Genomic DNA, 57,509 nt, shown 5'->3' with positions numbered 1-57,509 from the left:
GTCGATGCGCTGACCGCCGGTGATCTTCGTGTAGAGGCCGAACTCCCGCGCCACCTCGCCGATCACGATGAGCTTGTCCGGGGTGATCTCGCCGCCCGGGATGCGCGGCACCACCGAATAGGAGCCGTTCTTCTGGAGGTTGGCGAGGAAGTGGTCGTTGGTGTCCTGCAGGGCCGCCTGCTCGCCGTCCAGGACATAGCCGTCGGCGCCGATCGCGGGTGCCAGCGAGGCGATGACGGAGGCGACGGCGGGCTTGCACGTCTCGCAGCCCTCGCCGCCGCGTGCCGACTCGCGGCCGTGCCGGTCGAGCAGGTCCCGGAAGGAGGTGACGCGCAGGGTGCGGACGATCTCGTACAGCTCCTGGCGGGTCTGCGCGAAGCACCCGCACAGGCCCGCGTCGCCCGACTGCGGAAGGAGCTGGCCGATGAGCTTCACGCAACTCCCGCAGCCCGTACCGGCCTTGGTGCACTTCTTGACCTCGGGCAGCGTCGCGCACGCCCGCACGGCGGCCTTCGTGACGTTGTGGCAGTTGCACACCACGGCGTCGTCCGGCAGCGCCTCCGGGCCGAGGGCCGGGGCGGCGCCCGCGCCCGCGGGCAGCACCAACTGCTCGGCGGGCACCGGCGGCACCGACCCGGTCAGCGCCCGCAGCGTCCCGTACGCCTCGGTGTCGCCGACCAGGACGCCGCCGAGGAGCGTGCCGTCCGCGCCGACCACGAGCTTCTTGTACGTGCCCGCCCGCGAGTCGGCGTACGCGACGTCGAGACAGCCCTCCGCCGTGCCGTGCGCGTCGCCGAACGACGCCACGTCCACGCCGAGCAGCTTCAGCTTCGTGGACATGTCGGCGCCGGTGAAGGCGGCGTCCGCGTCCTCGGACGCGAGGGCGGCGGCGGCCGTCTGCGCCATCTCGTAGCCCGGCGCGACCAGGCCGTACACCCGGCCGTCCACGGCCTGCGCGCACTCGCCGATGGCGTACACGTGCGGGTCGCTCGTACGGCACCGCTCGTCGACGGTGACACCGCCGCGCTCGCCGACCGCGAGGCCGCAGTCGCGGGCCAGCTGGTCGCGGGGGCGCACCCCCGCCGAGAACACCACCAGGCCGACGTCCAGTTCGGAGCCGTCCGACAGGCGCATCGCGCGCACCGCGCCCGCCTCGTCGGTCACGATCTCCTGGGTGCCCGTACCCGTGTGCACGGCGAGCCCCCGGCCGGTCAGCGTGCGCAGCAGGGCCGCGCCGCCGCCGTCGTCGACCTGTGCGGGCATCAGGCGCGGGGCGAACTCCACGATGTGCGTGGCCAGCCCGAGCCCCTGCAGGGCGCCCGCCGCCTCCAGGCCGAGCAGCCCGCCGCCGACCACCGCGCCCGTCGTGGCGTTCGCCTTCGCGTACGCCTCGATGGCGAGGACGTCCTCGATGGTGCGGTAGACGAAGCAGCCGTCCGCGTCCTTGCCCGGCACCGGCGGCACGAACGGCACCGAGCCCGTGGCCAGGACGAGGGTGTCGTAGCCGAGGACGCGCCCCGAGCGCGCGGTGACCGTCCGCGCCTCCCGGTCGATGTGCTCGGCCGGGTCGCCGAGAAGCAGCTCGATGCCGTGCCGCTCCATGAACCCGCCCTCGGTGACGGAGAGTTCGTCCGGGGTGGTGCCCGAGAAGTACGAGGTGAGCTGGACGCGGTCGTAGGCCGGGCGCGGCTCCTCGCACAGGACGACGACATGGTGCGTCTCGGTCAGGCCGTGCTCGGCGAGGGCTTCGAGGAAGCGCTGGCCGACCATGCCGTGCCCGACCAGGACAAGGTTCTTCCGCGTGGCCGGATGCGGTGCCGGGTGCGGTGCCGGGTGCGAGGTCGCATGCGGTGCCGGATGCGGGGTCGAGGTCGCGTCCATGGGTCAGTGGCCTCCGTCGTGAGTGAGCAGGTGCAGCAGCGGGCTGCCGTCGTCGGGCAGGGCCTCGTCGGCCGCCCAGGCCCGGGCGAGCGCGCCCACGGCCGTCAGCTCGCCGAGGAGCACACCGCCGACGAGGCGGTCGCCGCGCACGACGACCTTGCGGTACGTGCCCCGGGTGGCGTCCGTCAGCCGTACTACGTCGTCGTCCGGACGGGTCTCCGGGTCGCCGAACGCGGCGATGTCCAGGGGGTGTTCGTGGTGCGGCAGGGTCAGCCGGGTCAGGGAGCGGGTGCCCGCGTACGGGCGGGCCGACTCCGGGGCGGTCAGGGCGGCGGCGAGGGCGTCGGCCTGGTCGAGGGCGGGTGCCGCGAGGCACGGGGCCGCGCCCGCGTACTCGGCGCAGTCGCCGATGGCGTACACGTGCGGGTCGCTGGTGCGAAGGCCTTCGTCCACGACGATGCCGTGCCCCACGTCCAGGCCCGCCGCGCGGGCCAGGCCGGTGCGGGGGCGGACGCCGCAGGCGAGGACCGTCAGGTCGGTGCCGAGGACGTAGCCGTCGGCCAGTTCCACCGACCGTACGGCGCCGTCCGTCTGCCGTACGCCGCGCACCCGGCACTCGGTGTGCACCTCCACGCCGAGCGCCGTGAGGTGGCGGCGCACCAGCTCCGAGGCGTCCGGGTCGAGCTGCCGCTCCATCAGGCGGTCGCCCTGCTGGGCGAGCACCACCCGCACCCCCCGGTCCGCGAGGGCCCGTGCCGCGCACACGCCGAGCAGGCCGCCGCCGACGACGACCGCCCGCGCGTCCGGCCGGGCCGCGTCCGACAGGGCCAGGCAGTCCGCCATCGTCCGGAACGCGTGTACCCCGCCGGGCAGCTCGGTGGCCCCCGGCGCGAAGAGTCCGCGCAGCGGGGGCAGCACCGGGTTCGCGCCGGTGGCGAGCACCAGGCGCTCGTACGGCACCCGGGACCCGTCCTCGCACAGCACCACCCGGTCCGCCCGGTCGATCCGCACGGCCCGCGCCCGCAGGTACCGCTCCGGCGCGGGCTCCGGCAGCGCGATCACCTCCGGCCCGTACCGGCCCGCGAGCACCTCGGTGAGCAGCACCCGGTTGTACGGCGCGTACGGCTCCTCGCCGATCAGCAGGGCACCCCCGCCGAGCCTGGCGGCGAGCCGGGCGCCGGCGAGTCCGGCACCCAGGACGACGGTGCGCTGCCGCGGGTCTCTGGTGGTCATGTCCCGCAGCCTGCTGGGCCGGGGTTTCCCGGCGGGGGCCGTGGTGTTTCGGCGGGGGAACGGTGGCCTCAGCAGGGCGGCCGGCCGCCTGTGAGGACGAGTCCGGCCTCGGGCCCGTGGGGGGGTGCCCACCGCTACCGCGGCGGGTCCGTCCCACCCGCCCACCCGTTTGCTGTGGGACGCGGGGTGGGCCCCCGGGCCTGGGTGGTCTTTTGTCCTCGGGTCGGTGGGTGGTGTCCGCCGCTGTCGCGGCGGGTTTCTCCCGCCCGCCCACCCGTTTGCTGTGGGACGCGGGGTGGGCCCCCGGGCCTGGGTGGTCTTTTGTCCTCGGGTCGGTGGGTGGTGTCCGCCGCTATCGCGGCGGGTTTCTCCCACCCGCCCACCCGTTTGCTGTGGGACGCGGGGTCGGGCCCCTGAGCTTGGGTGGTCTTCTGTTCTCGGGTCGGTGGGTGGTGCCCCGCCCGCCCACCCGTTCGCCGTGGGACGTGGGGTGGGCCCAGAGCGGGAGCGTCGGATCCACCCGGCGCGGGTTTCGGCGCAGGCCCGGTGTGGTCCAAGTCGGGCGTTCCGGTGGTGTCGGACCGGGCTGTCGTTGCGGTCACGCTGGGACCAGGGTGCGGGTGGGCGGGTGGGACGGGCTTCGCCGCGTAGCGGCGGAGGACGGTTGCAGCGACGGTCACGCCGCCCGAGGCGACAACCTCTGAAGTCCCTCAAGTCGCCCAGATTTTCGTGGACGCACCACCTACCCCGTCCATAGGGTCGCGATCATGCCCGACATACCAACGACCGCTGTCGTCGTCCTGTGCGTCGCCGCGTTCGCGGCCGGTTGGATCGACGCCGTGGTGGGCGGTGGAGGGCTCCTGCTGCTGCCCGCGCTGCTGCTCGGGCTGCCGGGGTCGACCCCGGCGGCAACCGCGCTCGGCACGAACAAGGCGGTGGCGATCGTGGGAACGACGGGCGCCGCCGTGACGTACGTGCGCAAGGCACCCATCGACGTCGGCACCGCCGTGAAGATCGGCCTTGCGGCGCTCGCCGGGTCCATGGGCGGAGCCTTCTTCGCGGCCGGGATGAGCACCGAGGTGCTCAAGCCCGTGATCATGGCCGTCCTCGTCGGCGTCGGCGCCTTCGTCATCTTCCGCCCGGACTTCGGCACGGCCCCCGCGACGGGCCCGCTCCCGCCGCGCCGCATCCTCGCCGCCATCGGCCTCGCGGGCGTCGGCATCGGCTTCTACGACGGCCTCATCGGCCCCGGCACCGGCACCTTCCTCGTGCTCGCGCTGACCGCCGTGCTCCGGTTCGACCTGGTCACCGCCTCCGCCAACGCGAAGATCGTCAACTGCTGCACCAACGCGGGCGCCCTCGCCATGTTCGCCTGGCAGGGCGCCGTGCTCTGGCAGCTCGCCGCCGTCCTCGCCGTCTTCAACCTCGCCGGCGGCACCCTCGGCGCCCGCACCGCCCTGAAGAAGGGCAGCGGGTTCGTGCGGATCGTGCTGCTCACGACCGTGGTCGGGCTCGTGGCGAAGATGGCGTACGAGCAGTGGGTGGCGTAGACCGCCGGAGGCGGTCGCCACGCGCCAGGGAACTCAGCGTGTGCCCGTCAAGTGCGCGAAGACCACCACATTGCCCTGGTACCCCGTCTTCTTCGAGTACGCCCCGCCACACGTGATCACCCGCAGCTCCGGCCGCGCCGCCGCCCCGTACACCTTCTCGTCGGGGAAGCCCTTCGCGTCGTACACCTCCACGGCGTACACCGTGAACAGCGCCACCCCGCCGTCGCGCCGCTCCACCTCGATGACCCGGCCCTTCGCGAGGCCGCCCAGGCCGTAGAAGACGGCAGGGCCCTCCGCGTTGTCGACGTGCCCGGCCACGACCGTCGTGCCGCGCTCGCCCGGCGTGGTGCCCGCCTCGTACCAGCCCGCGAGGTTCTTGTGCCGCGGCGGCGGTACGTCGAGGCTGCCCTGGCGGGTCAGGCCGAGGCCCATGAGGGGGGCGTCCACGTCGATCGCCGGGATCCGGATCCGGTCGGGCGGTGACGGGGGGAGCGGGGCGAGCACCGGTCCCGCCCGGGTGGTGCCCGGCGCCGCGGCCTGCGCGGCGGACGGCTGCGGGGGCGGGTGCCCCGCGGTGCCCTCGCGCACGAGCCAGGCGCCGCCGCACAGGGCGAGCGCGGTGGCCACCGCCATGACCCAGGTGCCGAACCTGCCTCGCCGCTGTGTCCGCCGCATGGCTCGCCCCCTCGGGGAAGGGTGGGGAAGGGTGGGGAAGGGTTGGAAAGGGTTGGAAAGGGTTGGAAAGGGTTGGGAAACGTATCGGTGCAGCCCGGTGCAGATCGCGTTCCCGCCTCCCCCGCCGGTCGCGAGGGACGTGCGGCCGGCAGGGGGAGGGGGAGCGGCGGTACCCGCGGACCGCGGAGGGGGTCCGTCAGATCCTGTCGCCTCTCGCCCGGCGATGCAGGAGCCAGGTACCGCCCGCGGCGGCGAGGGCGAGTACCGCCACGCCCGCCGCGGTCTTCACGGGGTCGGGGCCGAGCGCGCCACCGACCCCCGTCTTCACGTGCCCCTTCGGATGCACCGGCACCGGCACCGGCTGCTCCGCGCGGGCGGACGCCGTGGACGTGAGCGTCACCGACAGGTCGCCCGCCACCTCGCGGCCGCCGGAGCCGGCGCAGCGCGCCACGATCTCGTACGTGCCGGGCTGCGCCGACGGCGGCACCTTGAACCGCCCGGACGCCACCTCGGCCCGTTCCCCCGAAGCCAGCGCGAAGGTGCCCGCGCCGACCGCGCTGGCGTCGCCCGTCGCGGTGCCGTCCGCGCCGCACGCCGTGGTGTTCACCGTGACGGTGGTGCCGGGCGTGACGGTGGCCGGTGACACCTGGAGGCCGCCCGCGGGCGCCGCGGCCGCGGGGGCGGCGCACAGGCCCGCCGAGGTGACGGCGAGTGCGGCGGCGGTCGTCAGCTGGCGGGCTGTGCGCATGGGGCTTGCTCCTGTCGAGGCCTTCGTGCGGGACGCACCTCCGAGGTAAGTGGCACTCGGCCGCGTACGCCTGCTGAAGCCCTGTCAGAAACCCTGCGCGGACCCGGCCCCTGACGCCCCGACGGGAACGTTCCAGCAGGTCACCACGCGTGTCGCGGAAAGGATCCGAAGCCGCGCCGCGGCGCCTGTGAATGGGTGACCCGGGGCGGGGCCGACAGCTGAGCCCGGCTCAGATCACGTCCCAGGGCGCGGCCTCGTACACCTCGGAGACGGCCGCCATCAGCTTCTCGTCCACGGGCAGGTCCAGGTCGTCGACGCGGCGCACCGGGCTGATGCCCCAGGAGTTCGTGACGAGGGCCGCACGGTAAGAGGGCAGGTCCGAAAGGCGTACCGGACCCGGGCGCGTGGGCAGGCCCGCGTCCGCCAGCCGCGCCCGGAGGACCTGCATGGTGATCCCGGCCAGGTGCGGGGCGTCGGGCCACACCAGCTCGCGCCCGTCGTAGAAGGCCGCATTGGTGACGGCGCCCTCGCTGATCAGGCCGTCGGGGCCGGTGAGCAGCGCCTCGTCGTAGCCCGCGCGGCGCGCCTCCCGGCCGTGGTAGGCCTGCCCGAAGCCGCCGAGGTGCTTGATGTGCGCGACCGGCCGTACGTAGGGCACGGACTTCAGGGCCTGCGCCCGGTCGGCCATCACGGCGGCCAGCTCGGTGGGCGGCCGCACGGTGACCATCAGGGACGGGGTGCCGTCGGGGGCGTGCACGTACACGCGGACGGAGGCGTCGCCGATGACGCCGGTCGCGCCGTCGGCGCCGCCGTCCCCGGCGAGCACGTGCCGGATCAGCTCGCGGACCCGTTCCCCGTCGAGCCCCTGGTCGAAGAGTTCCCGCGTCCCCGCGTCCAGACGGTCCAGGTGGAGCCCGAGGCCGCGCACCCTGCCGTCCCTGACCTGCATCGCGGTGAAGTGCCCGAAGGTGTCCAGGGCGCGCGCCCGCAGCGTGTCGACGGTGGCGGGGGCGCCGTCGATCTCAAGTCGGGTGACGTCGGCGGTGATGGGTCCTTGTGTGGTCATGGGCCCACCGTACGTTCGGAGTTCACGGGCCCGGCGGCCCGGTCGCCCGGCCCTCTCCGCTCCCCGCCCTCCGGTCTCCGGCCCGCTCAGTCCTCCAGGAGGCGGCGCGGGCCCGGGCCGTGCGCGGCCAGTTCGTCCCACGGGTTCGACAGGGCGCAGCGGTCCAGGGAGAGGCAGCCGCAGCCGATGCAGTCGCTCAGGTTGTCGCGGAGGCGCTGCAGGGTGCGGATGCGGTCGTCCAGGTCCGCGCGCCAGCACTCGGAGATCCGGGCCCAGTCCTCGCGGGTGGGCGTGCGGTCCTCCGGGAGCAGTTTCAGTACGTCGCGGATGGTGGCCAGCGGGATGCCGAGCCGCTGCGAGGTGCGGATGAAGGCGACGCGGCGCAGGGTGTCCCGGCTGTAGCGGCGCTGGTTGCCGGTGGTGCGACGGCTGGAGATGAGCCCTTCGCGCTCGTAGAAGCGCAAGGCGGAGGGCGCGACTCCGCTGCGCTCGGCGAGTTCGCCGACGGTGGCTTCCTTGGCGTCCGGTGCGAGGTGCGTCGTCATGCCGCCAGATTAGTCGCGGCCGCCGCTTGACCTGAACCAAGGTTTAACTAAGAAGCTCTCCGCATGAACACCACCACGGCCAAGGCCGCTTCGCAGTCCGTCTCCCCGTCCGCCTCCCCGTCCGCCGACACCGCCTTCGCGTCGTCGACCGGTACGCCGGTGAAGGTCGCCGTGATCGTCGGCAGCAACCGCGAGGGCCGCTTCGGCCCGGTCGTCGCCGAGTGGCTGCTCGCCCGCGTGCGCGGCCACGAGGGATTCGAGGTGGACCTCATCGACCTGGCCGAGGTCGACCTGCCCACCTCCCTCACCTTCCGCCCGTCCGCCGAGGTCCTCGCCGAACTCGCCAAGGTCACACCGAAGTTGGCGGAGGCGGACGCGTTCGTCGTGCTCACCCCCGAATACAACCACTCCTTCCCCGCGTCCCTGAAGAACGTCATCGACTGGCACCGCGACGAATGGCAGGCCAAGCCCGTCGCCCTGGTCTCCTACGGCGGCATCTCCGGCGGCCTGCGCGCCGTCGAGCACCTGCGCCAGGTCTTCGCCGAGCTGCACATGGTCACCGTCCGCGACACCGTCTCCTTCCACAACGCGGGCGCGCTCTTCGACGACGAGGGCGCCCACCGGGACCCGGCGGTCGCGGAGGCCGCCGCGAAGGGGATGCTGGACCAGCTGCACTGGTGGGCGTGGGCGCTGCGGTCGGCCAAGGAGGTCCGGTCGTACGGGAGTTGAGCGGTGCGTGGGAGCCGGGTGCCGGGTGCGGCCCGGCTCGGCCCGGCTCAGGCCTCCGGCAGGTGCACCACCGCCACCGCGCCCCCGTCGTCCGCGTTGGCGAGGTCCACCCGCGCGCCGATGACGGCGGCCTGGCCGAGGGCGATGGTCAGGCCGAGCCCGGTGCCCTGGCCGCGCTCGCGGGCGCCCGTCTGGAACCGCTGCGGGCCCTCGCGCAGCAGGTGCGGCGGGAAGCCGGGACCGTGGTCGCGCACCGTCACCGCGGCTCCCGCGACGCACAGGTCGACGGGGCCGCGGCCGTGCCGGTGGGCGTTGCCGACGAGGTTGGTCAGGATCCGCTCGAGACGGCGCGCGTCGGTCCGTACGAGCCGCTCGTCGACGGAGCCGAGCCGCACCCGGCACCCGCCGAACTGCTCGGTGCGGCCCGCCCGTTGGACCATGCCCGTGACGAGCGTGCCGAGCGGATGCACGTCCAGGTCCGGTCGCTCCACGTCCGCGTCGAGCCGGGCGACCTCGAGCAGGTCCTCGGTGAGGGACCGCAGCGCCCCGACACGGTCGCGCACCAGCTCGGTGGGGCGGCTCGGCGGCAGGAGTTCGGCCGCGGTGTGCAGCCCGGTCAGCGGCGTCCGCAGTTCGTGGGCGACGTCGGCGGTGAACCGCTGCTCGGCCTCCAGACGCCGCTGCAGCGTCGCGGCCATGGTGTCGACGGCGGTGGCGAGGTCGGCGACCTCGTTCCTGCCGTGCCGGAACCCCGGCGGCAGCGGATGCCCGATGCGGGCGTCCAGCTCTCCCTGGCTGATGCGGCGCGCGGTCGCCGCCGCCGTGCGCAGGTCGCGGCTGAGCCTGCTGGCGAGCCCGGCGCCGCCGAGCGCGGCCAGGGCCACGACGACGGCACCGGACACGATCAGCTGCTGGTCGAACTCGGCCATCTCGTCGGCCTGTTCGCGCAGCGGAAGCCGTACGGACAGGACGCGGTCGCCCACCGGCCGCGCCGCCCACACCGACGGCTCGTCCGCGTCCATGTCCAGATACGTGCTGCGCTGACCGTCGAGCGCGGCGGCCCGCAGCGACTCCGGAAGCCCCCGCGCGTCGATCGCCGCGTCCGTGTCGTCCTGGGGCACCTGCCCGGTCAGCTCGTACACCTGACGCACGCGCACGAGCTGCGCCGTGGCCGCCGACCGCGCGCCCTCGCACACCTGGTCGAGGCGCGCGTTGTGGATGAGCAGCCCGATGGCGACGGCGACGACCGCGCAGCCCCCGGCGAGCAGCGCGGCGATCTTCCAGCGCAGGCCGAGCGTGTGCCAGCGCGCGACGAGGGCGGCGAGGGCGGCGAGGGCGCGGCGGGGTGCGCGCACGAGGCGCGCGTACGGGGAGCGGAGCCTCATGGGCGGGCTCCGGGGGAGCCCGGGTGTCCGGGTTCGGAGGTGGGCGAGCTGCCGCCCTCGCCGCCCTTGCCACCGTTGCCGTAACTCTTGACGTCACTGACCGTGGACATCCGGGTGCCGTCCCAGTGGAAGCGCACGGCCTGCTCGCCGCCCTCCGCGCAGGGGCTGCGCACCAGCAGATCGGTGCCGAGCGTCTCGACGGCGAGGCGCCGCCCGGCGGTGAACAGGATCGGATAGACCTTGCCGCGCTTCTCGTAGTAGACGACGAGCACGCTCCGCCCGCTCTCCACGTCGATCGCGACCAGCATCTCGGGCTTGCCGTCCCCGGTCAGGTCGGTGAGCACCGGCGGCCGGATGCCCGGCTTCCCCGGCTTCTTCACCAGCGGCCGGTCGGCGAGCGTACGCAGCCGGGTGTCGGCGCGCAGCACCTCCCGCACGTCGGCCTCGGCGAGCCCGCCAGGACCGAGCGGGTCCAGCCCGGCCAGCGGTTCGGGCGGCGGCTGCTGCGACGTCGGGTCCTCGCCGGGCGCCGACGGCGACGAACCCGACCAGGCGGACCACAGCGGCTCGGGGCGCGGCTGCACCGACACCGGCGGCGCGGGCTCGGTGTCGCCGAGGCCGCCGGTGGCGCCGCACGCGGACAGCACGGCGACGGCCAGGGCGGCCAGGGGCACGCCCGGCGGGATGCGGAAGCGCGGAGTCATGTGTGGGCCGGGGGAGTGGGGGGAGGCGGGGTGGCGGCCGGTCCGGGGGATGCCGGGGATTCGGCGGTGACCGGCCACCGCTGTCGACGGTAGGAAGGACGCATCACGGGAACCGGGAGGTTGTGTAACAACGGCTACCAAAGTTGCGACACGTCCGATATCGGGACCTTAGGCCTGGCCGGTAGCCTCCCCGTATTTGAGCCCCGAGGAGAGGGAGCACCCCCAGTGACCGACCAGACCACCCCCACCACCCCTGCCGCCTCCACCGCCTCCACTGCCCCCACCGCTCCCGCCGTCCTGACCGTCCTCACGACGACCGACACCCCGGACAAGGCGGACGCGCTGGCGCGGGGTGCCGTGGAGGCGCGGGTCGCGGCCTGCGCGCAGATCGGCGGCCCGGTGACGTCGGTGTACCGCTGGGAGGGGGCGATCGAGACGGCACGGGAGTGGCAGGTGTTCCTGAAGACGACCGAGTCCCGCTACCCCGCCCTGGAGTCCTGGCTCCTGGCCGCCCACGACTACGACACCCCGGAGATCATCGCCACCCCCGTGGCCCGGGGCAGCGCGGCGTACCTGGCCTGGGTGGCGGAGGAGACGACCCCGGGAACCCCGGCGTGACCCACCCCGACCCCGACCACCTGCCGTTCTTCGTCTACGGCACCCTCCGCCCCGGCGAACGCAACCACGCCGCCCACCTGGCCGGCCGCATCACGTCCCACACCCCCGCCCACCTGCCCGACACGGCCCTGTACGACGGCCCCGGCTACCCCTACGCCGTGGAGACCCCCGACGCGGGCCCCGTCCACGGCGACCTGATCACCCCGCTCCCCACGGCGTACGAAGCGGTCCGCGCGGCCCTGGACCACCTGGAGGACTACGCACCGGGCGACCCGCACAACCTGTACGAACGCGTGGCCCGCGAGGTGCGCTGCGCGGACGGGGCGTGGCGGAGGGCGTGGGTGTACGTGGCGGGGGAGAGGCTGGCGGCGGGGCTACGGGCGAAGGGGGCACTCCTGCCGGACGGCAGATGGCCGCCGGGCAGGGGCTGACCCGGAGCTTCAGGCCGAGGGGGTGGTATCAGCCCGTCCGGCGTTTGAGGACGAGGCGCGAAGCGCCGATTCGGCGGCGCCCCCGTCCCGCCCGAAGGGAACACCCACCCCCGGGGTCCAGGGGCGAAGCCCCGGTCTCGGGAAGGGGCGGGATCGGGGAAACCCTCAAACCCGTTCCACCCGCACCGCACACACCTTGAACTCCGGCATCCCCGACACGGGATCCAACGCGGGATGGGTGAGCGTATTGGCCCGCCCTTCCCCCGGCCAGTGGAACGGCATGAACACGGTGTCGGCCCGAATCCCGGCGGTGACCCGCGCGGGCACCACCACCCGCCCCCGCCGCGACACGACGGCGACATCGTCCCCGTCCCCGACCCGCAACCGCGCGGCAAGCCGAGGATGCACCTCGACGAACGCCCCGGGCGCGGCGGCGTTCAGCTCCTCCACGCGCCGGGTCTGCGCCCCGGACTGGTACTGCGAGAGCACCCGCCCGGTGGTGAGCACGACGGGATACTCGGCGTCGGTCTCCTCGGCGGAGTCCCGATGGGCGACGGCCACGAACCGGGCGCGCCCGTCCTCGGTGGCGAACCGCTCGAGGAAGAGCCGAGGCGTACCCGCGTGAACGCCCTCCTCTTCCTGTGGACAGGGCCAGAACACCCCTTCGCCACCCCCGTCCTCACCCTTCTCCCCGTCCCGCAACCGCCCGTACGAGATCCCCGAGTAGTCCGCGATCCCACCCGCACTGGCCCGCCGCAACTCCTCGAACACCTCCTCCGCCACGACCGGGAACCTCTCCCCGTGCCCGAGCCGCGAGGCGAGCCCGTGCAGCACCTCGAGGTCGCTGCGCACGCCGTCCGGCGGATCGACGGCGCGCTGCCGCAGCAGCACCCGCCCTTCCAGGTTGGTGACGGTCCCGGTCTCCTCGGCCCACTGGGTGACGGGCAGCACGACGTCCGCGAGCCGGGCGGTCTCGGAGAGCACCACATCGGCGACGGCCAGGAAGTCCAACGACCGTATGCGCTCCTCCACATGGGCGGCGCGAGGAGCGGACACCACCGGATTGGACCCCATGAGGAGCAGCGACTTCACCTCGCCGCCGAGCGCGTCGAGGAGCTCGTAGGCGGACCGCCCGGGCCCGGGCAGGGAATCGGGATCGACCCCCCACACCCCGGCGACGTGGGCCCGCGCCGCGGGATCGGTGAGCTTCCGGTACCCGGGCAACTGATCGGCCTTCTGCCCGTGTTCGCGCCCGCCCTGCCCGTTGCCCTGCCCGGTCAGACACCCGTACCCGGACAGCGGCCGCCCGGGCCGCCCGGTGGCCAGGCACAGATTGATCCACGCCCCCACGGTGTCGGTGCCCTTGGCCTGCTGCTCGGGCCCGCGGGCGGTGAGCACCATGGCGTTCTCGGCGTCGCAGAAGATCCGTACGACTTCCCGCAGTTGAGGAACGGGAACTCCCGTGACCCGCTCCACGTACTCGGGCCAGTGCGCCATGGCGGCGGCCCGCGCCTCCTCCCATCCGGTCGTACGCTCCCGGATGTACGCCTCGTCGACGCGCCCCTCGGCCACCACGAGGTGCAGAAGACCGAGGGCGAGGGCGAGGTCGGTGCCGGGGCGGGGGGAGAGGTGGAGATCGGCGTGCTCGGCGGTACGGGTGCGCCGGGGATCGACGACGATCAACGTACCGCCGTTGTCCTTGAGTTCGGTCAGATACCGCAGCGCGGGCGGCATGGTCTCGGCGAGGTTGGAGCCGACGAGGAGCACGCACCCGGTGCGGGCGACGTCGGCGAGGGGAAACGGCAGCCCGCGGTCGAGCCCGAAGGCCCTGCTCCCCGCGGCGGCGGCCGAGGACATGCAGAACCGCCCGTTGTAGTCGATCTGCGAGGTCCCCAGCACGACCCTCGCGAACTTCCCCAACGCGTAGGCCTTCTCATTGGTGAGCCCGCCCCCGCCGAACACGCCACAGGCGTCCGCCCCGTACTCCCCCCGGACCCGGGCAAGCCCCTCGGCGACACGGTCCAGCGCCTCGTCCCACCCGGCGGGCTCCAGCTCCCCGCTGACGCGCGACCGCACGAGCGGCTCGGTCAGCCGCACGCGCGAGGACAGCAGAGCGGGCGCCGTGCGCCCCTTCCCGCACAGCGCGCCCCCGTTGACGGGGAACGCGGGCCGCTCGACGACCTCCACCCCCGCGGCCCCACGGACGAGGCCCATGCCGCACTGGAGGGCGCAGTAAGGGCAGTGGGTGGGGGTGGGGGTGGGGGTCGGGGTGGTGGCGTCGGGCGTGGGGTGCATGCCCCCACCCTCGGACGTGCGTGTTTCACGCCACGGGCCGGCGGGTTACGCGAGCGGTACGGCGACCTCCGGCCGGGGCGGGCCCGACTGTGAGGCCGGACGGAGCTCAGATGATGTGAACGCCCTGGCCACCCGAGACATAACCGGTGGCCCCAGGAGCGACGACCTGGAGTTCCTTCAGATCCCGGCAGTGCGGATCGGCGTACACGTAGGCGTCGCTCCCGGTGTTGTTGACGACGAGGGCGTTGGGCGCGTTGCTGGGGTAGCAGCCCGGACGCGCGTCGTTGTACGTGGTGCCGTTGATCGTCAGGGATCCGCCGGGCTCGGCGGCGACGGCGGGCGCCGCGAACGGCAAGGTCAGGGCCACGGCGGTGGCGGCGGCATACATCAGTGCGGAAGCACGGGGCATGGAAGGGGTCCTCGTCTGGTGCCTCGGTGAACTAGGCCGGGAGCCTATCGACCCGCCGCCGCGTTTTGCCCGTGCGACCCTCGCGCGAGTCCGGCTCCTTACGCGCCACTCCTTGTGGCAGATCACCACCCCTCCACCCCACCGGTGAGCGCCCCGAAAACACTCGTCACGGCGACGCAACGGGACCGCAATCTGCCCCCGCCATCCTCGGTCCATGAAGCCGTCGAACCCGCATCCGGACCCCACGGCCCTGCCGGACCCCACGGCCTCGCAGGACCCCGTCTCCCCGCAGGACCCCGTCTCCCCGCCGGACCCGACCACCTTCCCCACCCTCCCGGACACCACCCCTCTGGACACCACCGCCCAACTCATTACCCGCATCACCAGCGAGCTGGGCACCCGCCTCGGGCACGTCACCCTCAACGGGTCCCGCAGGACGGACCCCGGCCGCACCCCCGTCCCCACCTTCCCCGCCTCCCCCCGTCCCGCCCCGCTCCCCGCCGCCGCCCCCGCTCTCGTCCTCGTGGCCCACGGCAGCCGCGACCCCCGCGCCCGCCGCACCGTGACCGCGCTGCTCGACCTCGTCCGTGCCCTCCGCCCGGGACTGGACGTGCGGCTCGGGCACATCGAGCTGAACGAGCCCGGCCTCGACGAGACGCTGCGGGGCCTGCCCGCCGACGGCCCCGGCGCCGTCCTCGTACCGCTCCTCCTCAGCCGCGGCTACCACGTCAAGCACGACATCCCCGCCGCGGCCGCAGCCGCGGACAGTGCGGCCGCCGCGACCGCCCAACCCCGCCGCCCCCTTCACGTCGCCGCCCCTCTGGGCCCCCACCCCCTCCTCGTCGAGGCCCTGCACTCCCGCCTCGCCGAAGCGGGCTGGCCCGCCGGGGCCGCGGCGGAAGGGCACGGCGTGGTCCTCGCCGCCGCGGGTTCCCGGGACCCGGACTCCGCCGTCGACACCCGCCGCGCCGCCGGGCTCCTCGCCCGCCGCCTCGGCGTCCCCGTCGTACCCGCGTACGCCGCGCCGACCGAGCACACCCCGACGACCGTGCCCGCGGCCCTGCGCACGCTGGCCGACCGCGGGGTCCGCCACGCCGCGGTCGCCTCGTACTTCACCGCGCCCGGCCGCTTCGCCACCCAGGCCGCCGACGCCGCGCCGTGGCTCGCCGCCGCCCCGCTCGGCGCGCACCCGGCCCTCGCCGCCCTGCTGCTGCACCGCTACGAACAAGCCAGGTCGGCCGCTCCCACGTCACACCGGCAGCTGGCGTCCGCCTGACCCCGGCACCGGGCCCCCGCGCACCCCACCCCCCGAGCCGTCTACTGTCAGTCCATGGAAGGCACCGCACCGCACCCGCACACCGTTCTCTACGACGAGGCAGCAGTCGAGCGCTGGGCCCCCGAGCCCGACAAACGGCCGGGGCGAACGGACTTCCAGCGTGACCGGGCGAGGGTCCTGCACTCGGCCGCGCTGCGGCGGCTCGCGGGGAAGACGCAGGTGGTGACGCCGGGCACCAGGAACCAGGAGTGGGACGCCAGCGCCCGGACGCGGCTGACGCACTCGCTGGAGTGCGCCCAGGTCGGCCGGGAACTGGGCGCGGCGCTCGGGTGCGACCCGGATCTGGTGGAGACCGCGTGTCTGTCCCACGACCTCGGTCACCCGCCGTTCGGGCACAACGGCGAGCAGGCGCTCAACGAGGTCGCGCAGGGCTGCGGGGGTTTCGAGGGCAACGCCCAGTCGCTGCGGCTGCTCACCCGGATCGAGCCGAAACGGTTCACGCGAGCGGGCAGCGGCGGCGAACTGGTCAGCGTCGGACTCAACCTCACGCGTGCCGCGCTCGACGCCGCCACCAAGTACCCGTGGCCGCGCGGCTCCCACCCGACCGACCCGTCCTCGGTGAAGTTCGGCGTGTACGACGACGACCGGCCCGTGTTCGACTGGGTGCGCAAGGAGGCGCCGGCCCACCCGGGCTCCGGGCACCGCACCTGCTTCGAGGCGCAGATCATGGACTGGTCGGACGACGTCGCGTACTCGGTGCACGACGTCGAGGACGGCCTGCACGCCGGGCACCTCGACCCGAACCTGCTGCACGCCGAACCCGAACGCCAGGACGTCTTCGCCGTCGCCATCGGGCGCTACGTGCCCGAGGACACCGACCCGCAGGAGCTGGCCGAGGCGCTCGACCGGCTCCAGGAACAGGAGTGGTGGCCGCACGGGTACGACGGGTCGGCCGTCGCCCAGGCCCGGCTGAAGGACGCCACCAGTCAGCTCATCGGCCGCTTCTGCCTGGCGGCGGAGACCGCGACCCGGGAGCGGTACGGGACCGGGCCGCTCACCCGGTACGCCGCCGAACTCGTCGTGCCCCGCGCCGCGCGCCTGGAGTGCGCGGTCCTGAAGGCCGTCGCGGACCGCTACGTGATGCAGCGCCCCGCGCAGGAGCGGCTCCGCGCCGACCAGCGCGTCGTCGTCGCGGAACTCGCCGCCGCCCTCACCGCCCGCGCCCCCGAGGGCCTCGACCCGCAGTTCCGCGCGCTGTACGACACGGCGACCGACGACCGCGCCGCCCAGCGCGTCGTCATCGACCAGATCGCGTCCCTCACGGACGCCGCGGCCCGGTCCTTGCACCTGCGGCTCACGGGCGGTCGTCCTAGGCGATGACCACCGCACCCCATAAATTGAGGAACCCGGACGGTGAGTGACCACAACCGCGAGAGCGGCGCCGGAACCGGCGCAGAGGGGGTGACGGAAAGTGGCCACAGGGCCGCGCACCCCCTTCCGTCATCACGCTCCGTGCGGGACGCTCCCATGAGCTGAAGGTTTCTAGGAGGCATCAAGTGGTCGACGCGGATCAGACGTTCGTCATCGTCGGAGGGGGCCTCGCAGGCGCGAAAGCGGCCGAGACGCTCCGGGCCGAGGGCTTCACCGGCCGGGTGATCCTCATCGGCGACGAGCGCGACCACCCCTATGAACGCCCACCCCTGTCCAAGGGCTATCTCCTGGGCAAGGAGGACCGCGACAGCGTCTTCGTGCACGAACCCGCGTGGTACGCGCAGGCCGACGTCGAGCTGCACCTGGGCCAGACCGTCGTCGCCATAGACCGCGCCGCGCACACCGTGCGGCTCGGCGACGGCACGGTGATCCGCTACGACAAGCTGCTTCTCGCCACCGGGGCCGAGCCGCGCCGCCTGGACGTCCCCGGCACCGGCCTCGCGGGCGTGCACCACCTGCGCCGCCTCGCGCACGCCGACCGCCTCCGGCACGTCCTGGCCGCCCTCGGCCGCGACAACGGCCACCTGGTGATCGCGGGCGCGGGCTGGATCGGCCTCGAAGTCGCCGCCGCCGCGCGGGAGTACGGCGCGGAGGTCACCGTCGTCGAGCCCGAACCGACGCCGCTGCACGCCGTCCTCGGCCCCGAGGTCGGCCAGATGTTCGCCGACCTGCACGCCGAGCACGGCGTCCGCTTCCACTTCGGCGCCCGCCTCACCGAGATCACCGGACAGGACGGCATGGTCCTCGCCGTCCGCACCGACGACGGCGAGGAGCACCCGGCGCACGACGTGCTCGCCGCGATCGGCGCCGCCCCGCGCACCGCCCTCGCCGAGTCCGCGGGCCTGGACCTGGTGGACCCCGCGGACGGCGGCGGCATCGTCGTGGACACCGGCCTGCGCACCTCCGACCCCGACATCCACGCCGCCGGGGACGTGGCCGCCGTCCAGCACCCGCTCTTCGGCACCCGCCTGCGCGTCGAGCACTGGGCCAACGCCCTCAACGGCGGCCCGGCCGCCGCCCGCGCCATGCTCGGCAAGGACGTCACCTACGACCGCGTGCCCTACTTCTTCTCCGACCAGTACGACGTCGGCCTGGAGTACTCGGGCTGGGCGCCGCCGGGCACGTACGACCAGGTGGTGATCCGTGGCGACGCGGGCAAGCGTGAGTTCATCGCCTTCTGGCTGCGCGAGGGGCAGGTCCTCGCCGGGATGAACGTGAATGTGTGGGACGTCACGGAAGCCATCCAGAAGCTGATCAGAACCGGCGCACGCCCCGACCCCGACGCCCTGGCCGACCCGTCCCGGCCTTTGAGCGCGCTGCTCGACTAGCGCCCCCACCGGGGGCTCCCCACTGCGTCCATCAGCGCGCTCCGCGCGCGGGCACCCCTTCCCGAAACCGGGGCTCCGCCCCAGACCCCGCCGGAGAGGCTAAGACTCAGCCGCACGCCCTCTAGCCCGTCCGGCGATTGAGGACGAGGCGCGGAGCGCCGACGAGCGGGGTCCAGGGGCGGAGCCCCGGGTTCGGAGAAGGGGTGGGACTGGGGCGCCCCGCGAGGGACTCGGGACGGGACTGTCGGCGGCGAGCCGTAGAATCTGGGCGTGGCTGGACGGATCAATGACGAGGACGTGAAGGCGGTTCGGGACGCGGTCCCGATCGACGCCGTCGTCTCCGAGTACCTCCAGCTCCGCAACGCGGGCGGCGGCAACCTCAAGGGCCTCTGCCCCTTCCACGACGAGAAGTCACCGTCGTTCCAGGTCAGCCCCAGCAAGGGCCTGTTCCACTGCTTCGGCTGCCAGGAGGGCGGCGACACCCTCACCTTCGTGATGAAGGTCGACCACCTGACCTTCTCCGAGGCGGTGGAGCGCCTCGCCGCCAAGGCGGGCATCACGCTGCGCTACGAGGAGGGCGGGTACAACCCCTCGCACCAGCGAGGCGAACGCATCCGCCTGATCGAGGCCCACAAGGCGGCGGCCGACTTCTACATCGCCCAGCTGGAGAGCCCGGAGGCCGAGATCGGCCGCAAGTTCCTCGCCGAGCGCGGCTTCGACCAGGCCGCAGCCGCGCACTTCGGCGTGGGCTACAGCCCGGCGGGCTGGGACCACCTCACCCGCTTCCTGCGCGGCAAGGGCTTCACCGACAAGGAGCTGACCCTCTCCGGCCTCTCCCAGGAGGGCAGGCGCGGCCCCATCGACCGCTTCCGGGGACGGCTGATGTGGCCGATCCGCGACATCGGCGGCGAGGTCGTCGGCTTCGGCGCCCGCAAGCTCCGCGACGACGACAACGGCCCGAAGTACCTGAACACGCCCGAGACCCCGGTCTACAAGAAGTCCCAGGTCCTGTACGGCATCGACCTCGCCAAGAAGGACATCGCCAAGGCCAGCCGGGCCGTCGTCGTCGAGGGCTACACCGACGTCATGGCCTGCCACCTCGCGGGCGTCACCACGGCCATCGCGACCTGCGGCACGGCCTTCGGCGGCGACCACATCAAGATCCTGCGGCGCCTCCTCATGGACAACGGCTCCGCCCGGGTGATCTTCACCTTCGACGGCGACGCGGCCGGCCAGAAGGCGGCCCTGCGCGCCTTCGAGGACGACCAGAAGTTCGCCGCCGAGACGTACATCGCCATCGCGCCCGACGGCATGGACCCCTGCGACCTGCGGCTCGCCAAGGGCGACGAGGCGGTCGCCGACCTCGTCCAACCCCGCACCCCGCTCTTCGAGTTCGCGCTCCGCCAGATCGTCGCGCGGTACGACCTGGAGACCCCCGCGGGCCGCGCCGCCGCCCTGGACGAGGCCGCGCCCGTCGTCGCCCGCATCAAGAACACCGGCGCGCAGCACGAGGTCGCCGTGCAGCTCGCGGGCATGCTCGGCATCCTCGACACCCAGTTCGTCGTGAAGCGCGTGGCGCAGCTCGCCCGCTGGGCCCGTGAGCGCGGCAGCAAGGGCCCCGCCCCGCAGCGCGGCGCCGCCCCCCAGGGCCCCGCCCCCGCGGCCCCCCGGCAGGGCCACGCGGGCCCGGCCCTGAACCTGCGCAACCCGGTGTACGCCACCGAGCGCGAGCTCCTGAAGCTCGCCCTCCAGCACCCGGACCTGGTCTCCCCGGCCTTCGACGCGTACGGCGTCGACGAGTTCACCGCCGCCCCCTACGCCGCCGTGCGCCAGGCCGTCCTCGACGCGGGCGGCGCCGAGTACGGCACCCAGGACCCGCAGGACTACCTGGTCCGGGTCCGCGACGCCGCCCCCGACGACGGGGTCCGCGCCATGGTCACGGAGCTGGCCGTCGAGGCGATCATGCGCCGCACCGTCGACGCCGCGTACGCCGGGGAGCAGCTGGTCACGGTGCGGCTGCGCGCCGTGGACCGACGGGTCCGCGACGTCCAGGGCACCTTCGCCCGCCTCGCGGGCAGCCACGGCGACCCCGAGCAACTCTCCGCCGTACAGAACGAGTTGTGGGTCCTCCAGCAGTACGGCCGCGCGCTGCGCGAACGGGGCGCGGCGGCGCTCTGACCTCCATGAGGGGCTGAAAGGTACCGGCACATTCCCAGCTCGCCCCGGCAACGTCTCAGCCCGTCCGGCGTTTGAGGACGAGGCGCGAAGCGCCGATTCGGCGGGGGTCTGTCCCACCCGCCCGGGACCCCCGCCCCCGGGGTCCAGGGGCGGAGCCCCGGTTTCGGGAAGGGGCGGGACTGGGGCGCCCCGCGGGTAACCGACCGATTACGCACCGGACTCAAAAAGTCCCCGCACGCCCCTCGTGGCGGCCATGTGTCGTACTCCACACTGGGGTGCGGTGCCTGAGTCCTCGGAGCGCGGCCGGCCCGCAGAAGCCAACGGGTCCGACATACCCGCGGTTCCACACATCGTGTTCGGGACGGACAGCGGCGAGGCCGTCGACGCCGGTCCCGCTGTACCGCTGCCGTCCCCCGCGGCAGCGATCACCCTGGAGGTCGCCCCCGTGCAGACCCAGACCCTCACCCAGACCGAAACCGCCGCGCCCACGGCCGCGGCGGTGGACGCCGACATCATCGCGGCGGTGCCCCCGCAGGGCCACGCACCGCTCCACCCGGAACGGCCGGAGGCCGCCGAACAGGCCCCCGAGCAGCCGTCCGAGGAGGTCGTCGAGGTCGTCGAGGTGCCGAGTCCGCGCAGCCGCGCCGACACCGGCGGCCCCTCCTCCGACCTGTTCCGCCAGTACCTGCGCGAGATCGGCCGCATACCCCTGCTCACCGCCGCCGAGGAGGTCGAGCTCGCGCGCGGCGTCGAGGCGGGCCTGTTCGCCGAGGAGAAGCTGGCGGGCACCCCCGACCCGGACTCCCAGCTCGCCCTCGACCTGGACAAGCTGGTCGTGATGGGCCGGATGGCCAAGCGCCGCCTCATCGAGGCCAACCTGCGCCTGGTCGTCTCCGTCGCCAAGCGGTACGTGGGCCGCGGCCTGACCATGCTCGACCTGGTCCAGGAGGGCAACCTCGGCCTGATCAGGGCGGTCGAGAAGTTCGACTACGCCCGCGGCTACAAGTTCTCGACGTACGCCACCTGGTGGATCCGCCAGGCCATGTCCCGCGCCCTCGCCGACCAGGCCCGCACCATCCGCGTACCCGTCCACGTCGTCGAACTCATCAACCGCGTCGTCCGCGTCCAGCGCCGCATGCTCCAGGAGCGCGGCTACGAACCGACGCCCGAAGAGGTGGCCGCCCACCTGGACCTGCCGCACGAACGCGTCAGCGAGGTCCTGCGCCTCGCCCAGGAGCCCGTGTCGCTGCACGCGCCCGTGGGCGAGGAGGACGACGTCGCGCTCGGCGACCTCATCGAGGACGGCGACGCGACGAGCCCCGTGGAGTCGGCGGCGTTCCTGCTCCTGCGCGAACACCTGGAAGCGGTGCTCTCCACACTCGGCGAACGCGAACGCAAGGTCGTCCAACTCCGCTACGGCCTCGCGGACGGCCGCCCCCGCACCCTGGAAGAGATCGGCCGCATCTTCGGCGTGACCCGCGAACGCATCCGCCAGATCGAGTCCAAGACCCTCAACAAGCTCCGGGACCACGCGTTCGCCGATCAGCTTCGCGGCTACCTCGACTGAAAGCGCCCCGTAAGGGGCGCGGGGAACTGCGCGACCAGCCACAACGGACCGGAACACGCAGCTCCTCCAAGCCCCGACGGCGCTCAGTCGACCTCAACCACGGCCTGCGCGAACTGAGCCGCGTACAGCCGGGCATACGCCCCCTCCGCAGCCAACAGCGCGTCATGCGTGCCCTGTTCGACGATCGCCCCGTCCTCCATGACGAGAATCGTGTCGGCATCGCGAATCGTCGAAAGACGGTGAGCGATGACGAACGAGGTCCGCCCGTGCGCGAGCCGCGCCATGGCCTTCTGGATGAGCACCTCGGTGCGCGTGTCCACGGAACTCGTCGCCTCGTCGAGGACGAGGATCACCGGGTCGGACAGGAACGCCCGGGCGATGGTGATGAGTTGCTTCTCGCCCGCGCTGACACCCGTGCCCTCGTCGTCGATGACGGTGTCGTACCCGTCGGGCAGCGTCCGGATGAACCGGTCGGCGTGCGCGGCCCGCGCGGCCTCCTCGACCTGCTCGCGTGAGACTCCCGCCCGTCTCCCGCCACCACCCTTGCCTGAGGCGCTGCGCGCCGCCCCTCCTGATGCGGCTCCGTACGCGATGTTCTCCGCGATGGTGCCGCCGAACAGCCAGGTGTCCTGGAGCACCATGCCGATACCGCCACGCAGTTCGTCGCGGGACATCCGGGCCACGTCGACCCCGTCGAGGGTGATGCGTCCGCCGGTGACCTCGTAGAACCGCATGAGCAGATTGACGAGGGTCGTCTTGCCCGCGCCGGTGGGGCCGACGATGGCGACGGTGTGCCCCGGCTCCACGACCAGCGAGAGGTCCTCGATCAGCGGCTTGTCCTTCTCGTACCGGAAGGACACGTGCTGCATCTCCACGCGCCCGCGCGGGTCGGCCGGCCGCTCGCCCGGCACCGGGTCGGCGTCCTGCTCGTCCGCGTCGAGCAGCTCGAAGATCCGCTCGGCCGACGCGACGCCGGACTGCACCAGGTTCGCCATGGAGGCGACCTGCGTCAGCGGCATCGAGAACTGCCGGGAGTACTGGATGAAGGCCTGCACGTCACCGATGGAAAGGGCCCCTGAAGCCACCCGCAGACCGCCCACGACCGCCACGAGCACGTAGTTCAGATTCGACATGAAGAACATCAGCGGCTGCATGATGCCGCTGTTGAACTGCGCCTTGAACGACGCCTCGTACAGCGCGTCGTTGTGCTCCGCGAAGGCCTTCGCGGACTCGTCCTGGCGGCCGAACACCTTCACCAGGGTGTGTCCGGTGTACATCTCCTCGACGTGCGCGTTCATCGCGCCCGTGGACTTCCACTGCTGCACGAACTGCGGCTGCGAGCGCTTGCCGACCTTCGTCGCCACGACGAAAGAGAGCGGCACGGTCACCAGCGCCACCAGGGCGAGCAGCGGGGAGATCCAGAACATCATCGCGAGCACGCCGACGATGGTCAGGAGCGAGTTGATGAGCTGGCCCATCGACTGCTGGAGCGTCTGGTTGATGTTGTCGATGTCGTTCGTGGCCCGGCTCAGGACCTCGCCGCGCTGCCGCTTGTCGAAGTACGAAAGGGGCAGCCGCGACAGCTTCGCCTGCACGTCGCCGCGCAGCCGGAACACGGTCCGGTTGATGGCCCGGTTGGAGAGCCGCGTGGCCACCAGCATCATCAGGCCCGCCGCGAGGAACACGCCCGTCGCGAGCAGCAGCACGGAGCCGATCGCGCCGAAGTCGATGCCTTCGCCCGGCGTGAAGTCGAGCCCGGAGAGCATGTCGGCCATGCCGCCGTCTCCGTGCTCGCGCAACCGCTCGATGGCCTCGCCCTTCGACTCGTCCTCGGGCATGTTCCGGCCGACGATCCCCGCGAAGACCAGGTCGGTCGCGTGGCCGAGGATCTTCGGGCCGAGCACGGACAGCGCGACGCTGATGACGACGGCCGCGAGCATCCCGTACATCGTGACCCGCTCCGGCCGGAACTGCGTGAGCAGCCGCTTCCCGGAGCCCTTGAAGTCCATGGACCGGGAGTCGGGCCCCATCATCGGTCCACCGATGCCACCAGGCGGCATTACGCGGCCTCCGCTTCCGTCAGCTGGGAGAGGACGATCTCCCGGTACGTCTCGTTGTCGTCCATCAGTTCGTGATGGCGGCCCGTGCCGACGACCCGGCCCTCGTCGAGGACCACGATGCGGTCGGCGTCACGGATGGTGGACACCCGCTGGGCGACGATCACGACGGTCGCCTCGCGGGTCTCCTGGGTGAGCGCGGCCCTGAGCGCCGCGTCGGTGGCGTAGTCGAGCGCCGAGAAGGAGTCGTCGAAGAGGTAGATCTCCGGCCGCTGCACCAGCGTCCGCGCGATGGACAGGCGCTGCCGCTGACCGCCGGACACATTGGAGCCGCCCTGCGCGATCGGCGCGCCGAGCCCCTCCGGGAGCCCTGCCACGAACTCCTTGGCCTGCGCCACCTCCAGGGCGTGCCACAGCTCCTCGTCCGTCGCGTCCGGATTGCCGTACCGCAGATTGCTCGCCACGGTCCCGGCGAACAGATACGGCTTCTGCGGTACGAGTCCGACGGTGCGGGCGAGCAGCGCGGGCTCGACGGCGGCCACGTCGACGCCGCCCACCAGGACCTCGCCCTCGGTGACGTCCGTCAGGCGTGGCACGAGGCCGAGCAGCGTCGACTTGCCGCTGCCCGTCGACCCGATCACGGCGGTCGTCTCGCCGGGGCGCGCGACCAGGTCGATGGCCTTGAGCACCGGCTCCTCGGCGCCCGGGTAGCGGAATCCGGCGCCGCGCAGCTCCAGATGGCCGTGGCCGCGCAGCTCCCGCACCGGATCCGCCGGGGGCACCACGCTGGTGTCGGTGTCCAGGACCTCCTGGATCCGCTCGGCGCACACCTCGGCCCGCGGGATCATCATGAACATGAAGGTGGCCATCATCACGGACATGACGATCTGCATGAGATAGGCGAGGAACGCGGTGAGCGCGCCGATCTGCATGTCGCCGTCGTCGATGCGGTGCGCGCCGAACCAGACGACGGCGATCGACGACAGGTTCACCACCGTCATGACGATCGGGAACATGAACGCGAGCAGCTTGCCGGTGCTCACCGAGACCTCGGTCAGCTCGGCGTTGGCGCCCCGGAAGCGCTCCTTCTCGTAGGAGTCGCGGACGAAGGCGCGGATGACGCGGTTGCCGGTGATCTGCTCGCGCAGGACCCGGTTCACCGTGTCCAGGCGCTCCTGCATGGTGCGGAACAGCGGCCGCAGGCGGCGCACGATCACGCTGACGCTGATGCCGAGCACCGGCACCACGGCGAGCAGCACCGCCGACAGCGGCACGTCCAGGCCGAGCGCCATCACGATGCCGCCGACGCACATGATCGGCGCCGACACCATCAGCGTGAACGCCATCAGCACGAGCATCTGCACCTGCTGGACGTCATTGGTCGTCCGCGTGATCAGCGTGGGCGCGCCGAACTGGCCCAGCTCCCGCGCGGAGAAGGACTGCACCCGGTCGAACACGGCGCCGCGGACGTCCCGGCCGACGGCGGCCGCGGTGCGGGCGCCGTACAGGACGGCGCCGATGTTGCACACCATCTGGCCCACGGTGACGGCCAGCATCAGGGCACCGAACGACAGGATGTAGCCGGTGTCCCCCTTGATGACACCGTTGTCGATGATGTCGGCGTTCAGGGTGGGGAGATAGAGCGAGGCGCAGGTCTGCAGGAACTGCAGGAGCACCAGCAGGGCGATGGGCTTCTTGTACGGACCCAGATGGGTCCGTAGGAGTCGTATGAGCACGCTCGTCTCTCGGCTGAGTCATGGATGGGGGGAGGCGTCGAGGAAGTCGCCCACCATCCTGCGCCACCGCACCCGCCCCCGTGCAACCGATTAACCCATGACCCGGTCAAAAATCAGCCTTGGTCAAGAACTGGGCACACTGAATGCTTTGGTTCACTCACGCAGCGCTGTGGAATGCCGGATTCCGCAGCAAAACGACCGACCCGGCCGACTGTTGTCGACCGGGTCCGTGGTGATCCGTAGCGATCTTGAGGCAACCCATGACGACCGTGACGGCCGTCGCGGGACCGCTCAGGCGACCGGCGTCCCCGAGAACGCCCCCGGGTGCGCCTGCTCCCGCACTGTCACGAACTGCTGCCGCACCGCCTGCCCGACGGCCAGCTCCTCACCGGGCTCGAAGACCTGCGAGACCGCGCCCTGCCACAGCGGCAGCTGCCCGGTCAGCGCCCAGGCGGCCTGCCGCGCGGCACCGATCGCCGCGTAGTCCGCGGGCTGTACGACGACGACCTGCGTGCCGAACAGCATCGGCGCCATCGCCCGCACCGCGGGCAGGTCGGCGGCGGGGCCGAGCAGGAACACGCGCCGCACCTCGACGCCCCGCCCGCGCAGCACGTCGAGGGCGTCCCCGAGCCCGCACAGCATGCCCTCGAACGCGGCCCGCGCCAGATGCTCGGGCTTCATCGACTCACGCCGCAGCCCCGTCAGGGTGCCCGCGGCGTGCGGCAGGCTCGGCGTCTTCTCGCCCTCCAGATAGGGCAGCAGGACGAGTCCGTGGGCGCCGGGCGTCGACTTCAGGGCCAGGTCGGAGAGCGCTTCGAGGTCGGGCACGCCCAGCATCTCGGCGGTGCCGCGCAGCGCCCGCACGGCGTTGAGGGTATGCACGACCGGCAGGTGCATGCCGGTGGCGTCGGCCAGCGAGGTGATCGTCCCGCTCGCGTCGACCAGCGCCTCGTGGTGCACCGCCATCACGGACCCGGAGGCGCCGAGCGAGACGACTGCGTCGCCCTGCTGCACCCCGAGCCCGAACGCGGCGGCCATGGTCTCGCCGGTGCCGGCCGAGATCAGCAGCCCCTCCGGCGTCGTACCCGCGGCATCCGCCGGACCGATGACCTCCGGCAGCATCGCCTGATGCCCGAGGGCCAGCTCCACCAGATCGGGGCGGTACGAGCCGGTCGCCGCCGACCAGTACCCCGTGCCCGAGGCCCCGCCCCGGTCGGTGGTGCGCCGTGCGGGCCGCCCGAGCAACTGCCACACCAGCCAGTCGTGGGCCTGCATGAGCATCTGGGTGCGCAGCGCGGCCTCCGGCTCGTGCCGGGCCAGCCAGCGCAGCTTCGTCACGGGCATCGGGGCCTGCGGTACGCAGCCGACCGCCTGGGCCCACGCCTGGCGGCCGCCGAGCCCGTCGACGAGGTCGGCGGCGGCGACCTGGGTACGCGAGTGGTTGCCGACGAGGGCGGGCCGGACCGTGTTGCCCTGCGAGTCGAGCGGCACGAGGGCGTGCTGCTGGGCGCACACGCCGATCGCCTGCACGCCTTCGAGCAGCCCGCCGCCCGCCGCCTCGCCGAGGGAGAGCAGCCAGGCCTGCGGGTCGACGTCCGTCGGTTTCCCGCCGCCCTCCGGGGCCTCCACCGGATGCGGGGCATAGCCCTGCCTGAGTACGGCGCCCGTGTCGGCGTCGCAGACCACGATGCGTGTGAATTCGGGCGAACTGTCCAACCCCGCGACTATCCCCATGCCGAGGATTCTGCCGCACAACGGACGATGCCCCGCACGGCTGTCCGTACGGGGCTCGTCGTCGCAGGTGACCGCTATGTGTTGCTGGTGCCCGCGTGTTGCTGGTGACCGCTACGTGTTGCTGGTGCCCCAGTCGTCCTCCGAGCCCTGTCCGCGCTCGCGCAGCGACCGCACCCGGTCGGCCACGGAGTCCGGCATCCGGTCGCCGACCTTCTCCGAGACGGAGTGGAAGGCCTTGCCCGCGACGCCCCGGCCCTGCTGGGCCGCGGACTCCACCGTGTTGCGGACGGCGGGGTTCTGGGAGATCTCGCGAACCGATTTCTTCAGCTGCTCGTAACGCTCGCGTCCGGCCCGGGTCCCGAGCACGTACCCGAGTGCCAGACCTGCCACGAATGTGAGCCGGTAGCGCATGACGGCCACCCTTCCCTTGCTCGACTGTCCCGACGTCGGTCGCCAGGGGATACCGATTGGCGGAGCACCCCCCTGCTTGCGCTAATGTATGTGTCGCAGCGAGCGCACGCCGCCCGGGAATCCCCAGGTAGGTGACATTGTTGCAGTGACTCCGTCACCAAGAGTCATTCCCCTGTAGCTCAATTGGCAGAGCAGCCGGCTGTTAACCGGCAGGTTACTGGTTCGAGTCCAGTCGGGGGAGCGCGGTCTCCTGTAGCTCAATTGGCAGAGCAGCCGGCTGTTAACCGGCAGGTTACTGGTTCGAGTCCAGTCGGGAGAGCTGTTCGAGAGGGTCCCTGAGGCGGTCGTTCGCGGCCCCGCAGGGACCCTCTCGCATGCCCGGACCCCGCTCCGACCCTCCTGGGACCCTCCCGGATCGGCCCCCAACGATCCCTCGTACGTGCTTGTTTCGCCCCCGATGGAACCGCGCGGGCCGCAGTGGGGTCCTCATGGTCGTGCATAGCCGACCAGCCGGAGCAGGAGATCGTATGAGCGGCTATGCTGCGGCAGACGGCGCGCACAAATGTGCGCGACGCGCCGTTAGGGGCGGTAGCTCAGCCGGTTAGAGCAGCGGACTCATAATCCGTCGGCCGTGGGTTCGAGTCCCACCCGCCCCACCCAAGCAGAATCGATCTGACCTGCGGAAACGTCACGGCGCGGCGTTCATTGCCCAGGTCGTTGCCTCACCGTTGCCTCACGCGGCATCTCTACGATGCCTGTCATGGCCAACATCAAGATCCGCACGAGCAAGTCTGGCATCACCTCATACAGGGTCGTTTGGCGCGCCGGAGGCACCCGCGACGGTAAGTGGCAGGGCGAGATGTTCGACGACGAGGTGACGGCGAATCGTTTCCGTGACCTGGTGAACGGTCACGGGCAGCGATGGCCGCCGGGCTGGGTCAAGGGGGAGGGGTTCGTCGACCCGGGCGAGCCCGAGTGCCCCGTCGAAGAGATGTTCCCTACGTACGCTCGAAAGTGCGTCGGACTGCTTACGGATATATCTGGGCATACGCGCACCAATTACGAGAAATTCATAGAAAACCACATGATCCCGTGGTTCCGGGACCTGGCCGTGTCGGATCACGCGAACAAGATCACGCGTGAACACGTCAGCCAGTGGATCAACGACCTCAAAGAGGGGCGTCCCGGTCCGCACCACGAGCCTGGTACCGAGCGACGGGCCTACGCGTCGAAGACCATCGCCAACCTCCACGGCCTGCTCTTCAGCATCCTCCAGACCGCCGTGACCGCAGACCCGCCCTTGCGCGACGCGAACCCGTGCGCGCACACGCGTCTGCCCAAGGGCGATGAAGCCGAGGACGAGGAGGTCTTCCTGGAGCCGGAGGAGTACGCGCTCCTCCGCGCCCATGTGAAAGAGGACGCGGTCGACCTGGTCGATGCCTTGGTTGGTAGCGGCCTGCGCTGGGGAGAAGCGACGGCACTCCAGCCGCGCGACTTCACGTTCACCGGCAAGCGGCCCAAGCTCCGCGTGCAACGCGCATGGAAGCGCAAGGCTGAAGGCGGCACGTACCTCGGTGCTCCCAAGACGAAGAAGTCTCGGCGAACCCTTGTGCTCACTCCTGATCAGGTGAAGCTGTTCCAGCGAGTCTGCCGAGGCAAGCAGCCGCAGGACCTGATCTTCACGTCCCCTGGAGGAGGAGCATGGCACTCCGGCTTCTTCTTCGCCCATCGGTGGAAGCCCGCTCTGAACGCTGCCAATGATGCCGGCCTGACGAAGAGGCCACGCGTCCACGACCTCCGCCACACGCACGCTTCATGGTTGATCGACAGGAAGGTCCCACTGCCTGTCGTTCAGGGGAGGCTGGGGCACGAGTCCATCACCACTACGGTCGACCGGTATGGGCATCTTCTGGACTCCGCGGACGATGAGGTGGTGGCGGCTGTGGAGTGGGCGATGAGTCCCGCGGGGGCGTCGTCGACCGCCAGGGCGTAGGTTCTGGTCTGCCTTGCCGTGGCCTTGACTCTCTGGGCGTCGCTCCGGGGCCCGAGGCCACAGCCGGACGGGTTGCTCGCCTCGCCGCTGCGTGTTCGGTCGCGGAGGATGCAGAGGCAAGACCACAAGTGGTGATTCGGGCAGGAGCACGTCCACTCGTGCGGAGAGCACCCCGTGTGGGACACCGTCTCGCTTCGCTATGGCGTCAGTGACGGCAGCCACCACTGACAACGGGCGGCCTGTGTCAGCCCAAACGCGCTCTCAGCCCCTGCTCGACGACCATAGAATTCCGCTATGTCTCCCCGGCATCTGACGGATCGACAAGATCGGGTCGTACCGCGCGACCATGTCAAAGAACTGGCAAAGTCGCCGTAACGCGCCAGGTCGGGAAGGTGCTCTCCGCGCGAGCGGAGGTGATCCGGCCACGGTGGCCAGCGGACGCTTATGGCCGTGGTGCTCTCCGCGCGAGCGGAGGTGATCCGCCGAGCTGAACGAGCGCTTCCCGGAGGACGCAGTGCTCTCCGCGCGAGCGGAGGTGATCCGCCATCGACCGGGAGGTGAACGATGCCTGACCGGTGCTCTCCGCGCGAGCGGAGGTGATCCGTCGACACCATGGTGGTCGTCGGGCGTGTACGCGTGCTCTCCGCGCGAGCGGAGGTGATCCGCGGATGCGCGCCGAGACCTGGTACCTGCCCGAGTGCTCTCCGCGCGAGCGGAGGTGATCCGAACACGTAGGCGTCATGGACGACGAACCCGACGTGCTCTCCGCGCGAGCGGAGGTGATCCGCCGCTGTCCATCGTTGCCCGTGTTCACGCGTTGTGCTCTCCGCGCGAGCGGAGGTGATCCGCGCTCCGCCAAGGGGTCCGACAAGAGCTTCTAGTGCTCTCCGCGCGAGCGGAGGTGATCCGGAGGCCAGCCATGGCAGACAATCTCGCCTCGAGTGCTCTCCGCGCGAGCGGAGGTGATCCGATCGGCAAGTAGGTGGCGACCACCACGGGCGTGTGCTCTCCGCGCGAGCGGAGGTGATCCGACCAGTCCGCCGATGCGGGCCACCTCCTTGGTGTGCTCTCCGCGCGAGCGGAGGTGATCCGCAGGTCAACTACGACCCGACGCGCGGCGACGAGTGCTCTCCGCGCGAGCGGAGGTGATCCGATCCGACGTAGCCACGTCCGCTTGGTCTTCTTGTGCTCTCCGCGCGAGCGGAGGTGATCCGTGCTGCAGGTACATCTTCGTCCAGGCCAGGCAGTGCTCTCCGCGCGAGCGGAGGTGATCCGAATCGGGCGGCCGTGACGTCGGCGACCCACTGCGTGCTCTCCGCGCGAGCGGAGGTGATCCGGCGTACGAGAGTACGCGCTCACGCCAGTCGCAGTGCTCTCCGCGCGAGCGGAGGTGACCGCGCTCCAGCCGTGAGACCTCCACCCCTGTAATGGCCGTCCGGCCATCCGCATCCAGCACGCGTGGAAGCACGACGAGGATGGCAAGGCATACATGGGCGCCCCTGAGACGAAGAAGAGTCGCCGCACGGTCGTGGTCACCGATTCTTACTGGCAGGAGCTCAAACGCAGGGTGCAGGGGAAAGCCCCGGACGACCTGACATTCACCGGCCCGGAGGGCCTCTCCCCGCTTCATATCGGCGGGCACTCTACGAGAGGGAACTCCCCGCAGGCTCAGCAGCCCGCCGTCCAGTCAGTGGCCGCAGTACGGGCACCGCGCGCTGCGGCGGCCTCGGGTCTCAACTGCAATCCCTTGCTCGCGGAGGCGCGCCAACTGGTAGTGGACGGAGGAAGTCGAGGCGAGTCCCACGGCTCGGGCGAGCTCGCGCACCGTAGGGGCTTCTCCGTACTCCGCGATCCACTCGCGTGCGCTACGCATGATCCGCAGTTGGCGGTCGCTGAGCGTCATAGCCGTGCCTCTGTCGCGATTGCCAGGGCCTGCTCCTTGAGAGCGACGCGAGCAGCGGGGGTACCCGCAGGGGTCTGCCAGTAAGGGTGCTCTGCGATCTGCCGGGACAGCCGCAGCAGTCGGCGTCGGAGCGAAGCCGTACGGGTTGTTGGCGCGGTGGCCAGGCCTCTGTACGTGACATACCAGGCGGTTTGGGCCCCCAGGAGGTCATCAGGGAATCGGTGCCAGTGCATGCTTGAGAGTAGAGCACATGTTCGAATATTGATGCGAGGTGGCGGTTCGTAAGCCTGGCTGCTGGCCTGTTGCATTGAAGGTTGAGCGTTCTCGCGAAACTCTGAGTGACCGTTCCCAGGGGCTCGACTTGTGGTGGAAGTTCCGTCTCGGACTCATGACTGCCCGGATTGCGGGCAGCCGCTCCGCATGGGAGACGAAGCGCGACTGTGGTCTGCTGTTGAGCGGTCCAGGGCTGCTGTTGCCGAGGCCCATGAGCTGGTGAGTGAGAGCCGCGCGCTAGTCGCGGAGAACCATCGACTGCTCGACGAGAACTATCGGCTCAGGCGCCAAGCCCTTCGCGAGCTGAGGGGCAGGGCGTTCCGATCGCGGCCTCGGCGCAGCCTGCTTGCGCCGTCTGCCCGGCCTTCTACGTCCAGGTGGTCGGCTGGGCTGTGGCGGGATGTGCTCCGTGTCGGAGGCGAGCGGGAGGCTGGCGTAGAGGGCGTTGTGGTCGAGGGCGTGGCGGACGGCAGGGCTTGCCGCGGTGAGGGTGAGGCTGCCGTCGGCGTGCTGGAGTGCGCTGCGAATGCCCAGGAGGGTGTAGAGACTGGCGGTGTCGCATTGGGTGAACGCGGATAGGTCGAGGGTGACGCGGCGTCTTCCCGTTGCCATGAGGTCCACGACTCGGTCGCACAGGACGGGGATGGTGGCGTAGTCCAGTTCCCCGGCCAGGTAGAGCAGGGCGTGCTGGTTCGTGGAGGCGTCCTGGATGCTCAGCCGCATACTGCTTGTGTCGTATTGCCCTGCCGTAGGGGTTGTTGTTCCGCATCGGCGAGAGGGGCGTCAAGGGGCGCGTAGAAGCGTGGCGTGGTTGACGCAAGTGAGGGTAGGCGCCCTGGACACCGTGGCCTGGCCGTGGCCGAGACCCCGCTGGGCTAGGTGCAGTGACCGCCGCCTGGCCGGAAGTCGACTGGCAGGGCGGTGCTCGCGTGCGCGAAGGCCAGTGGCTCCCCATCCGCCGGGCCGCGCGCGCAGCGTCCTCGCCGGTGGCCGCGAGACCGCGGGAGTGCTCCCGGCCGCGCGTGCGCCCTGCAGGCCGGGACCCTGGCCGCTCACAGTTCAGTGAGAACGCTCAACCGTCCACGCGACAGGACAGCTACTGATTTGGCTGAGTGTCCTGCGCCACCGAATCTTGACCGATTGCCATCGAAGTTGAACCGAACACAGTTCATGACAGCGAAGATTGACCGCCAAGGCCATGGGCGACACTCCGCTCCCATGAGCGACCGTGCATGCTGCTGGCCCAGGAGCTACGAGGACAGCTGGGGCGGCATTCTGGCATCGGGAGGGCCCCTGCCCACCACTGCTCCTGCAGAAGCCCGCACTGGGTGTCAGTGAGTGAGTGCCATGTGGTGGGCCGATCCGGATCTCAACTGTGGACGCCGCCGGCCCGTCCCAGGCGGCGCGCAGGTTGCCGATTGCCTGCTGCGCTGCGTGCCGCCTGAGTCAGGTTAAGTACGCCTGTCAGCAACTGCCTTCCAGCCACTGGTGAGAACGCAGCGTGTAGGTACCGGCGAGATTGCCCTTCTTACCGAGCTTCGTACACCCCTTGCGGGTGGTGTAGTTCGTAAACTCGTAGTAGGCGACATCCTGGAACTTGCCGTCGGGCGTGCGCTTGCCGTTGTTGAAGACCGACTGGACGTTCACGTCGCCGGACCAACTGCAGGTGATGGGCTCGCGGGTCCAGTCCTTGTCGTGCCAGTCCCAGGCACACATCCTGCCCCCGCCGTCCTTGCCGGTGAAGAAGCACACGTCACCGGAAACGCACCGGTCGTATCCATCGGCTGCCTGAGCAGACCCTGGCAAAGCCGCCGCCGCTATGACAGCCGCCGCACCCACGAAGGCCAATCGCACCCTGGACATGGTTCACCCCTTGTCGAATTGAGTCGAGTCGTTCGGCACGGCCTCACGTACTGCCGCGCTGGCCCACGGTGGCGGCAAGCAGATACGGGCAGTACCTCACAGAACTGAGGTAGACAGCAGCAGACATCTGGACCCTCTCGGGGCATCGGGGGGAGGGGACAGCCCGCAGCGCAGAGCGACCGGCAGGGCCCCGGAGCGACGCCCGCGGTGGTACTCAGACGACACCGGACTGGTTGTTACCCAGGTCCCCGTCCGCCGGAGCAGCTGGTGCCGCAGACGCAGCTTGGCCCGCCATGGGGGGCGAGGAGCGAGTACGTCGAATCCGGGGGCGGCGCCCCGCGCGAGCCCGCAGCCCCTCGATGACCTCCTTGGCCCGAGCGGCGGTAACAGGCTTCGCCTCGCGCTCCAGATCCTCGGCCGGTATCCCGAGCAACTGCCCCACCAGCTCAGAGTCGTTGCCGAACAGTCGAAGAGCAGCCGCTGCTGCTTCCCTCGCTGCCGCGTCGGCTGCCTCCTTCGCTGCCGCGGCGTCCACAGCGGCCTTCCGCGTCGTCAGGACGTCCGCCGCTGCCAGCTCCCGCGTCTTCGCCTGCAGTGACTCGATCTCCCGCACACGGCGCCGGAGTTCAGCCGCGCTCACCCCTGATGTCGAAGCTGTTGCCATCAGTTCGCTCCGCCGAGGTTCCGTACCGCGGTAGTCACCAACACCTGGTCGGACTCCTTCGAGATTCGCTGGACGCGGAGGTCTGTCTCCTCGAGCGGCTCCTCATCGCCCGTGGTTGTCACGTCCTCGTGCGACGGATGCCCACGACTGTCGGCGACCTGGTGGTGCACGACGTCCTTCACCTCCCCGATTGGGCGCTGGGCGGCTTCTTCAATCTCGGCGCGCTGATGCTCGCTGTACCTGCTCATGGCCCGCACCGTAGGCACAGCACCGGGAAGAACTCACACGGCAGTTGTCGGTGCCGGCCTCAAGAGGTTCATGCCTCCGGCGGGTCCTCACTCGGAGGGGGAGGGGCGAGTCGTTCGGGTGCCGCGCCGTTGTGGTTGCGGAGAGGAAGGGCGGGGTTCCCTCCTCGATCGGCCGACCCAGCAAAGCGCACCGCGCCGCAGGGGCGCGGGGTCGTACGTCCGGGTCCGGAACTTTCCTCGTACCTCAGAAAGCCCCGGCTTCCGGGCGCTCCACCCCGCGCCCCTGCACCACGGCACGCACGGCAGCGCCGTCCGATCGAGGAGGGAACCCCGCCCCGGCCCCGTCGTGGCCGAGGCCTGCCGGGCCGTGCGGGTCCCGTCGGCAGAGAAATAGCTGGTCAGGGTCTGAGGAGCTTGATCGCACCCTCAAAACATGGTTTAATTAGTCATGTCGGAAGGGGAGGGCAACGCCCCGGCCGACACCCGAGGCCAAGTCGGCTTCGGGTGGTCACTCTCACCAGGAGCAGATTGATGGGCACCCCTCAGACGGACGCGAACCCGAAGCTGGCCACCATTCAGGCCCTGCTTGCCAAGGCCGGGAACCCTGCAACCCCCGAGGCGGAAGCCGAACTTGCCCGCATGCGGGCGATGGAGATGATGGCGAAGTACGGCGTTGACGAGGCGCTGTTGAGTGACGGGCAGCCGTCGCGCGACTCGATCACCGGCCGGTACGTGGCTTTCCCCAACCCGTGGTCCATGTCCCGCGTCCGCCTCATGAGCTTCATCGCGCGGTCCGTCGGATGCCAGGCCGTGAGCCTCAATGAGAAGGGCGCGGGGGGTGCTCGCCGTGTCCACATCGTCGGGTACGAGTCCGACGTTCAGCGTGCCGAGATCCTTTACGCCTCGCTCGTCCTCCAGATGTTCAGCGGTCTGGCCGCGCAAAGCGTCCCGTTCGGCGTCCGGAGCGCGCGGGCGTGGCGGAACTCCTGGCAGATCGGCTTCATTGAGCGCGTCACGGATCGACTTGAGGAGATCGAGAAGGCCGCCCGCGCCGCCGCCAGCGGAGAAACGTCGGCGACCGGCCGCAGTGGCGAACTCGTACTGGCCGACCGCGACGCCATGGTTCGGGCCGAGTTCCGGAAGGAACACCCGCGCATCCGGTCGACCGGCGGATCGTACAGCGGCAGCGGGTACGGCGACGGCTGGGGCGCAGGTGGCCACGCCGACATCGGAGGGCGCCGCATCGGTCGACCCGCCGCCGGATCCCTCACGTCCTAGCCGTCCGTGCCGGGGGCGGCGGCATTCCGCCCCCGGCTCCGCACTCACGCAGTCAGGAGAGCCGCATGTCAGTTGAACAGCCCGCCACCGCCGCCCGCGTTCTCGCCGCTGCCGCTGACCATATGGAGCGCGTCGGTCTCTACCAGGGGGAACGCCTCTGGCAGCCCGGAAAGCCCGGAGAATCCGCCCCGTGCACCATGCTGCACGCGTGGGATCAAGGCGTCCGCGCGGTCAAGCCTCGCTGGTCGATCCGAGACGAGGAACTTTGGAGCGCCTTTCATCGCGCGCTCAGGCACTCTCTCGTCGTCCTCAGCGACCACCTCAACGGCCGACCTGTCCCGCCCACCGCGTGGCGACACCTCCGGATGGTCGAAGACGCTTACCGCCGGATCGCCTTGTGGTGCTGGGGAGATGAGCCCGGTCGCACCACCGAGGAAGCCGTCGAAGCGTTCCGTGCCGCCGCAGCCCTCTGTGGAAGTGATCGCGAGCACGTCGACCGTAATTGACCCACTTTTAGAACATGGCTTTATTAGTGGTGCCGGGAGGGGGAGGGCAACACCCCTGACCGGCACCCCCGCCGGGCCGACCGGCCCGGCGGGACCCCTCACCAAGGAAGACGAAACACGATGAGCAGCACCACGGCCCAAGTCGACGTCCAGACTGCCCCTTCGCGGTGGGACGCCCTCGCTGTCGCCGAGCTGAGCGCGCACTCCGGCAACATCCGCGCCGTCGAGGTCCCTGCCGACCTCATGGCCGACATCAAGGCCAACGGCGTACAGGAGCCGCTCTATGTCGTCCGCACCCACGGCGACGTGCCCCAGGTGATCGACGGGTTCCAGCGGCTGACCGCCGCCATCGCAGCCGGACTGGACACCGTGCCGTTCACGCCCCGCCCGGTCATCCGCATTGACGCGCTCACCCCGCACCCGAAGAACGCCCGCGAGGACCTCGACATCAACGCGGCGTTCGTCGAGTCACTGCGCACCGACGGGTGCCGCATCCCCGTCAAGGTCCAGCGGCTGGACGGGGGAGTCCTTCAGGTCAACGACGGCAACCGAAGGTACTTCGGCGGCCACGACGCCGGACTTACCCACCTCCCGTTCGAGTGGGAGGACGACGACCGCGACGAGGCCGGACAGTTCCTCGACATGATCACAACCGCCCACCATCGGAAGCCACTCACGCAGTTCGAGATGACCGCCGCGATGTTCAGCGCGGCAGAGGCGGGCGCTCAGGTCGGGCGGATCGCCAAGGCCGCAGGTGTTCGGCAGAAGGACGTCAAGGCCGTCGTGAAGGTCAAGAGCAGCCAGTCCCTGAACGGGGCCGTCGACGGCACGGCCTACGCGTGGACGTTCGATCAGCTGGCCGCCCTTGGTGAATTCGCCGACGACCCCGAAGCACTCGCCGCGATCAAGGAGGCAGCCGCCGACGAGATCACCGACTCTGACGAAGTCGACTGGGCCATCCGGATCGAGCAGACCAAGAGGGAGAAGCGGCAGAAGGCCCAGACTCACCGTGCCGAGTTGGAGAAGGCAGGGCAGCGGGTCCGCGACATGACGGAACTGTCCGAACGGGCCACCCCGGTATGGAGGCTCAGGACATCCGACGACAAGCACATCACGGCCGAGGGGCACGCGGAGTGCAAGGGGCAGATCTGGGTTCTTGAGGAGGGCGACGACGAGAAGTACAAGCCGTACTGCACGTCCCCGGCCCTGTACGGCCACGCCGAGCCCGGCAGCCCCATGGGCCGCAGCAGCAAGAGCACCGCCGAGAAGGAGGCAGAGAAGGCCGCCCGCGCCGCAGTGAAGAAGGGCAACCTTGAGTGGGACGCCGCCGAGACCCGCCGCCGCCAGTGGCTCGCGGACATCGTCAAGCGCCGCAACCTCACCAAGGACACCACCAACGCCCTTGTCGGCCACGTCAACGCGGCTTTGCTCGGCGGTGAATGGGGACTGTGCGACGACCTGAACAAGGAGCCCACCACCAACGTCCTCGCGGCGTTGCTCGGCCTCACCGGCGACAAGGCGAAGTACCGAGAGAAGTTCCCCGAGCACGTCGCCAAGGACCCCCGCCGCGCCCCTCAACTCCAGTTCGCTGCCGTCGCCGCCGTACGGGAGAAGTCCGCCACCCGACCGGCGTGGCGCACCGATAGCCAGCGGTCGGACTGGGTCCGTAAGCCCACTGCCCGGTGGTTCGCGATCCTCGAAGGGCTCGGGTACCAGCTCACTCCGATCGAGCGGGCAGTCAAGGACGACGAACCGTACGACCCGTACAAGAAGAAGCGCGCCGCGATCACGGCCAGCGCCAAGCCTGCGCAAGCCGACCAGGCAGCTGCCGCCGAGCAGCCCGCCGCAGACGCGACTGCCTAAGCGCCTCAGCCGCCCGACGCCGGGGCGGAAGAAGACTCCGCCCCGGCCACCCTCAGGAGCCCAAGTGACCCGTACAGCCTCGTTCGAGCCTCTCGCAGACGATCACGGTTGCGGTTGCGTCCCTGCCCCCGCCGAGCCCGACCCCGGCGCCACCGCCGACGTCATGCAGGCCCGCGCCGTCGCGGCTGGACTCGCGGAGTTCGGTATCAGCGCCGCCGACTGGTCAGCCGCCTACGACCCCCAGGCCGCCGCCGTCGTGCTGCGCGTGGAAACCCCGCGAGGTCTGTACGCGCTCGCCATCCCCGCCCCCGGCCAGCCGTTCCCCGTACGCCACCGTGGCAAGCACATCGGCACTCTTGACTGCCGTCGTACCTACGGCACCGCCGACAGCTACACGGCCGCCCTGTTCGCTGCGTTCCTCCGAGACCGCGCAGCCCTGAGCGTCCCCGGTCGGGACATTCACCGTGCGCTGCAGAACATGGCTTAATTAAATGTGCTGGAGGGGGAAGTAACCCCCTCCGCCCACCAGGTCGCAATGCGACCTGTCAGTTCCGGCCGAACGCGGAGGGCAACCCGCCCGGCCGGGCGCTCATCACCTCTCACCAGCAGGAGCACCCAGATGGATAGCTCAGTCATGCGTTTCGACCTCCCCGCGACGTCGGCCAGTCGTCTTCGCCAGCTCGTCGAAGCCACCAACACCCGAGCCGCCGTCCACGGCCTGACCGCCTACGGTCTTGAGATCTCCGCCCCGTTCCTCGCGGACTACACCGACCCGCACGACGGACGAGCCATCGGCCAACGGCCCACGGTCACCGTGACGATCTTCGGAGAGATCCCCCGCCATGGCGGCTGGACCATCGTCGCCCGACTCGATCACGACGACGAAGGAGAGACGCTCCTCAGCCTGTTTCCCGGACTGCCCGACCACCTTGCCGCCGAGGCGAGCGCACAGCGTGTGATCGAAAACGTCTGCCATGGCTGCAAGGTCGCTCGCCACCGGACCGCCACATACCTTGCCCGCCACGACAACGGCGAGTACCGACAGTTGGGCACCACGTGCGTGGAGCCCTACACCGGACTGCCGATCAAGGGGCTTGAGGCGCTGTGGCGCTTCGGCAGGCTGAAGGACTCCGACTGGGACGACGACAGCGGCGAAGGCGGATACCCCGTTGATCTCCGGGTTCCGGTGGTCAAAGTGCTGCGGGTAACCGCTGCGATCGTGGCCCAGGACGGCCGGTACTACAGCCGCGCCGAGGAGTGGAGGAAGGTCAGCCCGACCGCCGACGGGGTCTCGGCGTACTTCTTCGACCGGCGCGCTTCGGCTGAGTGGCGGGCCGCCATCGATGCCGAGGCCGACGCACCCGCCGTCGCCGCCGCTGTGCGTGAGTGGGCTCTCCAGGGATACGGCAGCACCAACGACTACCTCCACAAGGTGGCCCAGCTCGCCAAGGGGGAAACGGTCGAGCCCCGCCACCTCCCGACACTCGTGTCCGCCATCGCGGGTTGGCACCGCGACCAGGAGAAGGCCGCCGCCGAGAAGGCCGCCCGTAACTCGAAGCCGCAGGGAAAAGCGGGTGAGCGGCTCACCGTTGCGGCCACCGTGACGACCGTAATCGAGCTGGAGGAGCGCTACTACGGCTATCACGCCCAGCGCCGCCGACTCGTCAAGTTCCAGGACGTCAGCGGCAACGTGTACGTCTGGTTCAGCAGCGCAGCCACCGTGCCGGACAAGGGCGACGAAGTCGAGTTGACCGGCACCGTCAAGAAGCACGACACCTACGGCGAGGTCACACAGACCGTACTGACCCGGTGCCGCGTCGCCGAGCGTGAGCTAGTCCCGGCGTGAGAACCGGCCGGGCGGACAGCCGCCGTCCGGCCAGCCTCAGTTGCCGGGGGCGGGGGAGCGGACGGTATCGCGCCGCCGCACCCCCTCCGGCGCTCCCCGGGGTGACTGGCCCCGGACCGTAGAACTTTTCTCACCAGGAGGACACTCGAAATGCCACGCAAGCCGAAGATGGACCAGGAAGAGCGCCGTGCCTACGCGGCCCAGATGCGCGCCGAACTTGAAGCTGTCATGGACCGCGCGTACGCGGCCATGGTCGTCAGTCAGGAGTTCTGGGCCGAGGTCATGCGTACCGGCGCCGTCCTCGCGGACCGCAGCCCGGTCAACGTCGTTGCCATTGCTGCGCAGCGCCCCGGAACCACCCGCGTACTTAGCGCCGGGAACTGGCGAAAGGCAGGACGCCACCCCGCGAAGGGCTCCACGTCCCTCCGCATCTGGACGCCGATCAAGCGTCGTCCCGCCGCCGAAGCGCCGGAAGGGGCCACCGACCCCCAGCAGGCGCCCGCCGAAGGCACCTCCCACAAGGTCTCCGGGTACAAGGCCGGACCGGTCTTCGATCTCGCCCAGACCGAGGGGGACGCGTATGAGCACCCCTCCCCGCCCGTCGCGATCCACGCGTCAGCCGTGCGCGATGTCCTGATCACGCAGTACCGCCAGACGTACGGCGACGACCCCGAGACGGCTGGAGGCTTCGACTTCACCAAGGAGGCACCGGACCATGCCGCACGCATCCTGCTGTACGGCCACGCGTGGCGCCGCATAACCGAGGCCGACGCTCCGATGCCCGGCCAGCATGCCGCCGAAGTCGCCTCAGCCGCCCACGTGGCCGCACTCATGCTCGGCATCATGCCCGGACCGGCCGCCTTGCCCCCGCTCGCGGGCATCGTCACCAGTGACAAGAAGCCGCCCATCCACGGGGCTGTGGTCCGTGTCATCGAAACGGGCCGCGCCATCGCGGACGCCGTCGTCAGCGAACTGGCCGAATCTGGCGCCCGGGAATTGGTCCGCAGTAGTTGATCAGCCGTCTCAAAACATGGTTTAATTAAATACGTCGGAGGGGGAGGGCAACACCCCCTCCGGCACCCACCGGGCCGACCAGCCCGGCGGCATCACTCACCAGATCGGACGCACCAAGTGGCCACCACTCGGCAGAATCTCATCGTCAAGGACTTCCCCACCGCCACGCTCGTCTTGGCTGGTCCTTGGCATCGAGCGCAGCAACTCGACTCGCGACCTGCCATCGTCGTCGGCCCCTTCGGCTCGACGACCCTGTTGGTCTGGTACTTCTCGATCGGCGCCCCCGAGCCCGGCGACACTGTCCAGACGATGTTCCCCAACGAACTCACGCCATTGGACGACACGTTGGCCACGATGCACCCGGACGCCTTCCGCGACATCGTCCGCAGCGTCCACCGGGGGCGGTTCGCCTACGACGACGGTGGCGCCCTCCAGACCGCAGTTCTCCGGGCATGGCTCCAGCGGTCCGGACTGGCCTACGCGGCTCCCGAGGCTCGTCACGCCCACAGGTAGACCAACTGGCTACCGGTCCGGGAGAGGGCAACCTCCTGGACCGGTGCCCCCGAAGGGGAGGCGGACACCCCCTCCGGGGGCGGCAGCAACTAGCCCGGTGCGTTCACCGTCGCTGGCCGACTCCGCCGCAGGCGGCTCCGCCGGCCACCGCCGGGCACCGGGCTGCGGACGCGCCCCGCGGGGGCGCGGCTGCCCTTGCCGTCGCGCAGGGCGCGACGGCGTGCGGGCCGCTCGTCCCTCACGGCCCGCACCGGTGGTGCGGCCCGCATTTCAAGGCAACGTTCCGGCCTTCGGACGGAACGAACTCTCTTACCAGACAAGGCAGTTCAGTGACGATCGAGATTACCCACACCCGCCGCGAAGGCACCCTCATCGAGGGCACAAGCAGGAACGACGGCTCGAAGGAAGTCCTCCGGGCCCACCACTACCCGTCCGGATACACCACACTCGCCAAGTGGTCCCGCAACCTTGGGTGCTGGTACCTCCCCTACAGCCGGGACCAGCGCACTTCCCGTCCGATGCTTGAGGCCCTCGCCGAACGTCTCCGTGCCAAGGGCTTCGAGGTCACCGTCACCATCGACGAGACCGATCGCCGCACCTTCGCTGAAGCCGAGGCCGAGCGCGTCGAGCGGGCTGAGGACCGTGCCGAACGCTTCGGCCAGTACACGAACAACGCCGCCACCAGGTCCGAGGCGGCATGGCGACGCGGACGCGAGATCGCCGACGGCATCCCCATGGGCCAGCCGATCCTGGTGGGGCACCACTCCGAGCGCCGTGCCCGCCGCGATCAGGAGCGCATCGACAGCGCCATGCGGACAAGCATCGGCGAACGGGACAAGGCCGGGTACTGGGCCGACCGGGAGAAGGCCGCCGCGAGGTACGAGCAGTTCCGCAAGAACCCGGCCCGCACCCTGCGCCGGATCGAGAAGCTCAAGGCCGAACTCCGCGCGGTGGAGAAGTGGCAGCGCGGTGAATCCGCCCACGGCTACACCCAGAACATCAGCAGCCCCGACACCCGTCAGGAGCTAGACCTTCGGCACCAGGAACTGGCCGAGGAAATCACGTACTGGCAGGACGTGATCAAGGAAGCCGAGCAGAACGGCTTCAAGGTCTGGTCGAAGGCGGACTTCCGACGCGGGGACTACGTCCAGGCCCATGGGAAGTGGTGGGCAGTCCTGCGGATCAACGCCAAGAGCCTCACCGTTCCGCACCTGCACATCGGTATCGGAAGGAAGATCATCCACGCTGCCGACATGACGCGCCCCAACTCGACGTGGCGGTTCACGTACGACGAGGTCACCGGCCGCAAGAGTGCCAACGAGATGGAGCAAGCACTACTGGCCCCCACTGCCGATCGCCAGGACGCCACCGAGCGCGACGCCCGCTGACACCACCACCTCGAAGGGGCGGTGCCACCAGCGCACCGCCCCGCCCGAAAGGCGGCCTCACGTGAACATGATCATCTGCACCACCTGCGGCGTCGGCCAGTTCTGCGCGCGCCCTGACCAGGGCTTCGCCTGCGACCACTGCGACTCGCTGATCTACCCACGAGACCTGAACGTCGACGGCGGCGAAGTCTGGACCGTGGACTCCACCGGGACACTCGGCAAGGTCACCGACCCCGCAGTCTCCTGCGAAGCCATGACCGAAGCATGGGAATCGTGGCTCGCGGCCGACAGTGACCCCACCGCTCGTGCCGCGTTCCAAGCCCTTCTTGCCGCCGCCCTCAACCTCCGGGCTGCTCTCCGCGCCGGGCTCTCCTTCTTCTGATCGGACCCGCCGGGGCGAGCACACAGCACGCCCCGGCGCTGCCGAACGCCCTCGATCACAAGGCCATCACCATGCACACAGCGAAGACCCCCACCACGACCCCGCAGACGCCGAGCCGACGAGGTGCTGCCCAGCCCAGTCGCGACGGCATCGCTCGGATCGGGATCTCCCTTCAACTCCGCCTCAGCGCCTCCGAACTCACCAGGGCACTCGTCGCTGCACCCGCTGAGCACGATCTTTCGGCGCTCGGCCCTGTCGACGTCCGGTGCCTGGTCGCCGAGGTACTCGCTCAGTACGGGTACGACGTCCTGTCCCGGGCTGCGTACGACAGCAACGATGACCGACATCAAGAAGCCCGCCGAGCGATACGCCGTGCCTACGGCCCCCGCTTCACCAACGCCCCGGACGAGCAAGCCTTCCTCGCGGACCCCCTGCTCGACGTCGTCCGCGCCGACCTCTGGGACCAGCCGTGACCACACGCCCTGAACCCCATGGTGCCCGTGCCCGCCAGACCTACTACTGGCGGGTGCGCAACCACCGGACCCCGCTCCGGGCCGATCACGCCTGCGAGACATGGCACATCCGCCACGGACATCCCGGCGGTGCCTACTCCGACCTCGGCCACGGCCTTACGCCGCTTGAGCACCACAGCCCCACCCTCCTCACCCGTCGTACGTACGGGCGGGACGACGACCAGTACCGCGGTGGCTGTCTCGCATGCGACTGGGAGGGCGGCATCACTGCCGGCCCGGAGCACGCGGCATTCAACACCGCAATCGAGGACGCCCACGATCACGCCTTCCCCGGCTGGCGCTCGCTCCCCACCAGCTCCCACCGCGCAGCGCCATGGGACCTGCACCGGAACCGAGCCGTGTGGGCGCAGATCACCGCCGGATACCCCAGCGGGTGGGTGGGAAGAGGGGCTCCGCTGGTGGTCTGGGCCCGCTACCGAGCTGACCTTCACCAACCGCCGCACGGCCGCCGCCCCCGGTACGAACTTCGGATCCCGAAGCCTCGCAGGGACGAGGCCCTCGTCAGCGATGGCCAGGGGGCATTCTTCTGAATCCTCGACGGGGCCCTCGGTGATACCCCGACCCGACCGCGAAAGATGGTTTAATTTCATCGCCGAGAGCGGAGAAGGCAACACTCCACTCCAGGCACCGGGCGCCATCCCGCCCGGCCTCACGACATGAAGCGACGGCCAGCGCACAAGGGCAACAAGGCGCTGGCCGTCAGTGTTCTCTCACCAGAAAGAACCCCACCATGCTATGCGATCAGTATCCAGACCGGCCGCGCTCCGGCGACTTCGCCAAGCTCAAGGCGGGTAACAGCATCGCCGCGGACCCCGGAGTCACTTTCGTCATAGTGGAGGACTCCCTACTCGGCCTGGAGCACATCGTCCTCAACCTCCCGGCCGGTCAGCCGAGGCACGAGGACTGGGCCGCCGCCGTCGACCTGGACGAAATCGCGAGCTTGACGAGGGTGAGCCCTGAGGGCGCCCGCACCTGGACACCGGACCCTGATCCCGAGGCCCGCGCATGACGGCGTCGGCCGCCCCACACCCGAGTACGAACAGGAGACAACCGTGCACCGCGACCACGGCCGCACGCTCTACTCGCGCGCCGACCTCAAGAAGATCCACGGCATCAGCGAGCCCACCCTCCAGAACCTCTGGACTGACCGAGCGAACAATGGCCACCCCGCTGCCGAGACCATCGACGGCGTCATGCACTGGGACGGCGCGGTCTGGGTGGTCTGGCACAAGGAGCTGCAGCGCCAGCGTGCCGCCGCAGCCACCACGAACGCTCCGAACCTCCAAGGAGACCCGGACGAGGAAGTGGGACCGGCCGAAGCAGCTCGCGTCTGCGGATTCGCCGACAGCGCCACCGTTTCCCACTACATCAAGAACCCGCCCGAAGGCTGGCCCGACCCTGACGGCCACGACCTGCTGCCCAGCGGTCGCCAGCGGCCGAAGTGGAAGCGGTGGCGGCTCTGGCAGTACGTCGCGGAACGCAAAGGACGCGGTCACGCCGGCGGACGGCCCAAGGGCCGCCGTGGGCTGGCCTATCCGTACCAGGGGGACGAGCGGCTCGAGCTCGCTCGAAAGGCTCTCGCGGAAAACCCTCGCGCGACGAATGCCGAGCTGATCCCTCAACTTCAGGCACAGGCCGAGAAGACGTACTCACGCCCGACTTGGAACCTGATCTTGAAGTCGGCTCGGGAGCATCCCGACGAGGACTGAATGAACGTGTCCGAAGGTCGCTGCTTGCGTTGCGGTGCGGTTGGCGAGATTGGCGATCGGCCTGGACCGTGAGCCACTGCGCGTGAGGCCTCAATCAGTGCCGAGGGTGTGTTGTGTCACCGTGGAAGGCTGGGCTGCGACGTTGGTGTAGGCGGTCTCCGCCCTACGTCCCTGTGAGGTGTCATTCGGTGCGTGGGCGAGGAAGTCGTTGGTGCTGCCGGTGAACATGACGCGCCCATCGGTGAGCACCGTGACGTGAGTGGCCTCTTCCGCGAGATCGCCGACGTCGTGCGTGGACATCAGCACCTGGACGTCCGCGGTGGCCAGGGTGAGGATCAGATCGCGGAAGACCCGGCGTTGGGTGGGGTCCATTCCGGCGGTGGGCTCGTCCAGGAGGAGCACGGTGGCGTTGTGGACGAGGGCCGAGGCGACACCGACGCGGCGGAGCTGGCCGCCGGAGAGGTGCTTGGTCTTCACATCCTCGCGGTCGGCGAGTTCGACGCGGGTGAGAGCTGTGTGGGCGGCCGTCCAGGCGTCGGTGCGGTTCATGCCCTTGAGCCAGCCGGTGTAGGCAACTTGCTCGCGGGCGGTGAGGCCGGTCATGGCGGTGATGGCCTGCGGCATCCACGCGACGCGCTGCCGGTATTCACGAGTGTGCGAGGCAAGACGCCCCAAGCCCACGCGGCCCGCTGTGGGACGGGTGACTCCGGCGGCCAGTTTGAGCAGAGTCGATTTTCCGGCACCGTTGGGGCCCAGGAGGACGGTGAAACCGTCCGGGACGGTGTAGGTCAGCTGGTCAAGTACCTTCGGCTTCTTGCGCCCGTAGGCGAAGGTGCACGCTTGAAGCTGGATCGGCATGGCAGAGAGGCTCCCTTACATACGGGGCCGGTGGCGGGCATGCGCGACCAGGCCAGCGGCGAAGGTGACGAGTGCGGCGGTGAAGGCCAATGGATCCGTCGAGGGCTGAGGCAGGATCGTCCAGGGATAGGGGTGGTGGAAGCGGTCGAACCCGATCAGGACGACCATGAAGATCCAGCCGACCGGGACCGCCACCGCGCCTTGGGGAGCGACGGTCTGGACCAGGAGCATCAGGCCGGTCAGGAACAAAGTGTTGCGACCGGTCGACCAGGCATCGTCGCTGCCAGAGGCCTGACCGGCCACACAGCCCACCACGGTGGCGAAGGCGCCGGTAGCCAGGACAAGAAGAGTGTCGTAGCGGAAAACTGGCCGCCACGCGGCCGCCTCACCTTCCTCCAAGCGGGAGGTGAGACTCAGGAGCAGCCCTGACGTGACCGGCACCGGGGCGAGAAGCATGACCAGGAAGTCGTTGGAGCCTCCGACCAGCAGCGAGGGGAACTCCACCGCGACGCCGTTGAACCCAGCGACAACGGCGGCGAAAACCGCCAGGCACGGCACCAGCACGGTCCAAACTCGCCGGGCTTTGAACCACCAGATCACGGGCGGGTGTCCTTACCCGCGTTCTTGCACGACTTGATCAATTCCCGCTTGTACCAAGCGGCTTGCCCTTCCGGAGTCAGAGCGCGCGCCTTGGAGACACGGCGCTTCATCACCGCCATCACCTCATCCGGATTCTGGAACTGCTGCAGCTCCTGCCGCTGCCAGGCCAGGTAGCGCTTGTCCGCGTCAGCCACCGTGGCCGCCCACAACGTGGCCGAACGCGAGTTGACCTGATCGACGCGCGAACAGGGAAACCGGATGGATTTCAGCACGACACTGAGGCGTACCGTCTCGGGGTGAGCCGCCTTTGACATGGGCAGCCACCACTCGCGGTCTGTAGAGCCCTGGCTGGATCGTCCGGCCGCCAGAGTGTCGTTGACCGCGTCCGGCATGAGTGCCGCGACCCCGGCGTCTCGCAGTGCTTTGACGGTGCCCGCGACGTCCCGCCGAAGCCCCACTACGTCGGCTTGGACGGCCTTCGGCACGCAGACCCGCGGGTGGCTGCCCGTACAGTCCAGCGGAGCGTTGTTCGCCGAGAGCGGGCTGACGGCTCCCCAAGAGTGGACGTGGACGATACATGCCGCCATGACCCCCAGGGCCGCGCCACACGCCGTACCGCGCAGCGCGACCCGAGCTCCTCGGGTCGCCAACGGGACCCACGCCAGGGCGCCGAGAGCGGCGAGGGAGCCGGCGAACAGCAGGTGCGGCCACAAGCTGGTGAGAGGGACGAGTTCGCCGAACAGAAGCCCTTCGGTGTACTGACCGGAGATGTGTCGCGGCCACAATCGCCCACCGTCGGACGCCGACCAGCCGACGAGATAGAGCACCGCCGCGCCCAGTAGGGGAGCGGAGATCGCCCGGTGCACCCACTGGCCCACAGCAAATCCGATCGTGGTGTGCGCACAGACCAGGAACAAACCCATGCCCAGAAGAGGGAGCGCATTCAGCGTGGGCCACGTCTCTGCCTCCACCAGAGCCATGATGACGGGCAGCAGAAGCATCACCCAACCGACCAGCACGCCAGGCAGTAGGGCTTCGGCTGCGACGCGGTACCGCGACCTGGCCGGGGCCAGTAGCCACACCTGGTCCTTCTTGAGCCGCCCTGCCTCCCAGGCTCCCAGCGCGGCAGCGACGGCGTAGGCGAACCAGTAGTAGGCGTCCAGCGCACGGGCCACGACGGAGGGCGCCCATCGCGGGCCGTCCAGCAGGTCTGTGTAACCGGGGTCCTCATGCATGTTCTTGAAGTACAGAAGGACGATGGCCAGGCACACGGGTGCCAGCCACAGGGCACCGCTGGTACGCCATCGGGCGAGAGGTCTCACGAATCCAGCTCCGGAGGGTGAACGGGCCACGCCACCCCCCACACGAGGGGTGGCGTGGCGATGACGCGTGCTCAGTGGGCGGCGATTAGTCGGCCTTGGAGGTGTCCACGTACACCTTCTTCACGCCCAGCTCGATGTACGGGCTGTCGTCGAACCCGCCGATCTCCTTGATCTGGAAGAAGTGATTGCCGTTGGACAGGTTGCTCCACTGGCCGTTGCTCGTCTTGTTGTCGCCCTTGAAGCAGTTCGTGTACTTCTTCAGCCCCCAGGACCTGTCCGGCTGCCCCGAGATGTCGTGGCGCAGGTCGACGAGGGTGGAGTAGTGACGACCGCCCGGGCTGCCCGTACCGGCCCAGCAGCCGGTGAACAGCACCTGCGAGTACGACTCGTCCTTCCATCTGCGCGACTGGAAGCCTGCCTTGGCCCCACCGATGTGGCTGTTGAAGTTGGCCGCCTCGATCGGGGCCGCCGACGGGTCGTCCACCGGAAGCGACGCCGCCTCCTCGGCAGGCGTTGCCGGGGCCGTGTCGTTCTCGTCCACGACGGGCGCGGACGGAGTGGTGCTGTCGGTCGGCAGCTCTTCAGCGGATACAGCCTGGGCGCCCCCCACCAGAGATGCTGCAACTACCGCTGCGAGAACACCACTGCGGGCCTTGCCTGTGTACCTACGCATGAATCCTCCCCATTGCTGGACTCTATTCGAACGCCAAGGAGAGCGGCCGAGACCGCAGATGAGGAGGCGCGCACTCCTCAAACCGACGACACCTGACGCCGGGCGAACCCCTCTCACTTGGCAGACGCGTCCGATGGCCGCGCGAGGCCCTGCGTGGCGCGATGCGTACTCGCGACCCCCCTTGAACCTCGTGCCGCCGATTCAGTTCACATATGCCATTGGTATGAACCTGCGAACGCGAACGCAACCGTAGGCATGCGTGATCTAGCCAGGACAGCACCTATCGCTTGAGTGGCCGGGAGGCACTCATTGGCCGGAAGCTCTCCCGCTCGCCAGAGATGTGACTACTTCGTGGTCGTGTGTGCCCTACTTGTGAAAGTGGAAGGGGAGTTGAGTGCTCCGATGCAACAGCGAATGGCCTGTTCTGCCCCCTGTGGCAACGAATCACTGACCGCGAGACGCGTCATGGCCCAAGGTCAGCACTCCAACCCAGCAGTCAGTCCGGCAAACGCACCGTTTGCGCTCGCCCTCTCAGCGAGCAGGTTCTGTTCGGTGAGCTTGGCTGCGGCCGGGGCGGTCCCGCCTCGGTGAGCCTCGATGCCAGCCTGCGGTAGTTGCGTTGCTACTGATTCAGTCGATCCTCCACGCGGGCGTGTGGGACTGGCAGGTGTGACCGTTGCCCGACTGACGGCAAGTTGGTCACGGGCGGCGACGGCAGGAATGTCGCCGCCGAGCGCGGGTGAGCGACGTCGTGCTTCTCGTTCGTCGCCCTGCTTGTCCAGACCGGCAGAGCTTGCCGCGCCATGTGCTCCTGGTATGCGCTCTGCGCAGCGACCGCCATGCCCCTGCGCCATCCTGCCGACATCCGCTCTGCGTACGACACCTGGGCTACTAGCCAGCAGCCCACCCCTGATGCCAAGGCGGTATTAGCCCTCAGCTCCTGTTGAAGAAGCTTCCGAAGAACTGAACTCCAGGTCAGAAAAGGACCAAGGTATCGTCACTTCGTGACGATACGATGATCAAGAACGGCGAGGGCCTGACCGGAGGGGGTGGGCGGTCCGGTGGCGTGGGTGACGATGATCGGCCCGTCCGACGAGCAAGTCGAGTACCGACTGACCGGCGGGCACGGGTGCGGGAAGAACACAACCGTCGATGCCGCCCCGCTCGTTGCCGCGATCGAGGCCGCGGCTGAGGCGGCTGGAATCAGCGTCGCCGTCCTCCTGGGTTCCACCGAGGCCAAGAAGACCTACTTCCGTGCCCGTACCCGTCTTCGGAGCGGCAAGGACACGGTGCTCACCGGGTTCGACGCGGTCGAAGTCGCCGCCGCAGCGGGGCTCAACGCCCGTGATCTGTACGACGCTGATGTCCTCCCCGCGCCTGTGCCCGACGTCCAGGTGGACTACCACCTGGACGCGAGCGAACGCCCCCTGGTGTGGATCGGCAACGGCCTGACCGAGTTCGACATCACGCCCGGCAGCGTCCTTACCCCCGAGCACTTCCAAGCCGCCCGCCGCCTCATGCACGGTGAGGATCCCCGGACCGGGCAGACCCTTGTGGAACCCAAGCTCGCCATCGCGCCAGCGGCAAAGCTCCCCGCCGCCCCGCTGGCTCGTGCCATCCGCCGCGCCGCCGCCGAGCGCAGCGTGAACCCCGTATCCCTGCTCGACTCCAAGCGGAAACGGGACGCCTTCCGCAGGATGGAGAGCCAGCTCAAGCGGTTCGGAGAATCGCATCGCGCCCCGGTCTCCACTCTGCTCAAGCTCGCCGACGCCGTCGGCATCGACGCCGTCGACCTGTACGGCGAAGACACGTTGGAGAAGGCTGTGGCCGCCGAGACGGGTGGTCACCTGGACGCCCGTGCACTCCTGCGCGCCGTCGAGGCCCGCGCCGCTGAAACCGATCAGCAGCCCGCCGACATGTTCACCGCCGCGTCCGTGAAGCGCCGGTACGTCCAGATCGCAGGCGAGAGCGAACGTCGCCTTCGGGACCTGCCGATGGACGTCCGCGAAGCTGTCGCCATGGCCAAGGCGGCAGGGCTCACGCCCGAAGACGTGTGGGACACCGAAGAGATCAAAGCCGCCCTCCTCGAAGGACGCGTGCAGGTCGGCAACTTCGGCGCCGACGTCACCTTGGACCTGGCGAAGTCGAAGTCCGCCTTCCTCGCCTATGCACCTGAGCAGATCGCCGCCCAGGTCGAGGACATCTACACGTCCGCCGGCCGCGAGTCCATCAACGCCTTGGAGCGGTGGACCGCGTACGGCATGCGCGGTCGCCACGGAGATGGCAGCGAGGCGGAGACCGTGGATACGAGCGGGTTCTCTGGCTGGATGATGGTCCACCGCGCCGCCCGGCCCGTGGACGGAGCCCCGTACGGCGACCCGCATTTCCACTTGCACTTCACCCTCGCCAACATGGTCAAGGGCACCGACGGCAAGTGGTCCACCATGGCCAGCGGGGGCCGCGACCTGCACCGGCACGCCCGCGCGACCCAGAGCTTGATGAACGCCCGCATCCGCAGGGAGCTGACCGACGCCTTCGGCATCAGCTTCCGTCGCGAGGAGCGGACCGGCGCGTGGGAGATCGCAGCGATTCCCGAGGCCACAATCCGCCTGTTCAGCAAGCGCGACAGTCAGGTCAGGGACCTGCTGACCAAGCTCGGAATCGACTACGACAGCGCCACGACCCGCGAGCGTATCGCTGCCTCCACCGCCTCCAAGGCCGCGAAGAACGGCGAAGCCGCCGGAGTCGCGGACGATGTCCTGCGGGACTACTGGCAGTCCGAAGGCCGCGCCGCCGGTGACGACCCCGACGCCATCGCGGCCAGCGCGATGGCACAGGACCGAGCGGAGCAGAACCCCGGGCTGGACGATCTGTGCGCCCAGGTCTTCGACCCGAAGACTGGCTTGACCAGTCACTCCAAGGACTTCACCCACGCCGCCGCCATCGCCGCCGTCCTGGACGCTCTCCCGTACGGAGTCGCGGACGCCGAGGAGGCCGAACAGCTCACCAACTCCGTTCTCCGGCACGCCGGGTACGCCGTCCAGCTCACCCCGAAGGGCGCCCAGCACTTCGCACACGCCGACCGGTACACAACGGCGGACATCATGGCCGCGGAGACGCTGATCGCCTCCGAGACGACGCGCCGAATCAACCAGCAGGCCGCAGTCGTCAGCCGCGACACGGTCGCCATGGTCCTGTCCAGCGTCGAAGCCCAGCAGGTCGGCACCTTCAGGTTCTCCGACGAACAGCGCGCCGTTCTCGAACGACTGCTAACGGCCGGGCACGGAATCGATGCCGTGGTGGGCATCGCTGGTGCGGGCAAGACCACGATCATGAACACCGCCCGCCAGGCGTGGGAGGCGCACGGACTCGTCATCGCCGGAGCGAGCACGGCCGCCGTCGCCGCCGCGAACCTCAAGGCCGAGGCCGGGATCACCTCCCGCACGCTCGCGTCCTGGCTCACCGGCATACGCACCGGCGGCGTCGGCCTCAGAGGCGTTGACGTGCTGGTCGTGGACGAAGCCGCGATGTGCGATGACCGAGACATCGCCGAACTCCTGACGCACGCCGCCCAGACCAGCACAAAGATCGTTGGAATTGGCGATCCGAAGCAGTTGCACTCGCCCGGCATCGGCGGCAGCTTCGCCGCCATCCACCACATCGTCGGCGGCCTCACCCTCAACCAGAACTTCCGGCAGAAGGACCTGGTCGAGCGCCGCGCACTGGAACTCTGGCGCGACGACAACAGGGTGGAGGCGCTCCGAACCCTCGCCGGGACCGGCCGCGTGCACGCCCTCGCGGACAAGGACGCCACCCTCGCCGCGATGCTCACCGTCTGGGCCGACAAGCGCGCGACGTACACCGACGACCACACCGCCGTGCAGCAACTCCTCATGCTCGCCGCCACCAACGAGATCGTCGAGGAGCTGAACATCGGCGCCCGCGCACTGCGCAAGGCCAACGGCAACCTCACCGGCCCGGAGTACACCTACGCGCTCGCCGGAGGGCGCGAACTCATGATCTCGATCGGGGACCAGGTCCTCCTTCGCTCCAACGACTACCGCACCAAACGGACCCGGGGTGATCAGGAAGACGTACTCAACGGGTACCGCGGGCTCGTCCGGGCTGTGGACGACGAGCGTCGTGTCCTGGTCGAGTGGCGCGAGAAGACCACCGACGGATACAAGGACCACGCCGAGTGGGTCGATCCCGACTACATCTCCCAGGGCGGACTGAGCCTCGGATACGCGATCACCGGACACAAGAGCCAGGGACTCAGCGTCCAAGAAGCACTGGTCTACGGACCCGGAGCACAGGCGAACGCGCTCTACACGATGCTGTCCAGGGACAAGGAAGAGTCGCATCTCTTCCTTCCCCTGTCCGTCTACGAGAACGACGCCGACCGCGCCCGAGCAGGTGAACCGGAGTCCGAGAACGAACAGCTCGACCGAGCTGTTGCCGGACTCGTCCGTGAGATCGAGACCGGCACCGAGGAGCGGATGATCCTCACGGAGGTCCCACTGGGCCTTGTCCCCCGGCATCTCCACGGCGTCGTGACGGACCTGCCAATACCCCGTGCACCTCGTAGCGACGAGCCTCAGGACGACGATGGCCTGGTGGTGGAGATCGGGACCGAAGAGCGGACCAGCTGCTCCGTGCAGAGCCGTGCTGCGGAACCGCCCCGGTACGGCGACGCGGTGACCAGCAACACCTACGACAACCTCAGCAACGAGGCCTTGCGCAAAGCCATCCGCGCGGCCGCGACCGCTTCCCGAGCCATACGAGTGGCAGCCGAGGAAGCCGAAGAGAAGGCTTACCGCGTCGGGCAGCAAGCGGCAGCGGGTGTGGGACCGAATGTCCTCGGCCTAGATCGTCGGCACCAGGATCTGATGGCTCGCGCTGACGCGATCCGCGACGTCCGGGCCTGGGCAGACGTCATCGCCCACCACACCCACGATCAGCACAATACGAACGAGCGACTCCGGGAGCTTGACGAGCAGCTGACGGCGACCGGCCGGTTCGGACGCCCGGCGCTGCGGGGCGACGATCGCGCTCGTGCCGAAGCCGATCGTGGCCAACTGCTTCAGCAACGCGATGGAGGCGCCCGCGAACTGGAGAAGATTCACGCGCGACTCGAAGTGCTTGAAGCTGTTGCCGGACCCTCGAAAGAGTACGAGGAAGTGCTCGCCGAGACGGCAACGCTCAAACGTGACAAGGCATCCTTGGTCCGCGGCGCGCAAACGAAGGACGATCAGACAGCGAGGAATCTCCGCACCCAAGCGACCGGAGCTCGGCGCGCCGCTCAAGGAGCGGCATACCGGGAAGCCAGACTGCGTGCTGAACTTTCTCGACGGCGGCAGCCGAGCGCGCAGCAACTCGCCGAGGTCGATCAGGTTGCCGGCCCATCGTGGTCAGCGAGTACGAAGAGCCAGTACGCCAGTCGAACGACCGCTGAGGTTCAACAGCACGACTTCCCGGAAGGGCCTTCCGGGGGGCCACAGATCTAGCTGTTCGCTTCAGAGGACGGTTCGTGAATTTATGTCCGTTTCCAAGTGATGCTTGCGGCAGGGGTGCTGGCCGCGGTGCCGGCTACTGCTTCCTGGCGAAGTTGCCGGTGTCGGCTTCGGCGAGGAGGCCGAGTTTGACCAGGTGCTTGAGCTTGGCCCGGGTACCTTCAATGTTCTTCGGCAGCAAGTCGTGGCCGAGGGCCTCGCAGACGTCCTTGGCCCGCAGGAGGCCGGTCGCCTCGTTGAAGACACCTCCGAGCTACGCAAGCCCAGAGTTCAGTCATCGGGGAGAGGGGCACGATGCTGGTCAGGGGCGTGCTTTCTGGCGGTCGCTCGGTCCGCGTGCGAGGCGTACTTGTGCACGATGGGTGGAGCGCGCATCGTGGCCTTCCGCTGTCGAGTGGAGGAGCGACTGTATGACACAGAATCCGGAGCTGCACATATGGTTCCTGCCGGCTGACGGGGAGGCGCTGGCCGTCAAGAGCAGCGACTTCGAGTCGTTGGAGTCAGCCGTGACCGCGCTGAGCGAGGCGCTTGAGCAGGGACGTACGTTACGGTTCCAGCTGACCGGCCCGGAAGATGCCGAGACCGGGATCGCACTGGTCAACTTCGCCAACGTTGTTGCGGTCAAGGTGTGGCCGGAGTCGGTGAAGGGCGCAGACCACGGGCAGTACCTCTGAGAGGGGGTACGTGACTTGATGTCCGTTTCGCGCTTTCGGGAGAGGTGTAGGGACCGGCCGTGACGTCGCCCGGCGGTTACGGCCGCGGCTGGGTGAACAAGCCCTGCTCGGTCTCGACCAGGATCCCGCGCTCGGCGAGCCGCTTGAGCTTCAGGCGGGTGTTGTTGATGTTGTTGCGCGCGATCTTCAGGTCCATCGCCTCGCACACCTGCCGCGCTCGTAGCGGCATGTCGGCTGCGGCGAACACCGCCATGATCTGCTGGTAGGCCGGATGGTCCGGCAGCTTCGGCGTCGGCGGCGCGGGCGGCTGCGGATCGGGCAGCGCCAGCAGTGTCTTGCGGGTGATCCGGACCTCCTCGGCGGCCCGGCCGAGTTCGTCCAGCCGTGCGGTCAGCTGCGCGATCTGCTCCCTCGTCGCCTCGGCCTGCACGGCGAGTTCCCGTTCCTGCTCTTCCAGCCGCGCCAGTACCGCCCCGAGAGTCAGCTCCCCGCCGGTCATGTGCTGCGCCAGGCCGCAGCGGTGGCCCCGGTCAGTCGGCGCAGTATCACCGCGGTCATCGCCCAGTACACCCGCGACTCCGAACTGCGCGGCAGGTGCTCGTAGTCGCGCACCAGCCTGCGGTGCAGCATCAAGATCCCGTAGGCGCGCTCCACGATCCACCGCTTGGGGATCGGCACGAACCCGGTCTGCGCCGGGTTGCGCTCGACGATCTCCACCTCGATGCCCACCTTCTCCCCGTGCGCGGCGACGGCGTTCTTGAAACCCTGGTCGACCAGGGCCTTCTGAACGGTGTCGGTGTCGGCGGCGACCTTGTCCAGCAGCGCGATGCCGGCGGCGTTGTCGTGCACGGATGCGGCGAGCACCACCACCGCGATCACCAGGCCCAGAACATCAACGGCCAGGCCGCGCTTGCGGCCCGGTACTTTTTTTGCCGCATCACACCCCGTCGACTGTGCAGGCACCCCGGCCGCCGCGTGCACGCTCTGGGTGTCGAGCACCACCAGGCTCGGGTCCGCCTTCGGCCGCGCCTTCTCCCGCACCTGCCAGCGCAGCAGGTCGTGGATGGTCTGGTCGGTGCCGTCATCGCGCCACTTGGTGAAGTAGTACATCACCGCACCCCGCGGCGGCAGGTCGTGCGGAAGCAGGTCCCACTGGCAGCCCGTGCGGCCCTGGTAGAGGAGCGCGTTGACGATCTCCCGCATCTCGTACCGGCCCTGGTGACCGCTGACCGAGCGGTGTGCGGCCTTCCATGCGGCGATCACCGGCTCGACAAGCGCCCACTGCTCGTCGGACAGGTCGGTCTTGTAGGGCTTGCGCTCGCTCACGGTGCCCAGCCCAGCACGCCCGAGCCCGCCGACCGGCCGGGATACCGTGCTGCCACACGTTCAGGTGACGGCAAATCGCCTATGCACTTACATACCGCCCTCTCAGAACTTCATTCTGTAGCGATTAGTGAGTGGCTGTGTGCGATCCCGCGATCTGAATAGCCTGGAGTCCCAGCTTGGTGGGGTGCAGTTATGAGGGACACGCCGGGCGGGGTGGTAGATCGGGGAAGTACACCGAGCGTTCCTGGAGGGTGAAGTCCCGGTGCACTGCGCGGCAGAGCTTGCGGATGGATTCGGCTGGGGTGGGCATGGCACCGTCCCACAACCGCACCTTCCCGTCTCTGCTGCTGGTAGCCAGGGTGCGCCCGTCAGGACTGAACACCACCGCGTTTCCCTGGCCGATCAAGGTGCGGCGGAGTTTGCCGGTGGCGGTGTCCCACAACCGCACCGAGATGTCGTTGTCGCTCGTGGCTAGCATGCGCCCATTTGCACTGAACACCACCGCCTCGACGTAGCTGGT

The 57,509-nt window shown here is 70.1% G+C and carries 50 protein-coding genes, 3 tRNA genes and 1 CRISPR repeat array (1 of these 54 running past the window's edge); of the genes, 28 read left to right on the top strand and 25 right to left on the bottom strand.

Annotation, left to right across the window (positions count from 1 at the left end):
* Together nirB and ACFVHO_RS28640 are read right to left on the bottom strand one after the other, a co-directional pair.
* Positions 1-1,770 carry the 5' portion of a nitrite reductase large subunit NirB gene (nirB, locus tag ACFVHO_RS28645; protein ID WP_385720688.1) on the bottom strand. 735 nt of this gene lie to the left of the window's left edge, so 1,770 of the gene's 2,505 nt are visible here — the first part of the coding sequence; its start codon is at positions 1,768-1,770; its stop codon lies off the left edge, out of view.
* A 114-nt stretch (positions 1,771-1,884) separates the two neighbouring features.
* Positions 1,885-3,114, bottom strand: coding sequence for an NAD(P)/FAD-dependent oxidoreductase (locus ACFVHO_RS28640; protein ID WP_385720588.1), 1,230 nt, complete (start codon positions 3,112-3,114; stop codon positions 1,885-1,887).
* 767 nt (positions 3,115-3,881) lie between these two features.
* Here ACFVHO_RS28640 and ACFVHO_RS28635 point away from each other — a divergent pair.
* On the top strand, positions 3,882-4,664 hold the full coding sequence (locus tag ACFVHO_RS28635) for a sulfite exporter TauE/SafE family protein (RefSeq protein ID WP_385720585.1): 783 nt from the start codon (positions 3,882-3,884) through the stop codon (positions 4,662-4,664).
* Positions 4,665-4,697: 33 nt separating this feature from the next.
* Here ACFVHO_RS28635 and ACFVHO_RS28630 read toward each other — a convergent pair whose 3' ends face one another.
* The 4 genes from ACFVHO_RS28630 to soxR form a co-directional block, all read right to left on the bottom strand.
* On the bottom strand, positions 4,698-5,339 hold the full coding sequence (locus tag ACFVHO_RS28630; protein WP_385720582.1) for a class F sortase: 642 nt from the start codon (positions 5,337-5,339) through the stop codon (positions 4,698-4,700).
* Between the two features lie 196 nt (positions 5,340-5,535).
* Complete coding sequence (locus ACFVHO_RS28625) at positions 5,536-6,087, bottom strand: hypothetical protein (RefSeq protein WP_385720579.1); 552 nt, start codon at positions 6,085-6,087, stop codon at positions 5,536-5,538.
* A 229-nt stretch (positions 6,088-6,316) separates the two neighbouring features.
* Positions 6,317-7,153, bottom strand: coding sequence for an aminotransferase class IV (locus ACFVHO_RS28620; protein WP_385720576.1), 837 nt, complete (start codon positions 7,151-7,153; stop codon positions 6,317-6,319).
* 86 nt (positions 7,154-7,239) lie between these two features.
* Complete coding sequence (gene soxR / locus ACFVHO_RS28615; RefSeq protein WP_385720573.1) at positions 7,240-7,698, bottom strand: redox-sensitive transcriptional activator SoxR; 459 nt, start codon at positions 7,696-7,698, stop codon at positions 7,240-7,242.
* A gap of 63 nt (positions 7,699-7,761) precedes the next feature.
* Here soxR and ACFVHO_RS28610 point away from each other — a divergent pair, with 63 nt between their 5' ends.
* On the top strand, positions 7,762-8,427 hold the full coding sequence (locus ACFVHO_RS28610; RefSeq protein WP_385720570.1) for an NADPH-dependent FMN reductase: 666 nt from the start codon (positions 7,762-7,764) through the stop codon (positions 8,425-8,427).
* A gap of 47 nt (positions 8,428-8,474) precedes the next feature.
* Here ACFVHO_RS28610 and ACFVHO_RS28605 read toward each other — a convergent pair whose 3' ends face one another.
* Positions 8,475-9,812 carry an ATP-binding protein gene (locus ACFVHO_RS28605; RefSeq protein ID WP_385720567.1) on the bottom strand — a complete coding sequence of 446 codons (1,338 nt, stop codon included), beginning with the start codon at positions 9,810-9,812 and terminating at the stop codon, positions 8,475-8,477.
* The gene (locus ACFVHO_RS28600) at positions 9,809-10,516 is read right to left on the bottom strand and encodes a hypothetical protein (RefSeq protein WP_385720564.1); all 708 of its coding nucleotides are present in this window, start codon (positions 10,514-10,516) and stop codon (positions 9,809-9,811) included. The genes ACFVHO_RS28605 and ACFVHO_RS28600 overlap by 4 nt, the downstream gene beginning before the upstream one ends.
* Before the next feature lie 297 nt (positions 10,517-10,813).
* On the opposite strand from ACFVHO_RS28600, the gene cutA reads away from it, so the two are divergent.
* Positions 10,814-11,134, top strand: a complete 321-nt coding sequence (gene cutA / locus ACFVHO_RS28595) for a divalent-cation tolerance protein CutA (protein WP_385720686.1) — start codon at positions 10,814-10,816, stop codon at positions 11,132-11,134.
* The gene (locus ACFVHO_RS28590) at positions 11,131-11,565 is read left to right on the top strand and encodes a gamma-glutamylcyclotransferase family protein (protein WP_385720561.1); all 435 of its coding nucleotides are present in this window, start codon (positions 11,131-11,133) and stop codon (positions 11,563-11,565) included. Before cutA ends, ACFVHO_RS28590 begins: the two co-directional genes overlap by 4 nt.
* Positions 11,566-11,730: 165 nt before the next feature.
* Here ACFVHO_RS28590 and ACFVHO_RS28585 read toward each other — a convergent pair whose 3' ends face one another.
* A complete protein-coding gene (locus tag ACFVHO_RS28585; RefSeq protein WP_385720558.1) occupies positions 11,731-13,860 on the bottom strand; it encodes a molybdopterin oxidoreductase family protein in 2,130 nt (709 codons plus the stop codon).
* Positions 13,861-13,966: 106 nt separating this feature from the next.
* Positions 13,967-14,269, bottom strand: a complete 303-nt coding sequence (locus ACFVHO_RS28580) for a hypothetical protein (protein WP_385720555.1) — start codon at positions 14,267-14,269, stop codon at positions 13,967-13,969.
* Positions 14,270-14,483: 214 nt separating this feature from the next.
* Between ACFVHO_RS28580 and ACFVHO_RS28575 the strand changes: the two genes are divergently transcribed.
* The 5 genes from ACFVHO_RS28575 to ACFVHO_RS28555 all read left to right on the top strand — a co-directional run bounded on the left by ACFVHO_RS28575 (position 14,484) and on the right by ACFVHO_RS28555 (position 22,109).
* Complete coding sequence (locus ACFVHO_RS28575) at positions 14,484-15,545, top strand: CbiX/SirB N-terminal domain-containing protein (protein ID WP_385720553.1); 1,062 nt, start codon at positions 14,484-14,486, stop codon at positions 15,543-15,545.
* A gap of 54 nt (positions 15,546-15,599) precedes the next feature.
* Complete coding sequence (locus tag ACFVHO_RS28570) at positions 15,600-16,925, top strand: deoxyguanosinetriphosphate triphosphohydrolase (protein WP_385720550.1); 1,326 nt, start codon at positions 15,600-15,602, stop codon at positions 16,923-16,925.
* A 176-nt stretch (positions 16,926-17,101) separates the two neighbouring features.
* Complete coding sequence (locus ACFVHO_RS28565) at positions 17,102-18,364, top strand: NAD(P)/FAD-dependent oxidoreductase (RefSeq protein WP_385720549.1); 1,263 nt, start codon at positions 17,102-17,104, stop codon at positions 18,362-18,364.
* 270 nt (positions 18,365-18,634) lie between these two features.
* Positions 18,635-20,542 (top strand): DNA primase, encoded by a 1,908-nt coding sequence (gene dnaG / locus ACFVHO_RS28560; RefSeq protein WP_385720546.1) that lies wholly within the window; start codon positions 18,635-18,637, stop codon positions 20,540-20,542.
* 280 nt (positions 20,543-20,822) lie between these two features.
* The gene (locus ACFVHO_RS28555) at positions 20,823-22,109 is read left to right on the top strand and encodes an RNA polymerase sigma factor (protein ID WP_385720543.1); all 1,287 of its coding nucleotides are present in this window, start codon (positions 20,823-20,825) and stop codon (positions 22,107-22,109) included.
* 83 nt (positions 22,110-22,192) lie between these two features.
* On the opposite strand, the gene ACFVHO_RS28550 is transcribed toward ACFVHO_RS28555, so the two are convergent.
* The 4 genes from ACFVHO_RS28550 to ACFVHO_RS28535 all read right to left on the bottom strand — a co-directional run bounded on the left by ACFVHO_RS28550 (position 22,193) and on the right by ACFVHO_RS28535 (position 28,047).
* Positions 22,193-24,142 carry an ABC transporter ATP-binding protein gene (locus ACFVHO_RS28550; protein ID WP_385720541.1) on the bottom strand — a complete coding sequence of 650 codons (1,950 nt, stop codon included), beginning with the start codon at positions 24,140-24,142 and terminating at the stop codon, positions 22,193-22,195.
* 26 nt (positions 24,143-24,168) lie between these two features.
* On the bottom strand, positions 24,169-25,902 hold the full coding sequence (locus ACFVHO_RS28545) for an ABC transporter ATP-binding protein (protein WP_385720539.1): 1,734 nt from the start codon (positions 25,900-25,902) through the stop codon (positions 24,169-24,171).
* 291 nt (positions 25,903-26,193) lie between these two features.
* The gene (locus ACFVHO_RS28540; RefSeq protein ID WP_385720536.1) at positions 26,194-27,636 is read right to left on the bottom strand and encodes an FGGY-family carbohydrate kinase; all 1,443 of its coding nucleotides are present in this window, start codon (positions 27,634-27,636) and stop codon (positions 26,194-26,196) included.
* Positions 27,637-27,747: 111 nt separating this feature from the next.
* Complete coding sequence (locus tag ACFVHO_RS28535; protein ID WP_385720533.1) at positions 27,748-28,047, bottom strand: YtxH domain-containing protein; 300 nt, start codon at positions 28,045-28,047, stop codon at positions 27,748-27,750.
* Positions 28,048-28,215: 168 nt separating this feature from the next.
* On the opposite strand from ACFVHO_RS28535, the gene ACFVHO_RS28530 reads away from it, so the two are divergent.
* From ACFVHO_RS28530 to ACFVHO_RS28515, 4 genes are all read left to right on the top strand, one after another.
* Positions 28,216-28,288, top strand: a tRNA-Asn gene (locus ACFVHO_RS28530).
* Between the two features lie 5 nt (positions 28,289-28,293).
* Positions 28,294-28,366, top strand: a tRNA-Asn gene (locus ACFVHO_RS28525).
* A gap of 263 nt (positions 28,367-28,629) precedes the next feature.
* A tRNA-Ile gene (locus tag ACFVHO_RS28520) sits at positions 28,630-28,703 on the top strand.
* Positions 28,704-28,807: 104 nt separating this feature from the next.
* Entirely contained in the window at positions 28,808-30,040 is a 1,233-nt protein-coding gene (locus ACFVHO_RS28515; RefSeq protein WP_385720530.1) for a tyrosine-type recombinase/integrase, read from the top strand.
* A gap of 392 nt (positions 30,041-30,432) precedes the next feature.
* Positions 30,433-31,438: direct repeats of the CRISPR family, unit length 29 nt; unit sequence GTGCTCTCCGCGCGAGCGGAGGTGATCCG.
* A gap of 289 nt (positions 31,439-31,727) precedes the next feature.
* On the opposite strand, the gene ACFVHO_RS28510 is transcribed toward ACFVHO_RS28515, so the two are convergent.
* The 4 genes from ACFVHO_RS28510 to ACFVHO_RS28495 form a co-directional block, all read right to left on the bottom strand.
* Positions 31,728-31,943, bottom strand: coding sequence for a LexA family protein (locus tag ACFVHO_RS28510; RefSeq protein ID WP_385720527.1), 216 nt, complete (start codon positions 31,941-31,943; stop codon positions 31,728-31,730).
* Between the two features lie 510 nt (positions 31,944-32,453).
* Positions 32,454-32,939, bottom strand: coding sequence for an STAS domain-containing protein (locus ACFVHO_RS28505; RefSeq protein ID WP_385720524.1), 486 nt, complete (start codon positions 32,937-32,939; stop codon positions 32,454-32,456).
* Between the two features lie 741 nt (positions 32,940-33,680).
* Positions 33,681-34,079 carry a peptidase inhibitor family I36 protein gene (locus tag ACFVHO_RS28500; RefSeq protein ID WP_385720521.1) on the bottom strand — a complete coding sequence of 133 codons (399 nt, stop codon included), beginning with the start codon at positions 34,077-34,079 and terminating at the stop codon, positions 33,681-33,683.
* Positions 34,080-34,742: 663 nt separating this feature from the next.
* Complete coding sequence (locus ACFVHO_RS28495; protein ID WP_385720518.1) at positions 34,743-34,991, bottom strand: hypothetical protein; 249 nt, start codon at positions 34,989-34,991, stop codon at positions 34,743-34,745.
* A gap of 531 nt (positions 34,992-35,522) precedes the next feature.
* Between ACFVHO_RS28495 and ACFVHO_RS28490 the strand changes: the two genes are divergently transcribed.
* The 13 genes from ACFVHO_RS28490 (at position 35,523) to ACFVHO_RS28430 (ending at position 46,023) form a co-directional block, all read left to right on the top strand.
* Entirely contained in the window at positions 35,523-36,269 is a 747-nt protein-coding gene (locus tag ACFVHO_RS28490) for a DUF2786 domain-containing protein (protein ID WP_385720515.1), read from the top strand.
* A 65-nt stretch (positions 36,270-36,334) separates the two neighbouring features.
* Positions 36,335-36,775 (top strand): DUF6197 family protein, encoded by a 441-nt coding sequence (locus ACFVHO_RS28485; RefSeq protein WP_385720512.1) that lies wholly within the window; start codon positions 36,335-36,337, stop codon positions 36,773-36,775.
* A gap of 120 nt (positions 36,776-36,895) precedes the next feature.
* Positions 36,896-38,638, top strand: a complete 1,743-nt coding sequence (locus ACFVHO_RS28480) for a ParB N-terminal domain-containing protein (RefSeq protein ID WP_385720509.1) — start codon at positions 36,896-36,898, stop codon at positions 38,636-38,638.
* A gap of 64 nt (positions 38,639-38,702) precedes the next feature.
* Positions 38,703-39,125 (top strand): hypothetical protein, encoded by a 423-nt coding sequence (locus ACFVHO_RS28475; RefSeq protein WP_385720507.1) that lies wholly within the window; start codon positions 38,703-38,705, stop codon positions 39,123-39,125.
* Between the two features lie 147 nt (positions 39,126-39,272).
* A complete protein-coding gene (locus ACFVHO_RS28470) occupies positions 39,273-40,484 on the top strand; it encodes a hypothetical protein (RefSeq protein ID WP_385720505.1) in 1,212 nt (403 codons plus the stop codon).
* Between the two features lie 150 nt (positions 40,485-40,634).
* Positions 40,635-41,498, top strand: a complete 864-nt coding sequence (locus ACFVHO_RS28465; protein WP_385720502.1) for a hypothetical protein — start codon at positions 40,635-40,637, stop codon at positions 41,496-41,498.
* 117 nt (positions 41,499-41,615) lie between these two features.
* Complete coding sequence (locus tag ACFVHO_RS28460) at positions 41,616-42,011, top strand: DUF6409 family protein (protein ID WP_385720499.1); 396 nt, start codon at positions 41,616-41,618, stop codon at positions 42,009-42,011.
* A 329-nt stretch (positions 42,012-42,340) separates the two neighbouring features.
* Entirely contained in the window at positions 42,341-43,399 is a 1,059-nt protein-coding gene (locus ACFVHO_RS28455) for a DUF3560 domain-containing protein (RefSeq protein ID WP_385720496.1), read from the top strand.
* A gap of 61 nt (positions 43,400-43,460) precedes the next feature.
* Positions 43,461-43,781, top strand: a complete 321-nt coding sequence (locus tag ACFVHO_RS28450; protein WP_385720493.1) for a hypothetical protein — start codon at positions 43,461-43,463, stop codon at positions 43,779-43,781.
* Positions 43,782-43,852: 71 nt separating this feature from the next.
* The gene (locus tag ACFVHO_RS28445) at positions 43,853-44,254 is read left to right on the top strand and encodes a DUF6181 family protein (protein WP_385720490.1); all 402 of its coding nucleotides are present in this window, start codon (positions 43,853-43,855) and stop codon (positions 44,252-44,254) included.
* A complete protein-coding gene (locus ACFVHO_RS28440; RefSeq protein WP_385720487.1) occupies positions 44,251-44,844 on the top strand; it encodes a DUF6349 family protein in 594 nt (197 codons plus the stop codon). Before ACFVHO_RS28445 ends, ACFVHO_RS28440 begins: the two co-directional genes overlap by 4 nt.
* Positions 44,845-45,044: 200 nt before the next feature.
* Positions 45,045-45,323: a DUF6211 family protein gene (locus ACFVHO_RS28435; protein ID WP_385720484.1), complete on the top strand. Its 279-nt coding sequence runs from the start codon at positions 45,045-45,047 to the stop codon at positions 45,321-45,323.
* 43 nt (positions 45,324-45,366) lie between these two features.
* Complete coding sequence (locus ACFVHO_RS28430; RefSeq protein ID WP_385720481.1) at positions 45,367-46,023, top strand: hypothetical protein; 657 nt, start codon at positions 45,367-45,369, stop codon at positions 46,021-46,023.
* Positions 46,024-46,113: 90 nt separating this feature from the next.
* Here ACFVHO_RS28430 and ACFVHO_RS28425 read toward each other — a convergent pair whose 3' ends face one another.
* The 4 genes from ACFVHO_RS28425 to ACFVHO_RS28410 form a co-directional block, all read right to left on the bottom strand.
* Positions 46,114-46,881, bottom strand: coding sequence for an ABC transporter ATP-binding protein (locus ACFVHO_RS28425; RefSeq protein ID WP_385720478.1), 768 nt, complete (start codon positions 46,879-46,881; stop codon positions 46,114-46,116).
* A 15-nt stretch (positions 46,882-46,896) separates the two neighbouring features.
* Complete coding sequence (locus ACFVHO_RS28420; protein ID WP_385720475.1) at positions 46,897-47,481, bottom strand: hypothetical protein; 585 nt, start codon at positions 47,479-47,481, stop codon at positions 46,897-46,899.
* Positions 47,478-48,752: a hypothetical protein gene (locus ACFVHO_RS28415; RefSeq protein WP_385720472.1), complete on the bottom strand. Its 1,275-nt coding sequence runs from the start codon at positions 48,750-48,752 to the stop codon at positions 47,478-47,480. Before ACFVHO_RS28415 ends, ACFVHO_RS28420 begins: the two co-directional genes overlap by 4 nt.
* A 136-nt stretch (positions 48,753-48,888) precedes the next feature.
* The gene (locus tag ACFVHO_RS28410) at positions 48,889-49,344 is read right to left on the bottom strand and encodes a hypothetical protein (RefSeq protein ID WP_385720469.1); all 456 of its coding nucleotides are present in this window, start codon (positions 49,342-49,344) and stop codon (positions 48,889-48,891) included.
* 1,208 nt (positions 49,345-50,552) lie between these two features.
* Between ACFVHO_RS28410 and mobF the strand changes: the two genes are divergently transcribed.
* Both mobF and ACFVHO_RS28400 read left to right on the top strand, forming a co-directional pair.
* Entirely contained in the window at positions 50,553-54,983 is a 4,431-nt protein-coding gene (gene mobF, locus ACFVHO_RS28405) for a MobF family relaxase (RefSeq protein WP_385720684.1), read from the top strand.
* A 416-nt stretch (positions 54,984-55,399) separates the two neighbouring features.
* Positions 55,400-55,663: a hypothetical protein gene (locus ACFVHO_RS28400; protein ID WP_058850545.1), complete on the top strand. Its 264-nt coding sequence runs from the start codon at positions 55,400-55,402 to the stop codon at positions 55,661-55,663.
* Between the two features lie 76 nt (positions 55,664-55,739).
* Here the strand turns inward: ACFVHO_RS28400 and ACFVHO_RS28395 are convergent, their stop codons facing one another.
* The 3 genes from ACFVHO_RS28395 to ACFVHO_RS28385 form a co-directional block, all read right to left on the bottom strand.
* Positions 55,740-56,162, bottom strand: a complete 423-nt coding sequence (locus tag ACFVHO_RS28395; protein ID WP_385720466.1) for a hypothetical protein — start codon at positions 56,160-56,162, stop codon at positions 55,740-55,742.
* Positions 56,159-56,989 carry an IS5 family transposase gene (locus tag ACFVHO_RS28390; RefSeq protein ID WP_385720463.1) on the bottom strand — a complete coding sequence of 277 codons (831 nt, stop codon included), beginning with the start codon at positions 56,987-56,989 and terminating at the stop codon, positions 56,159-56,161. The genes ACFVHO_RS28395 and ACFVHO_RS28390 overlap by 4 nt, the downstream gene beginning before the upstream one ends.
* Positions 56,990-57,179: 190 nt before the next feature.
* Positions 57,180-57,509 (bottom strand): WD40 repeat domain-containing protein (locus ACFVHO_RS28385; protein ID WP_385720460.1); only part of this gene is annotated, 330 nt, incomplete at its 5' end.

The organism is Streptomyces sp. NPDC127108, assembly GCF_042677545.1.
GTDB lineage: Bacteria > Actinomycetota > Actinomycetes > Streptomycetales > Streptomycetaceae > Streptomyces.
Note: the sequence above shows the minus strand (reverse complement) of the source record. Positions and strands in the feature narration are given on the sequence as shown.

Coding starts and splice junctions, on each gene's coding strand:
- ACFVHO_RS28470 (WP_385720505.1), top strand. CDS start 39,273: ATGCGTTTCGACCTCCCCGCGACGTCGGCCAGTCGTCTTCGCCAGCTC.
- mobF (WP_385720684.1), top strand. CDS start 50,553: ATGATCGGCCCGTCCGACGAGCAAGTCGAGTACCGACTGACCGGCGGG.
- ACFVHO_RS28580 (WP_385720555.1), bottom strand. CDS start 14,269: ATGCCCCGTGCTTCCGCACTGATGTATGCCGCCGCCACCGCCGTGGCC.
- ACFVHO_RS28490 (WP_385720515.1), top strand. CDS start 35,523: ATGGGCACCCCTCAGACGGACGCGAACCCGAAGCTGGCCACCATTCAG.
- ACFVHO_RS28435 (WP_385720484.1), top strand. CDS start 45,045: ATGCTATGCGATCAGTATCCAGACCGGCCGCGCTCCGGCGACTTCGCC.
- ACFVHO_RS28510 (WP_385720527.1), bottom strand. CDS start 31,943: ATGACGCTCAGCGACCGCCAACTGCGGATCATGCGTAGCGCACGCGAG.
- ACFVHO_RS28480 (WP_385720509.1), top strand. CDS start 36,896: ATGAGCAGCACCACGGCCCAAGTCGACGTCCAGACTGCCCCTTCGCGG.
- soxR (WP_385720573.1), bottom strand. CDS start 7,698: ATGACGACGCACCTCGCACCGGACGCCAAGGAAGCCACCGTCGGCGAA.
- ACFVHO_RS28640 (WP_385720588.1), bottom strand. CDS start 3,114: ATGACCACCAGAGACCCGCGGCAGCGCACCGTCGTCCTGGGTGCCGGA.
- ACFVHO_RS28620 (WP_385720576.1), bottom strand. CDS start 7,153: ATGACCACACAAGGACCCATCACCGCCGACGTCACCCGACTTGAGATC.
- ACFVHO_RS28585 (WP_385720558.1), bottom strand. CDS start 13,860: ATGCACCCCACGCCCGACGCCACCACCCCGACCCCCACCCCCACCCCC.
- ACFVHO_RS28600 (WP_385720564.1), bottom strand. CDS start 10,516: ATGACTCCGCGCTTCCGCATCCCGCCGGGCGTGCCCCTGGCCGCCCTG.
- ACFVHO_RS28485 (WP_385720512.1), top strand. CDS start 36,335: ATGTCAGTTGAACAGCCCGCCACCGCCGCCCGCGTTCTCGCCGCTGCC.
- ACFVHO_RS28505 (WP_385720524.1), bottom strand. CDS start 32,939: ATGCGGCTGAGCATCCAGGACGCCTCCACGAACCAGCACGCCCTGCTC.
- ACFVHO_RS28400 (WP_058850545.1), top strand. CDS start 55,400: ATGACACAGAATCCGGAGCTGCACATATGGTTCCTGCCGGCTGACGGG.
- ACFVHO_RS28445 (WP_385720490.1), top strand. CDS start 43,853: ATGCACACAGCGAAGACCCCCACCACGACCCCGCAGACGCCGAGCCGA.
- ACFVHO_RS28515 (WP_385720530.1), top strand. CDS start 28,808: ATGGCCAACATCAAGATCCGCACGAGCAAGTCTGGCATCACCTCATAC.
- ACFVHO_RS28500 (WP_385720521.1), bottom strand. CDS start 34,079: ATGTCCAGGGTGCGATTGGCCTTCGTGGGTGCGGCGGCTGTCATAGCG.
- ACFVHO_RS28570 (WP_385720550.1), top strand. CDS start 15,600: ATGGAAGGCACCGCACCGCACCCGCACACCGTTCTCTACGACGAGGCA.
- ACFVHO_RS28605 (WP_385720567.1), bottom strand. CDS start 9,812: ATGAGGCTCCGCTCCCCGTACGCGCGCCTCGTGCGCGCACCCCGCCGC.
- ACFVHO_RS28630 (WP_385720582.1), bottom strand. CDS start 5,339: ATGCGGCGGACACAGCGGCGAGGCAGGTTCGGCACCTGGGTCATGGCG.
- ACFVHO_RS28575 (WP_385720553.1), top strand. CDS start 14,484: ATGAAGCCGTCGAACCCGCATCCGGACCCCACGGCCCTGCCGGACCCC.
- ACFVHO_RS28625 (WP_385720579.1), bottom strand. CDS start 6,087: ATGCGCACAGCCCGCCAGCTGACGACCGCCGCCGCACTCGCCGTCACC.
- ACFVHO_RS28425 (WP_385720478.1), bottom strand. CDS start 46,881: ATGCCGATCCAGCTTCAAGCGTGCACCTTCGCCTACGGGCGCAAGAAG.
- ACFVHO_RS28495 (WP_385720518.1), bottom strand. CDS start 34,991: ATGAGCAGGTACAGCGAGCATCAGCGCGCCGAGATTGAAGAAGCCGCC.
- ACFVHO_RS28540 (WP_385720536.1), bottom strand. CDS start 27,636: ATGGGGATAGTCGCGGGGTTGGACAGTTCGCCCGAATTCACACGCATC.
- ACFVHO_RS28635 (WP_385720585.1), top strand. CDS start 3,882: ATGCCCGACATACCAACGACCGCTGTCGTCGTCCTGTGCGTCGCCGCG.
- ACFVHO_RS28610 (WP_385720570.1), top strand. CDS start 7,762: ATGAACACCACCACGGCCAAGGCCGCTTCGCAGTCCGTCTCCCCGTCC.
- ACFVHO_RS28535 (WP_385720533.1), bottom strand. CDS start 28,047: ATGCGCTACCGGCTCACATTCGTGGCAGGTCTGGCACTCGGGTACGTG.
- ACFVHO_RS28465 (WP_385720502.1), top strand. CDS start 40,635: ATGCCACGCAAGCCGAAGATGGACCAGGAAGAGCGCCGTGCCTACGCG.
- ACFVHO_RS28395 (WP_385720466.1), bottom strand. CDS start 56,162: ATGACCGGCGGGGAGCTGACTCTCGGGGCGGTACTGGCGCGGCTGGAA.
- ACFVHO_RS28550 (WP_385720541.1), bottom strand. CDS start 24,142: ATGATGGGGCCCGACTCCCGGTCCATGGACTTCAAGGGCTCCGGGAAG.